The sequence below is a fragment of the Streptomyces sp. NPDC001502 genome, from assembly GCF_042894785.1.
In the GTDB taxonomy this organism is placed as follows: domain Bacteria; phylum Actinomycetota; class Actinomycetes; order Streptomycetales; family Streptomycetaceae; genus Streptomyces; species Streptomyces kutzneri.
In genome coordinates this window covers 115,344-173,014 of record NZ_JBIAVW010000010.1, presented here as the reverse complement: position 1 = coordinate 173,014, position 57,671 = coordinate 115,344, and the positions used below count along the sequence as shown (strand labels likewise).

The following is a 57,671-nucleotide window of genomic DNA, read 5'->3' as shown; positions in this document are numbered from 1 at the left end:
TGTCGGAGAAGTTGCCGAAGCCACCCGCTCCGAAGCCGCCCGCTCCGCCGCCGCCCGAGGAGGACAGCGGGTCGCCGCCGAGGTCGTAGACCTGCTTCTTCTGCGGGTCCGAGAGCACCTCGTAGGCCGCGTTGATCTCCTTGAAGCGCTCCTGCGTCTTCGGATCCGGATTCACATCCGGGTGGAGTTCACGCGCGAGGCGCCGGAAGGCCTTCTTGATCTCGTCCTGCGATGCGTCGCGGCGCACGCCGAGAACGGCGTAGTAGTCCGTGGCCACTTACGACTCCGCCAGGATCTGTCCGACGTAACGTGCCACTGCGCGTACCGCTCCCATCGTTCCGGGGTAGTCCATGCGGGTCGGTCCGACCACGCCGAGTTTGGCGACTGCTTCGCCGCCCGAACCGTAACCGACCGAGACGACCGACGTGGAGTTCAGTCCCTCGTAGGCGTTCTCATGCCCGATCCGTACGGCCATTCCCGACTCGTTGGCCTCGCCCAGCAGCTTGAGGAGCACGACCTGCTCCTCCAGCGCTTCGAGCACCGGCCTGATCGTCAGGGGAAAATCGTGTCCGAAGCGGGTGAGATTGGCGGTACCGCCGATCATCAGCCGCTCTTCGGCTTCCTCGACCAGGGTTTCGAGGAGGGTTCCGAGCACGGTGGAGACCGTGCCGCGGTCCTCGGCCTCGAAGGATTCGGGGAGGTCCTGGACGAGCGGGGGCACATCGGTGAAGCGGCGCCCGACGACCCGGCTGTTCAGCCGGGCCCGCAGGTCCGCCAGCGAGGTCTCCCCGAAGGGGCTCGGGCAGTCGATGAGCCGCTGCTCGACCCGCCCGGTGTCCGTGATCAGTACGAGCATCAGGCGCGCGGGAGCGAGTGAGAGCAGCTCCACGTGCCGGACGGTCGACCGGGTCAGGCTCGGGTACTGGACGACGGCGACCTGCCGGGTGAGCTGCGCGAGCAGCCGCACCGTGCGGCCGACCACGTCGTCGAGGTCGACGGCGCCGTCGAGGAAGTTCTGGATGGCCCGGCGCTCGGGCGACGACAGCGGCTTGACCCCCGCCAGCCTGTCGACGAAGAGCCGGTAGCCCTTGTCGGTGGGGATCCGGCCGGCGCTGGTGTGAGGCTGGGCGATGTAGCCCTCCTCCTCCAGCACGGCCATGTCGTTGCGCACGGTGGCGGGCGAGACGCCGAGCCGGTGCCGCTCCGTGAGCGCCTTGGAGCCGACCGGCTCTTCCGTCCCGACGTAGTCCTGGACGATGGCGCGCAGCACTTCGAGTCTGCGTTCGCTGAGCATCGCGCACACCTCCAGCTGTGGTCCGTTGCCGTGTTCTGCCGTGTTCGTTGGCACTCTGATCGTTCGAGTGCCAGAGAGCCCCCGCTCAGTGTACGGCCGGGCGGTAAGCCCCTGGCAAGGGAGGCCCGCCAGGGTAGCGTCGCCGTATGGACGTGCGTTGGGAAGAGTCCGGCTGGGAACGGCTGACGGGACGGGCCGGCCGGCGGCGGCTGCCGGTGTGGGACTGCACCGTGGGGCTGGTGGTGGGCGAGGATTCGGTCCTTCTGATCGACCCCGGATCGTGTGTGCGCGAGGGCGCGCAGGTACGCACCGAGGCGGAGCGGCTGACGGGCCGGCGCGTGACCCATATCGCATTCACGCACGGTCATTTCGATCACGTCCTGGGCGGATCCGCCTTCGCCGGGGCCGAGGTGTTCGGGGCGGTCGGGCTGGCCGCACTGCTGTCGGCGGGACGCGAGGAGCTGCGCGGGGACGCGGTACGGCACGGGCTCGCGGAGGCGGAAGCGGCGGAGGCGGTGGACCTGCTGGTGCCGCCCGGGCACGCGGTGTCGGGCGAGTGGACGCTGGAACTGGGCGGCGTACAGGTGCTGCTGGCGAATGTCGGACCCGGGCACACCGGGCACGACCTGGCCGTCTTCGTGCCGGGCGAGCGCGAGGTGGTCTTCTGCGGGGACCTGGTCGAGGAATCGGGCGAGCCCTCGGTGGGGCCGGACGCCAGGCCGGGGCAGTGGCCGGCGGCCCTGGACCGGCTGCTGTCGCTGGGCGGTGACGACGCACTGTACGTGCCGGGTCACGGAGCGGTGGTCGGTGCTGACTTCGTCCGTGCCCAACGCGCCACACTGGCGGCCCGTTTCGGCGTGTCGGAGGCGTGACGCGCGCGGCTCTCCTACTGTCGGCCGGATGCGCGAGTACTCCCCCGACCTGACCCCGCAGTGGAAGCGACCCAAGGCCGTGCCGGAGGTGGCGGCGGACCTGGACCTGGTGGTCGAGGTGGCCGGTACGGACTTCTGCGGCGCGGTGGTGGCCTGCGAGGCGGGCACGGTGACCCTGGAGGACCGCTTCGGCAAGCGGCGGGTGTTCCCGATGGAGCCGCGCGGGTTCCTGCTGGACGGCGACGTGGTCACCCTGGTCCGTCCCGCACGCAGGCCCTCCGGGCCGCTCCTGACGGCCTCGGGCTCGCTGGCCGTGCCCGGGGCGCGGGCGCGGGTGGCGCGGGCCGGCCGGATCTACGTCGAGGGCCGGCACGACGCGGAGCTGGTGGAGCGGGTCTGGGGTGACGACCTGCGGATCGAGGGCGTGGTGGTGGAGTACCTGGAGGGCATCGACGACCTCCCGGCCGTCGTCGCCGACTTCGCCCCGGCCCCGGACGCCCGCCTCGGCGTCCTGGTCGACCACCTCGTCCCGGGCTCGAAGGAGTCCCGTATCGCGGCGTCGGTGACCTCGCCGGACGTCCTGATCGTGGGCCACCCGTACGTGGACGTCTGGCAGGCGGTGAAGCCGTCCGCGCTGGGCATCCCCGCGTGGCCGGTGATCCCGCCCGGCCAGGACTGGAAGACGGGCGTCTGCCGGGCCCTGGGCTGGCCGGAGAACACCGGCGCCGCCTGGCGGCACATCCTGTCCCGGGTCACCTCGTACCGCGACCTGGAACCCACCCTCCTGGGCTCGGTGGAACACCTCATCGACCACGTCACGGCCTGACCACCCCCACGGACCCCTGCCGGCCCCGCCTCGGCCCACGCGCCCCTCCAGCCCCGCCGGTTTGAGGCGCCGCCTTCAGCCCCGCCGGTTTGAGGCGCCGTCTTCAGCCCCGCCGGCGTTTGAGGCGCGGGGGTCCGGGGGCAGCGCCCCCGGCAACGGCGCCGCAGGCTAGTCCACCAGGTCCCGCACCACCGCGTCGGCCAGCAACCGCCCGCGCAGCGTCAGCACGGCCCGCCCGCCCTCGTACGGCGCGGCGTCCAGCAGCCCGTCCGCCAAGGCCTTGCGGGAGGCGGCGAGCCCGGCCGGAGCCAGCAGCGACAACGGCACCCCGTCCACCAGCCGGAGCTCCAGCAGGATCCGCTCCACCCGCCGGTCCTCCTCGGAGAGGAGCTCGCGCCCCGCGCCCGGGGAACGGCCCTCCGCCAGCGCCGCGGCGTACGCGCCCGGGTGCTTCACGTTCCACCACCGCACGCCGCCCACGTGCGAGTGCGCACCCGGTCCCGCGCCCCACCAGTCGGCGCCGCGCCAGTACAGCTCGTTGTGCAGGCAGCGCCCGGCCTCCGAGGTGGCCCAGTTGGAGACCTCGTACCAGGAGTACCCGGCCTCGGCCATGACCGATTCCGCGATCAGGTACCGGTCGGCGTGGACGTCGTCGTCCGTCATCGGGACCTCGCCGCGGCGGATCCGCCGCGCCAGCTGCGTGCCCTCCTCGACGATCAGCGCGTAGGCGCTGATGTGGTCCGGCCCGGCGCCCAGCGCCGCCGAGAGGGTCGCCCGCCAGTCCTCGTCCGACTCCCCGGGCGTGCCGTAGATCAGGTCGAGGTTGACGTGCTCGAAGCCCGCCGCCCGCGCCTCCGCGACGCATGCCTCGGGGCGCCCCGGCGTGTGGGTGCGGTCGAGCACCTTCAGGACGTGCTGCCTGGCGCTCTGCATGCCGAAGGAGACCCGGTTGAAGCCCCCGGCGCGCAGCTCGGCCAGGTACTTCGGGTCCACCGACTCCGGATTGGCCTCCGTGGTGATCTCGGCGTCCTCGGCCAGGCCGAATTCGTCCCGGATCGCCGCGAGCATGCGGACGAGGTCGGCGGCGGGCAGCAGCGTGGGCGTGCCGCCGCCGACGAAGACGGTCCGGACCTCGCGCGGGTCGTCGCCGAGCACCTTCCGCGCCAGCCTGACCTCGTCGATCAGGGTGTCGGCGTAGTTCTCCCGGGAGGCGAGCACACCGCCGGTGCCCCGCAGCTCGGTGGCCGTGTAGGTGTTGAAGTCGCAGTACCCGCAGCGCGTGGCGCAGTACGGGACGTGCAGGTAGAAACCGAGCGGCCGCTCCCCCGCGCCCGCCAGGGCATGCGACGGCAGCGCGCCGTCTTCGGGCATGGGTTCACCGTCGGGGAGTGCGGAAGGCATACCCCCATCATCCCGCACCGGAAGAGCCCCGTCGGCGTTTGAGGCGCGGGGTCCGGGTCGGAGCCCCGGGGAACGGGGCCCGGCGGGGCGGTCCACCGCCCCGCCCCGCCAAGCCCGCCGCAGGCGCTACGCCTCGCGGGACCCCTCGTACATCTCCTCGATCAGGTGCTTGAACTCACGCTCGACCACCGGCCGCTTCAGCTTCAGGCTGGGCGTGAGGTCGCCGTGCTCGACGTCGAGGTCGCGCGGCAGCAGCCGGAACTTCTTGACCGTCTGCCAGCGCTGCAGGCCCTCGTTCAGGGTCTGTACGTACGTCTCGATCAGACGGTTGGTCTCCGGCGCCGCCAGGACCTCTCCGTACGTCTTGCCCTCCAGCCCGTTGTCGGCCGCCCAGGTCAGGATCGACGGCTCGTCGAGGGCGATCAGCGCCGAGCAGAAGTTCCGGTCGGCGCCGTGCACGACGATCGTCGACACGTACGGGCAGATCGCCTTGAACTGGCCCTCGATCTCCGCCGGGGCGACGTACTTGCCGCCCGAGGTCTTGATCAGGTCCTTCTTGCGGTCGGTGATCCGCAGGTAGCCGTCGGCCGACAGCTCGCCGATGTCGCCCGTGTGCAGCCAGCCGTCGGACTCCAGCACCTCGGCGGTCTTGTCCGGCTGCCGGTGGTAGCCCTGCATGATGCCGGGGCCGCGGAGCAGGACCTCGCCGTCGTCGGCGATGCGGACCTCGGTGCCGGGGAGCGGCTTGCCGACCGTGCCGGTGCGGTAGGCCTCGCCCGGGTTGACGAAGGAGGCCGCGCTGGACTCGGTCAGGCCGTAGCCCTCCAGGATGTGGACGCCCGCGCCGGAGAAGAAGAAGCCGATCTCGGGGGACAGGGCGGAGGCGCCGGAGACGGCGGCGCGCAGCTTCCCGCCGAAGGCCTCGCGGAGCTTGGAGTAGACGAGCGCGTCGGCGATCTTGTGCTTGGTGGTGAGGCCGAAGGGGGCGGTGGCCTGGCCGGTGCGGCGGAAGTTGTCCTGCGTGACCTTCGCGTACTCGCGGGCGACGCCGGCCGACCACTTGAAGATCTTGTACTTGGCTCCGCCGGCGGCGCGGGCCTTGGCCGCCACGCCGTTGTAGACCTTCTCGAAGATGCGCGGAACCGCGGCCATGTACGTCGGCTGCACGATCGGCAGGTTCTCGATGATCTTGTCGATCCGGCCGTCGACGGCGGTCACGTGCCCGGCCTCGATCTGCCCGGAGGTCAGCACCTTGCCGAAGACGTGGGCCAGCGGCAGCCACAGGTACTGGACGTCCTCCTTGCCGATCAGCCCGGTGGCGACCATGGCCTTGGCCAGGTAGGACCAGTTGTCGTGCAGCAGCCGGACGCCCTTGGGGCGACCGGTGGTACCGGAGGTGTAGATGAGGGTGGCGAGCTGGTCGGCGGTGATGGCCCCCACCCGCTCCTTGACCGCCTCGGGGTGCTTGGCGAGGTATTCCTTGCCGCGCGCCTCCAGCTCGGCGAGCGAGAGCACCCAGCCCTCGGGGTCTCCTTCGGCGGCGACCGCGTCATCGGCGTCCAGGACCACGACGTGGGCGAGGTTCGGCAGGTCGGCGCGGCGCTCGCGCGCCTTCGCCAGCTGCTTCGCGTCCTCGGCGATGAGCACCCGGCTCTCGGAGTCCGAGAGGATGAACGCCGACTCGTCCGCATTGGTGCTGGGGTAGATGGTGGTGACCGCACCGCCCGCGCACATCACGCCGAGGTCGGAGAGGATCCACTCGACCCGGGTGTTGGAGGCGAGCGCGACGCGCTCCTCCGTCCGGACGCCGAGAACGATCAGCCCGGCGGCGATGGCGAACACCCGCTCGGCCGCCTGGCCCCAGCTGAGTGATTTCCAGTCGTCGGCGCCGCCCTGTCCGCCGGCCGCCGGCACCGGGTACCGGTAGGCCTCGTCGTCGGGCGTCGCTGCGACGCGCTCAAGGAAGAGCACCGCCACGGTGGGCGGGCGGTTCTCGAGATAGGTCTGTGTGTCGCTCACGACATCCTCCGGACCGATCCACGCGGTAGTGCGTGGGCGTGGGGCGCTGGGGGGCGCTGGGGACTGGCGGGTATGCAGCCGTTGGCTTTTTAAACTGGCGAGTAACCGTCGAGCAGTGATCAGACTAGAGCGCGACCGGCGCGCGCGTAAGGGCCCGCGAGCGGCCGCTTCATAACGAAACAGGCCCCCGCACCTGAGTGCGGGGGCCTGTCTGCGTCGGGTGACGGCGGGGCTGCTACTTCTTCTTGCCGCCGGACTCGTCACTGGAGAGGACGGCGATGAAGGCCTCCTGCGGGACCTCCACGGAGCCGACCATCTTCATCCGCTTCTTGCCTTCCTTCTGCTTCTCCAGCAGCTTCCGCTTACGGGAGATGTCACCGCCGTAGCACTTGGCGAGGACGTCCTTGCGGATGGCGCGGATGGTCTCGCGGGCGATGACGCGGGAGCCGATCGCGGCCTGGATCGGCACCTCGAAGGCCTGGCGCGGGATGAGCTCGCGCAGCTTGGCGACGAGGCGCACGCCGTAGGCGTAGGCGGCGTCCTTGTGCGTGACGGCGGAGAAGGCGTCGACCTTGTCGCCGTGCAGCAGGATGTCGACCTTGACCAGGCTGCCGGACTGCTCGCCGGTGGGTTCGTAGTCCAGGGAGGCGTAGCCGCGCGTCTTGGACTTCAGCTGGTCGAAGAAGTCGAAGACGATCTCCGCGAGGGGGAGGGTGTAGCGGATCTCGACCCGGTCCTCGGAGAGGTAGTCCATGCCGAGGAGGGTGCCGCGGCGCTGCTGGCACAGCTCCATGATCGCGCCGATGAACTCGGTGGGCGCGAGCACGGTGGCCCGGACGACCGGCTCGAACACGTCCGAGATCTTGCCCTCGGGGAACTCGCTCGGGTTGGTGACGGTGACTTCCTTGCCGTCCTCCATGACCACCCGGTAGACCACGTTGGGCGCGGTGGCGATCAGGTCGAGGCCGAACTCGCGCTCCAGGCGCTCACGGACCACGTCCAGGTGGAGCAGGCCGAGGAAGCCGACGCGGAAGCCGAAGCCGAGCGCCGCCGAGGTCTCCGGCTCGTAGACGAGCGCGGCGTCGTTGAGCTGCAGCTTGTCCAGGGCCTCGCGCAGGTCCGGGTAGTCCGAGCCGTCGAGCGGGTAGAGGCCCGAGAAGACCATCGGCCGCGGGTCCTTGTAGCCGCCGAGGGCCTCGGTGGCGCCGTTGTGCAGGCTGGTGATGGTGTCACCGACCTTGGACTGACGGACGTCCTTCACGCCGGTGATGATGTAACCCACCTCGCCGACGCCGATGCCGTCGGACGGGGTCATCTCCGGGGAGGAGACACCGATCTCCAGCAGCTCGTGGGTGGCGCCGGTGGACATCATCCGGATGCGCTCGCGCTTGTTCAGCTGCCCGTCGACCACACGGACGTACGTGACGACGCCACGGTACGAGTCGTAGACGGAGTCGAAGATCATGGCGCGGGCCGGGGCGTCCTTGACGCCGACCGGGGCCGGGACCGTGGCGACGACCTTGTCGAGCAGCGCCTCGACACCGAAACCGGTCTTCGCCGAGACGCGCAGCACGTCCTCGGGCTGGCAGCCGATGAGGTTCGCGAGCTCCTCCGCGAACTTCTCCGGCTGGGCGGCCGGCAGGTCGATCTTGTTCAGGACGGGGACGATCGCGAGGTCGTTCTCCATCGCCAGGTACAGGTTGGCGAGGGTCTGCGCCTCGATGCCCTGGGCGGCGTCCACCAGGAGGACGGTGCCCTCGCACGCGGCGAGGGAGCGCGAGACCTCGTAGGTGAAGTCGACGTGCCCGGGGGTGTCGATCATGTTGAGGATGTGGGTGTTGCCCGCACCCTCGCCCGTGGTGGGCGCCCAGGGCAGCCGGACCGCCTGGGACTTGATCGTGATGCCGCGCTCACGCTCGATGTCCATGCGGTCGAGGTACTGGGCGCGCATCTGCCGCTGGTCGACCACACCGGTGATCTGGAGCATCCGGTCGGCAAGGGTCGACTTGCCGTGGTCGATGTGCGCGATGATGCAGAAGTTGCGGATCAGCGCCGAGTCGGTACGGCTCGGCTCGGGCACGTGGCTGGGGATCGCGGGCACGCAGTGTCCTGGTTCTCGGTCGCAGTCGGAAGCATTTGCGGAGCGTCGGTCGGAGCGAAAGTCCGGCTCCCGTCGCTGTCGGCGGCGCGATGTCGGATCTATACGCAGACTCCCATGGTCCCATGGACGGGGCAGTGCGCTCGGTTTGGGCCGCCCGTAGCGTGCCTGGTAGCCTGGGCAGCTGTGTTTCGTATGCCCTCTCAGTCGGGGGTCCCCCCGGACGAAGTCTGGGGGAGAGACACAATCCGAAGATCAAACTCTGAACCTGAAAAGGCTCTTTCGTGGCGAACATCAAGTCCCAGATCAAGCGGAACAAGACGAACGAGAAGGCGCGCCTGCGCAACAAGGCCGTCAAGTCCTCGCTCAAGACCGCGATCCGCAAGGCCCGCGAGGCCGTCGTCGCCGGTGACGTCGAGAAGGCCACCGTGGCTTCTCGCGCTGCCGCGCGTGCGCTCGACAAGGCTGTCTCGAAGGGTGTCATCCACAAGAACGCCGCCGCCAACAAGAAGTCGGCGCTGGCCACCAAGGTTGCCTCCCTGCAGGGCTGAGCTCCCTGATGTGATCGCCGGAAGGGACCCAGCGGGCCCTCTCTCCCGCTCCTGACCGGCACCCCGCTCCGCACACGAAGCGTTCGCCACGCGGGTGCGGCGCAACCAGAAGTAACCGAAGGCCCCGGCTCCACCCTTCCCCAGGGCGGAGGCCGGGGCCTTCGTGCTGCCCGGCGCGCCCCACCGGGGGCTGCTCAGTCGTAGAGGTGCTGGGGCGGTACGCGGTGCGGCAGCGGCCGGCGCCAGTCGCCCTCGCGGGCGACGAGGATCCGGCGGGCCAGGGTGCGCACCTCGTTCCAGGCCGGCTCGGCGGCCAGGGACTCGGCCCACAGGCCGGCGCGGCCGAGGACGTCGGCCTCGTCGAGGAGCCGGCCGATGGTCCGCAGGTCCCGCAGGGCCTCGGGTGCGAGGGTCTCCCGCTCCGCCATCCCCTCGGCCAGGTGGAGGACGAAGCGGACGTCCTCGGCGACGGGACCGCTCTTCACCCCGTGCTCACCGGCCCAGGTCAGCTGAGCCTCGGCATCGGCGGCGAGGACGGCCAGCAGCCTCGCGATCCACCTCTCCCAGTAGTCGGCATCGACGCTCATACGGGGATGCCCGCTACCGGCGCTGGGGACGGGCCGCGCGGGCCACCGCGACGACGGCCTTCTCCAGGGCGTACTCGGGATCGTCGCCGCCGCCCTTGACCCCGGCATCGGCGGCGGCCACGGCGCGCAGGGCGTCCGAGACCCCGTCCGCCGACCAGCCGCGCATCTGCTGGCGGACCCGGTCGATCTTCCACGGGGGCATGCCCAGGTCCCGGGCGAGGTCTCCGGGGCGGGCTCCGCGCGGGGCGGAGGCCAGCTTGCCGATCGCGCGGACCGCCTGGGCCAGGGCACTGGTGATCAGGACCGGCGCCACCCCGGTGGACAGGGACCAGCGCAGGGCCTCCAGGGCCTCGGCCGCACGCCCCTCGACCGCCCGGTCGGCGACCGTGAAGCTGGAGGCCTCGGCCCGGCCGGTGTAGTAGCGGGCGACGACGGCCTCGTCGATGGTGCCCTCGACGTCGGCGCACAGCTGCGCGGCGGCGCTCGCCAGCTCCCGCAGGTCGCTGCCGATCGCGTCCACCAGGCTCTGGCACGCCTCCGGGGTCGCCGATCGGCCGAGCGTGCGGAATTCGCCCCGCACGAAGGACAGCCGGTCCGCGGCCTTCGTCATCTTCGGGCAGGCGATCTCCCGCGCGCCCGCCTTGCGCGCGGCGTCCAGAAGACCCTTGCCCTTGACCCCGCCCGCGTGGAGGAGGACCAGGATGATCTCCTCGTAGGGCGCGGCGAGGTAGGCCTTGACCTCCTTGACCGAGTCCGCGGACAGGTCCTGCGCGTTGCGCACGACCAGCACCTTGCGCTCGGAGAAGAGCGAGGGGCTCGTCAGCTCGGCGAGCGTGCCGGGCTGGAGCTGCTCGGAGGCGAGGTCGCGGACGTCCGTGTCGGCGTCGGCGGCGCGGGCGGCCGTCACCACCTCGCGCACGGCACGGTCGAGCAGCAGCTCCTCCTGCCCCACCGCGAGGGTGAGCGGGGCAAGCGGATCGTCGGTGGAGTTCTTCCTGGTGGCCATCGGCTCCAGCATCCCACGCCGCACTGACAGCCCCCCGCCCCGCGTGCCCGAGAATGGTCGCGTGAATGTGCGACATGTACTCGTCCTGCCCGACCGCGACGCCGCCGAGGAGGTGGCCCAGGAGGCTGCCGACCGCTTCGGCCTCCCGGAGGAGCCGCAGTTGGTCCGCGACGCGCTGGCCGGCGAGGACGACGCCGAGGACGCCCAGTGGCTGGTGGTCGTCGAGGATCCGCAGGAACGGCTCGACACCACCTCGCTGGACGACCTCGCCGCCGAGTACGAGGGCTGGCTGGAAGCCCCGTAGGGGACCGCGCGTCAGGCCTTGCGCACGGCCTGGACGTCCAGCGTCACTTCCACGCTCGAACCGATGGCCGCGATCCCGTGCGCCAGCATCGACTGCCAGTTCAGGGTGAAGTCCTCGCGGTGCAGCTCGGTGGTGGCCCGGCAGGCCGCCCGCAGCTCGCCCTCCATGCCCGTGCCCAGACCCAGGTACTGGGTGTCCAGGGTCACGGACCGGCTCACCCCGTGGAGGGTCAGCGCCCCGGCGACGGCCCAGCCGCTGCCGCTGCGGTGGATGAAGCGCTCGCTGTAGAACTCCACCGTGGGATGGCGGACCGCGTCCAGGAAGTCCCCCGACCTCAGGTGGTCGTCGCGCAGCCGCAGCCCGGTGTCGATGCTCGCCGCATCGATGATCACGTGCATGGAGGAGTCCTCCATGCGCTCGGCTATCCGCACCGCCCCGGCGAACGTGGTGAACCGGCCGCGGATCCGGGCCAGGCCGATGTGGCGGGCCGTGAAGCCGATGGACGAGTGCGTCGGGTCGAGCTCCCAGTGGCCGGGCTGCGGCAGCAGCGGCGGCTCCACCGTGTCCAGGATGATCTCCGCGGTGCCGGGCTGCCCCGGGTCCCCCACGATCGTCACCCCGTGGAAGGGCGCGTACCCCTCCGCGGTCACGGAGAGCCGGTACTCCCCCTCCGGTACGGCCACGGCGAAGCCGCCGTACGGGTCGGTCTCGCCGCTGACGATGCGGCGGCCGATCGGGTCGGTCACCTCGAACGTGGCCTGCCGGACCGGCCGGTGGACGGTGTCGAGAACCCGGCAGCTGAGCAGACGCGCCGTCGGCGGGAGCGTCAGTGTCGCGGATGTGGAGGGACTGGAACTCCCGGCCGTCCCGACCGACTCCATCCCCCGTCTGCGACCGAACATGGCTGATGCACCCCCGTGCTGTGTGGACTTGGACCGTTCTGGCGAAGACGCATTCGATCATGCTGTCGGGTTGTGGGCAAACAGAGTGGTCGCGCCCGGTATGGCCGCGCCGATTCCGCCGCCGGTTGGCCGGAAATGAACGTAGCCGAACTCCGCTTCCGGTGACGGCGATCGAGCCGTCGGTGTCGGTACGCAACACGGTCGCCCCCAGCTCCCGCAGCCGGGCGAGCGTACTCGGCGCGGGGTGTCCGTAGCGGTTGGCCACGCCGACGGGAACGAGAGCGAGCCGTGGCCGGATCCGGGCGTACAGCTCCGGGTCCTGGTGCGCGGAACCGTGATGGGCGACCTTGAGGACGTCCACCGGCCCGAGGTCCGGATGGGCCCTCAAGAGGGCCTGCTGCGCGGGAGGTTCGAGGTCGCCGAGCAACAGCAGGGTCAGCCCCGCGCCGCGCACCAGCAGGGCGACGCTCGCGTCGTTGGGCCCCTCGGGCGGCGGTCCGGCCGGCGGCGGCCAGAGCACCTGCCACTCGAACGCCCCGGCCCGGCGCCGCTCCCCCTGCACCGCCTTCACGATCGGCACACCGGCGGCCGCCGCGGTCCGCCGGACGAACTGGGCCTGCCCCGGCGGGTCTTCGAGCGTGGTGGCCTGGATCACGGCCACGGACCGTCCCCGCAGCACCCCCGACAGGCCTCCCACATGGTCGGCGTGAAAATGCGTCAGCAGGAGCAGCGGCACGCGGTGCACGCCCAGGGCGCGCAGACAGTCGTCCACCGGTCCGGGCTCCGGGCCGGCGTCCACCACCAAGGCCTCCCCCGGGCCGACGGAGAGCACGGCGGCGTCCCCCTGCCCCACGGCGCACTGGACGTAGCTCCAGTCGGGCGGCGGCCAGCCGGAGAGCGTACGGGTGAGCTGCGGCGGCCGCAGTACGGCCAGGAGCAGCAGCACCGCCAGGGCGGAGCAGAGCCACCCGCGCCCGCGGAACCGGGCACCGGCGACCACGACGACGGCCAGGGTGGCGGCGGCCAGCAGAACGCCGCCGGTGAGCCCGCCCGGCCACGACAGCTCCGCGCCCGGGAACCGGGCCCCGGCCCGGGCCACGCCCGCGATCCACCCCGCCGGCACCGCCGCGCACCGGGCGAGCAGCTCCGCGGCGGGCATCCACACCGGCGCCACCGCGAGCGCGGCGAAGCCGAGGACCGTCGCGGGACCGGCCGCCAGCTCGGCCAGCAGGTTGCACGGCACCGCCACCAGGCTGACCCGGGCGGCGAGCACGGCCACGACGGGCGCGCACACCGCCTGCGCGGCCGCTGCGGCCCCCAGCGCCTCGGAGAGCCGCGGTCCCGCCCCACGGCGCCGCAGGGCGTCGCTCCACTTGGGAGCGAGGGTGAGCAGCGCCCCGGTGGCCAGTACGGAGAGCAGGAAGCCGGGGCTGCGGGCCAGCCAGGGGTCGTAGAGCACCAGCAGCAGCACGGCGGCGCCCAGGGCCGGGATCAGCGATCTGCGCCGCCCGGTGGCGATGGCCAGCAGGGTGACCGCCCCGCAGGCCGCGGCCCGCAGCACGCTCGGCTCGGGCCGGCACACGACCACGAAGGCCAGGGTCAGGGCCGCCCCGCACAGGGCGGTCACCCGCAGGGAGAGGCCGAGCCGGGGTGCCAGCCCGCGCCGTTCGGCCTGTTGCGCGCGGGCCGGGGGCCCGATCAGCAGGAACAGCACCACGGTCAGGTTGGACCCGGAGACGGCCAGCAGATGCAGCAGGTCGGTGGCCCGGAAGGCCTCGTGCAGGTCGGCCGGAACCCTGGAGGTGTCCCCGACGACCAGCCCCGGCAGCAGGGCCCTGGCATCCGGTGCGAGCCCTTCGGTGGCTTCGCGCAGCCCGGCTCGCAGCCGCCCCGCGAGCCGCTGGACGGTGTCCGGGCCGCCGGTCACCCCGGGCGGGGTGTCACCGGCCGGCCGGAGGAGCGCCACGGCCCGCTCCCCGCCCTGCGCCGGGGCCAGCCGGGCGACCACCACCACCCGGGTGGAAGGCTGCAGCCGGGCCCATCCCGGATGCCCGGCCAGCACCCGCACCGAGGTCTCGACCCGGGTACTCGTCCCGTCGGGCCCGGTCACCCGGGTCACCACCGCGTCCAGCGCCACCACCGGGGGCCCGCTCGCGCTCCGGGCGGCCCTCGGGTCGGAGCCGACGGTGAGCTCCGCGAGGACGCGGGCGTGCTCCTGTGCCAGCCCGGCCACCGGTCCGGCCCGCGCCTCGGCCCGCTGGAGCCCCGCCACTCCGGCCCCGGCCGACGCGCACAGCAGGGCCGCCGCCGCGGCCGGGGCGAGCCGCCACAGCGGCCCCGGACGCCGGCACGCGCCCAGCATCAACAGGCCCGCGCAGACCATCCCCAGGGCCACCCCGAGGGCGGTCCGGTGGACGGGCACGTCCAGGGCGAGGGCGGCCGCCGCCCAGGCGGCCCCGGCGGGCACCACGAGGCGGAGGTCCGGCGGGCCCGGAACCTCCGGGCGGCTCACGGCCGCACCAGCGTGCGCAGGTCGGCGAAGCGCCGCTCACCGATGCCGTCGACCTGGCGGAGTTCCTCCACGGAGCGGAAGCCGCCGCGGGCGGTACGGAAGTCGACGATGTGCTGCGCCAGTACCGGCCCGACTCCCGGCAGCCCGTCGAGCTGGGCGACCGTGGCCGAACCCAGACTCAGCGGGCCAGGACCAGGACCAGGACCGGAGCCGGCACCGCCGCCCGGCCCGGCGGCCGGTGGCGGCTGCGCCGGGGCGCCGACGACCACCTGCTCGCCGTCCATCAGCACGCGGGCCCGGTTCAGCCCGGTCGTGTCGGTGCCGGGACGCACTCCCCCGGCGGCGGCCAACGCGTCCTCCACCCGCGAACCCGCGGGCAGCCGCCGCACCCCGGGATCCCGGACCTTGCCGCTGATGTCGACGACGATCCGCGCGGCACCACCGACCCCACCGGCCCCCGCTCCCGGGGCCGGAGCCTCCGCCGGTGCCGTGGCCGCCGCCGGGACGGCCCCCGGCACGGCCCCCGGGGCGACCACCGCGGGCACGGTCACCGCCCGCGGCCGGGCCGACCAGTACTGCTGCCCGGCGCAACCGACGGCCGCGAGCAGCACCACCCCGACGGCGGCCACCGCACGCGGTCGCACCTCGCAGCGGTCCTGCAGCCACAGCGGCAGCCGCTCCCGCACGGCCAGCCTCCGCGCAGCCCCTGGGGGCAGCCCGGACGCCTCGTCGGACGGTGCCTGGACATCGGCCCCGTCCGGGGCCGCGGGCGGCGCCTGGAGCGCCCTGGGCGGCGGGGCATGCGGCGGGCTGCTGCCGCCCAGCAAGGCCTCGGCCCGTCGCCGCACCGCGCCCGGCTCCGGGTGAGGAACCCGCCGGCCACGACGCGCCGTACGGCGGTGCCGGAGACGGCTGCCGGAGAGCCGGTTCTCGGGGAGTCGGCCGTCGGAGAGACGGGGGCGGCCCGGGCCGCTGGTGGCGCCCGACGGAGACGAAGCACGCGTTCGAAGAGTCATGCCACGACCGTAGAGGCCGATCCCGCCCCCGGTTCGGATCACTCAATTCCGGTGGAAAAAAGCCTCGTTGTGGATAACCGCGCCACCCGTTCCGGTGATCAGCGGGGCGAGACGACCGCCGCCAGCAGCCCCGGGCCGGTGTGCGCCCCGATCACCGCACCGACCTCGCTGACGTGCAGCTCGACCAGCCCGGGGATGCGCTCGCGGAGCCGCTCGGCGAGCTTCTCCGCCCGCTCCGGAGCCGCCAGGTGGTGCACCGCCACGTCGACGGCGGCGGACCCGGCGCGCTCGACGGCCAGCTCTTCCAGGCGGGCGATGGCCTTGGACGACGTACGGACCTTCTCCAGCATCTCGATCCGCCCGCCGTCCAGCGTCAGCAGGGGCTTCACCGCCAGGGCGGAGCCGAGGAGGGCCTGCGCGGCCCCGATCCGGCCGCCGCGGCGGAGGTAGTCGAGGGTGTCGACGTAGAAGAACGCGGCCATGTCCGCCGCGCGCTTCTCGGCGGCCGCCACGGCCTCGTCCACGGACCCGCCCGCCTCGGCCACCTCGGCGGCGGCGAGCGCGCAGAAGCCGAGAGCCATCGCGATCATGCCGGTGTCCACGACGCGCACCGGCACGGGTGCGGTCTTCGCGGCGAGCGCGGCGGCGTCGTAGGTGCCGGACAGCTCGGCGGACAGGTGCAGGCTGACGATGCCGGTCGCCCCGGCGTCCGCGGCCGCCCGGTAGGCCCGGACGAACTCCTCCGGGCTGGGGCGCGAAGTGGTGACCGAGCGGCGCTTCTGCAAGGCCAGGGCCAGGCTGCGCGCCGAGATCTCGGTGCCTTCCTCAAGCGCCTCACCACCGAGCACCACGGTGAGCGGGACGGCGGTGATTCCGTGCCGCGCCATGGCCGGTCGGGGCAGGTAGGCCGTGGAATCGGTGACGATGGCGACATGGCGGGACATGAGCCGGAGGTTACCGCCAGTGGGGGCATGACGGCAGCCTGGCCCCACGACGCGACCGTCGGCCGGCGTCCCTGGGGCGGCGAGAGCCTACGGTACGAGCCCGGTACAAGCCCCTACGGGTACCCGCGCGCCCCGCCTCAGGTGGTGCTTTCCGGTCGACGCGCCTTCTGCCAGGGGTACTGCGGCGCCGGAGCGGCCGGGTTCAGGGCCTGCGGCTGATCCGCGCCCCACGCCGGGCTCGCCGCCGCCGCAGGCTGCCCCGGAGCGTTCGCCGGGGCGTTCCCCGGAGCCTGCGCCGGACCCGCCGCGGCCCCGTTCGCCTGCGCCGCGTCCCACGCCGCGGCCGCCGCCGCGAGGTCGTCCACCGGCTCCCGCTGCCAGTCCCGCAGCGCGTCGGACTCGACCTCGATCTGGGCCGACAGCGTGGACAGGTCGTCCTGCGCGAAGCGCTGCGCCCGGTCCCGCGCGGCCCACCGCAGCGAGTCCGCGGCCTGCTTGATCTTGGCCGTCCGCTCCCGCAGATCCGGCAGACGCTCCGCGATCCGTCCGCGGTCCGGGTCCTGCTCCAGCCGCTTCAGCTCGTCGTCGAGCTCGCGCCCGTGCGTGCTCAGCCGCTCGAACAGCGCGATCGACTCGTGCAGCGAGGCGTCCACCCGGACGCCGTCCTGCAGCGCCTGCTCCGTGGCGCGCATCGAGGTCCGCAGGTCGAGCCGCAGCTGCGCCAACGCCCCCGTGACCCCGACCTGACCGAAGCTCTTGGCGCGCAGCGTGGTGTCCTCCACGGTCCGCCGCGCCTGCGTGATGGTCCGGTCCACACCGCGCTTGGTCGCCTGCACCACCTTGACGGTCGCGTACACACCCAACCCCAGGAAGGTGAAAAGCACCATCAGCGCGAAGATGATCAACGCGGCCTCCATGAGCATCCCTTCCCCAGTACCCGACGGCTCTTTTCCGTCCCCTCCACGGTAAACGCCACGGGCAGGCCAGGGGTTCCAATCGAACCCCCAACCTGCCCGTACGGGATCCCCCCTATGCGGGGGTGCGCCCTCAGATGACGATGTTCACCAGCTTCGGCGCGCGCACGATCACCTTGCGGATCTCCGCGCCGCCCAGCGCCGCCACGACACCCTCATCGGTCACGGCCAGCTGCTCCAGCTCCGCCTCGGAGATCGTCGGCGGCACCTCCAGCCGTGCCTTGACCTTGCCCTTGACCTGCACCACGCACGTCACGCTCTCGTCCACGACGTACGCCGGGTCCGCGACCGGGAAGTCCTGGTGGACCACCGACTCGCTGTGACCCAGGCGGTGCCACAGCTCCTCCGCGATGTGCGGGGCCAGCGGGGCGACCAGCAGCACCAGGGCCTCGGCGACCGAGCGCTCCAGCGGGCGGCCGGCCTTCGTCAGCGCGTTGTTCAGCTCGGTGATCTTCGCGATGGCGGTGTTGAAGCGCAGCCCCGTCAGGTCCGAGCCGGCCCCGTCGATGGCCTTGTGCAGCGCGCGCAGGGTGTCCTCGGCGGGCTCGGCGTCGACGACCGTCACCGCGCCCGTCTCCTCGTCCACGATGTTGCGCCACAGGCGCTGCAGCAGCCGGTACTGGCCCACCACGGCCCGGGTGTCCCACGGACGGGAGACGTCCAGCGGACCCATCGCCATCTCGTACAGGCGCAGCGTGTCCGCGCCGTACTCCTCGCAGATCTCGTCCGGCGTGACGGCGTTCTTCAGGGACTTGCCCATCTTGCCGTGCTCGCGCTTGACCGGCTGGTCCTGGTAGAAGTAGCCGCCGTCGCGCTCCTCGACCTCGGCCGCGGGCACGTAGACACCCCGCGCGTCGGTGTACGCGTACGCCTGGATCATGCCCTGGTTGAAGAGCTTGTGGAACGGCTCCGCCGAGGAGACGTGACCCAGGTCGAACAGCACCTTCGACCAGAAGCGGGCGTACAGCAGGTGCAGCACCGCGTGCTCGGCGCCGCCCACGTACAGGTCGACACCACCGTGCGGTGCGCCCTCGCGCGGGCCCATCCAGTACTGCTCGATCTCCGGGTCCACCAGGGCCGAGGCGTTGTTCGGGTCCAGGTAGCGCAGCTCGTACCAGCAGGAACCGGCCCAGTTGGGCATGGTGTTGGTCTCGCGGCGGAAGGAGCGCACGCCCCGGCCGTCGCCCAGATCCAGCTCCACGTTCACCCACTCGCCGTTGCGCGACAGCGGGGTCTCCGGCTTGGAGGCGGCGTCGTCCGGCTCGAAGGTGCGCGGGGAGTAGTCCTCGACCTCCGGCAGCTCCAGGGGCAGCATCGACTCGGGCAGCGGGTGCGCGACGCCGTCCTCGTCGTAGACGATCGGGAAGGGCTCGCCCCAGTAGCGCTGACGGCTGAACAGCCAGTCGCGCAGCCGGAAGTTGACCGTGCCCTCGCCGATGCCGCGCTCGGCCAGCCAGTCGGTGATCGTGGCCTTCGCCTCGACGACGCCCAGGCCGTCCAGGGCGATGCCCTCGCCCGTCGAGTTGACCAGCTTCGCGTCGTAGGAGACGAAGGCGTCGTCCCACTCGGCCGGGTCGATGTCGCGCCCGTCGGTCGGCTCGACCACGCAGCGGACGGGCAGCTCGAAGGCGCGCGCGAACTCGAAGTCGCGGGCGTCGTGCGCCGGGACCGCCATGATCGCGCCGGTGCCGTAGCCCATCAGCACGTAGTCGGCGATGAAGACCGGGACCTTCTGGCCGCTGACCGGGTTGACCGCGTACTCGCCGGTGAAGACACCGGTCTTGTCCTTGGCCTCGGCCTGCCGCTCGACGTCCGACTTGGCCGCGGCCTGCTTGCGGTACGCGGCGACGGCCTCGGCCGGGGTCGCGTGTCCGCCGGTCCACACCTGGTGGGTGCCCTCGGGCCAGGCGGCCGGGACGAACTTCTCGACCAGCGGGTGCTCGGGCGCCAGCACCATGTAGGTGGCTCCGAACAGGGTGTCCGGACGGGTGGTGAAGACGGTGATGGCCTCGTCGCCCAGCGCGAAGTCGACGCGCGCGCCCTCGCTGCGGCCGATCCAGTTCCGCTGCTGCAGCTTGATGGCCTCGGGCCAGTCCAGTGCGTCCAGGTCGTCGATCAGCCGGTCGGCGTAGGCGGTGATCCGCATGTTCCACTGGCTCAGCCGGGACTTGAAGACGGGGAAGTTGCCGCGCTCGGACCGGCCGTCGGCGGTGACCTCCTCGTTGGCCAGCACGGTGCCCAGCCCGGGGCACCAGTTCACCGGCGCGTCCGAGGAGTACGCCAGCCGGTACTCATTCAGCACGTCGGCCCGCTCGGCCGCGGTCAGAGCGGCCCAGGCGCGGCCGCCGGGGACCTCACGGGAGCCGTCCTCGAAGGCGGCGACCAGCTCGGTGATCGGCCGGGCCTTCTTCGCGTCGGCGTCGTACCAGGAGTTGTAGATCTGCAGGAAGATCCACTGGGTCCACTTGTAGTAGTCCGGGTCGATCGTGGCGAACGACCGGCGCTTGTCGTGGCCCAGGCCCAGCCGGCGCAGCTGGACCTTCATGTTCTCGATGTTGGCCTCGGTCGAGACGCGCGGGTGCGTGCCGGTCTGCACGGCGTACTGCTCGGCCGGCAGGCCGAAGGCGTCGAAGCCCAGGGTGTGCAGGACGTTGTGGCCGGTCATCCGCTGGTGGCGGGCGAAGACGTCGGTGGCGATGTACCCGAGCGGGTGTCCGACGTGCAGGCCCGCACCCGAGGGGTACGGGAACATGTCCATGATGAACTTCTTGGGCCGTGCGACCACCGCGGGGTCCCCGGCCAGGTCACCGGTGGGGTTCGGGGCCTCGTACGTGCCCTGCGCGTCCCAGACGTCCTGCCAGCGTGCCTCGATGTCGGCGGCCATGGCAGCCGTGTAGCGGTGCGCCTCGGCCGCCTCGGGGGCCGGGGTGTTCGTCTCGCTCATGATTTCTGAAGCTCCATCGATCGTCTCTGCCGTCTCTGCCTGCCCAAACGAAAAAACCCCTCGCACAGGAGGGGACGCCGCGCCGGGTCCGACCATCTCGAAGGGTCGGTACTGATCAGCGCGGCTCGGTAAGCAGAAGGCGTACGGCACGCATGGCGTCAGGGTACCGCAGCGGCCCCTTCCGACGCTCGGCCGTTCCACCCGTCGACACGGCACGCGGCACACAGCACACGGGGGCGCAGGGCACAAGGGCACGGGGACGCCAGGGCACAACGAGAAGCGGGCCACCCGATCCGGGTGGCCCGCTTCTTCACTGTGGAGCTAAGGAGAATTGAACTCCTGACCTCCTGCATGCCATGCAGGCGCTCTACCAACTGAGCTATAGCCCCTTGTTGCGCTTGCCGCTTCGGTTTCCCTTGCCGGTTCCCCTTGGCGACGTCCCAAACATTACACGGTCATGGCCCTGGTCCAAAAATCGGTTTCCACCGACCAGAGGCCATGTCCGATTTGAGCCAACTTGTCACGCCCTCGCGAACTGATAGAACCGCTTGAGCGTGCAGTGCTCGTCGAGCAGCCGCCCGTAGATCGGCTCCCCTTCCAGCTCACGGTACGTCTCGATCGGGTCGCCTTTTATGATCAGCGCCCGAGCGCATTCCTCGCACCAGTACTGGTAGTCGGGGTTGACCGGGTCCATGTCCCGCACGATCGGCGTGCCGTTGTTGCACCAGTCGCACCGGCGCCGGTGTGCACCCATCCGTCAGCGACTCCCTCCCGCGTCGGGCCGTCGTGTCCCCCTCCGGCGGTCACGATTCTGCCATGCCGGTGCGGGCCAGGTCAGCAAACGCAAAGGGTACAAAAGCAAGGATCCCGCCCCCTGTTGGGGACGGGATCCTGATTGTGGAGCTAAGGAGAATTGAACTCCTGACCTCCTGCATGCCATGCAGGCGCTCTACCAACTGAGCTATAGCCCCGCTCTCCGCCGCGCTCCCCCCGTCTCCGGTGTTCTGCGCTACGAACAAGAAGAACTCTAGCCTGTGACCAGCCGGAAAGTGAAATCCGGGTGGGACCCCCGCCGGGGAGCGGCGAAAGGCCGCTCTAGTCGTCGTCGCCGAGCACCGGTTCCGGCAGCGTGCCGGCGTTGTGCTCCAGCAGACGCCAGCCGCGCGCGCCCTCGCCGAGGACGGACCAGCAGCAGTTGGAGAGCCCGCCGAGGCCCTCCCAGTAGTACGAGTCCAGGCCCAGCAGGCGCCCGATCGTCGTACGGATGGTGCCGCCGTGGCTGACCACGACGAGGGTGCCGGACTGCGGCAGCCGGTCGGCGTGTTCCAGCACCACCGGCGCCGCGCGGTCGGCGACCTCGGTCTCCAGCTCACCGCCGCCGCGGCGGACCGGTTCGCCGCGCTTCCACGCCGAATACTGCTCGCCGTACTTCTCGAGGATCTCGTCGTGCGTGAGGCCCTGCCACTCGCCGGCGTACGTCTCGCGCAGCGCCGCGTCGTGCGACACCGCCAGCCCCGTGAGGGCCGCCAGCTCGGCAGCCGTGGCGGAGGCGCGCTGCAGGTCGGAGGCCACGATGGCATCCGGCTTCAGCGAGGCGAGCAACCGCGCGGAGCGGCGCGCCTGCGCCACACCCGCCTCGGTCAGCTCGATGTCCGTGGAGCCCTGGAAGCGGCGCTCCAGATTCCACGAGGTCTGGCCGTGCCGCCAGAGGACGATCTTCCTGCCGGACTTGCCCGAGGTGGTCGCGCTCAGAACAGATCACCGTCCAGTTCGTCGTCGCCCGCCGCCTCGCGCAGCTTGGCGTGCTCCTCGGCCTTGCCGATGGTGAGCTTGGCGTCTTCGGGGAGCTCGATCTCGGGGCAGTCCTTCCACAGGCGCTCCAGCGCGTAGAAGACACGCTCCTCGCTGTGCTGGACGTGGACGACGATGTCGACGTAGTCGAGCAGGATCCAGCGGGCGTCGCGGTCGCCCTCGCGGCGCACCGGCTTGGCGCCGAGCTCCTTGAGCAGGCGCTCCTCGATCTCGTCGACGATCGACTTGACCTGGCGGTCGTTGGGCGCCGAGGCGAGCAGGAAGGCGTCGGTGATCGACAGCACGTCGCTGACGTCGTACGCGATGATGTCGTGCGCGAGCCGGTCGGCCGCGGCCTGGGCGGCGGCGGTGATGAGCTCGATGGAGCGGTCCGTGGCGGTCACTGGCCATGCTTTCGGGTTGGCGGGCAGATCCTTACAAGGGTCTCATGTACCGCCGACACCGCCCGCGCGCAGCGTCGCGCGCGGGCGAAAGCCCCCCTCGGGGCTGCTCCGGAGCCTGGTCAGGACGCCTTGTAGTCCTTGCCCAGGATCACCACGATCTCCGCGTTCACCGCGTTCTCGGCCTTCTTCACGGCCGTCTCGGGCAGTCCCAGCGTCTTGGCGACCTCGATCGCGCGGTCCCGCTGCGCGTCGTCCTGGTAGGTGATCTGCGAGGCGGCCGCCGTCTTGTCGGCCTTGCCGCCGTCGACGAAGGCGTAGCCACCGTTCACGAGCGTCGCCTTGGCCGCGACCTGCATCTTCTCGTCGCCGGTGGCGTCCTTGAGGCCGACGCGCGGGGCCGCGCCGGGCTGCGCCGCGGCGCCGGAGCCGCCCAGCACCTCCTTGACGACCGACTTGTTCGCGTCGTCCGTGAGCGTGCCGTCCGCCTTCACCGCGAGGACGTCCGTGCGGTACGCGCCCACCTTGGCGTGCGCGCCGAGCCGGGACAGCAGGGCCCCGAGGGTCTGCGCGTTCAGGGCGGGATCGAGGATCTGGCCGATGCTGTCGACGGTCACGGCCGCCGCCTTCGGGTCGCTCGGAACCTTGCGCAGCACCGCCTGGAGCACCTTGCCCACGCGTTCCAGCTGCTTGGCCTCCGGTTCACCCTGCCCGCGGAACGTGGCGTACGCCACGGCCATCGGGCCGCTCAGGCTCTGCTTCTGGCCCTGGGCCACGGCCGGGGTCTTGGCAGCGTCGTCGGCCGGGACGGCGGTGTCGGTGTCGACCTCGATGCCGCCGACCAGCTCGACCAGGTTCTCCAGGAAGGGGGTGTCCAGGCGCCAGGTGCCGCCGATGCGGGTGCCCAGCACGGAGTCGAGGGCCTCGCGGGTGCCGAGACCGCCTTCCCCGACCGACTTGCCGAGCCCCGTCGGCGTCCCGTCCTGGCCGGTGACGGCCAGGGTGTTCGGCAGCAGGACGGTGGCGCCCTGCTTGGTGGTGACGTTGTCGACGAGCAGCGCCGAGGAGGTGCCGCCCTTCTTGGTGTTGTGCAGGTGGACGACGATGATGTCCCGCTTCTGCGCTCCGGCGTCGGCGGTCGCGCCGGTCTTCTTCTCGCCGGGGCCGTCGAGGAAGGGCAGCTTGCCCGCGTACCAGAGGTAGCCGAGTCCGGCGACGACGAACAGGGCGAGGACCACGATCAGCGCCACCACCCGGTTGCGGCCGCGGCGGCGGGCCTCCTCGCGGCGTTCGGTGCGGCTCTCGGTGAATTTGAGCCAGTCGATGACGTCCTCGGAGTCCTCGTCCGGCTGGTCGATGAAGGCGAACATCTCGGTGCGGTAGTCCCGGTCCGCCTGGGGCTCGCCGTCGCGCTCGCGGTCGTCACTCCGCGGACCGTCCTCGTCGGCGTCCGGCCGGCGCGGCTCGGGCACCTGGGCGGCCGGCCGTTCGGCGGGGACCGGGGGCTCCGGGGCGGTCTGCTGCGGGATCCACTGCTGGGTCTGCTGCGTGTCGTACCCGTAGGCGGGCGCCTGGGTGTACTCCTGCTGCCCGTACTCCTGGGCGGCCGGCTGCTGCGGGTAGTACTGCTGTTGCGGCTGCTGCTGGCCGTAGCCCTGGTAGTCGTAGCCGTACTGCTGCTGCTCGTACTGCTGCCCGTACTGCTGCGGGGCGGCCGGAGTGGGCTGGGCGGGCTGCGCGGGCACCTGGCCGTACACCGGCCGCCCGTACGCGTCGTAGCCGACGAGCTGCTGCTCCTGGGCGGCATACGGGTCGTACGGATCCTGTCGGTCGTTCACCGCGGGGCCCCTCTCTCCGGAAGCTCAGGCTCCCCGGTACAGCTCACGCTTGTCGATGTAACGCACGACACCGTCCGGCACCAGGTACCAGACAGGGTCCCCCTGGGCCACCCTCGCACGGCAGTCGGTGGACGAGATCGCGAGCGCGGGCACCTCCACCAGGGAGACGCCGCCTTCCGGGAGCCCGTCGTCGGTGAGCACGTGGCCCGGCCGGGTGACGCCGATGAAGTGGGAGAGCGAGAAGAGCTCTTCGGCGTTGCGCCAGGTCAGGATCTGTGCGAGCGCGTCGGCACCGGTGATGAAGAACAGGTCGGCATCGTCGTTCTGCGCCTTCAGGTCCCGCAGGGTGTCGATGGTGTACGTCGGCCCGCCGCGGTCGATGTCGATGCGGCTCACCGAGAACTGCGGGTTCGAGGCCGTGGCGATGACCGTCATCAGGTAGCGGTCCTCGGCCGGCGACACGGCCCGCTGCGACTTCTGCCACGGCTCGCCGGTCGGCACGAACATCACCTCGTCGAGGTGGAAAAGGGCGGCCACCTCGCTGGCGGCCACCAGGTGTCCGTGATGGATCGGGTCGAATGTCCCGCCCATCACTCCGAGCCGGCGCTTGACCGGACCGGTAGGCATCTCCTGCTCTCCCATGAGCGCAGAGCCTACTGGCCCGGGGGACGCGGCGTTCTCGGCGGGTTCAGCTGGTTCAGCGGGTTCAGCGGTCGCGGTTCAGGCGCGTGGTGACCCAGAGCATCAGCATCAGGATCAGGAAGGCACCGCCGCCGGTCAGGTACGGGTTCAGGCTGTCGTGGTTGCCGCCGTGCTGCTCGGCCCCCTCCGATGCGAGGACGACCAGGTTGTGGGCGGTGGTGGAGAGGCTCATCAGGCAGATACCTATCGAGTCGGGGAGCGGGCGGAGACTTCGCTCACATCGTATGCGGGGGCCTGGGGCACGCTCACGCCGACTCAGGCGTTGGAGAGGATAGACGCAGGGTCGATCAGGTCCATCCAGGGGAGGGCGCTATGACGGAAACAGGGTTCGAGAAGGCACCGGCGCGGGACCGAAGGCGGTTCCCCGGCATCTCGTCGCGGGCGTACGAGCATCCGGCGGACCGCTCCGCGCTGGTGGCACTGCGCAAGCTGAGCGGCTTCGACACCGTGTTCAAGGTGCTGAGCGGGCTGCTTCCGGAGCGCAGCCTGAGGCTGCTGTTCCTGTCGGAGTCGGTGCGGGTGGGCGAGACGCAGTTCCCGCACCTGTACGCGATGCTGCGCGACGCCTGCTACATCCTGGACCTGGAGAAGGTCCCGCAGATGTACGTGCAGCAGGACCCGAACCCCAACGCCATGTGCATCGGGCTGGACGAGCCGATCATCGTGGTGACCACGGGCCTCGTCGAGCTGCTCGACGAGGAGGAGATGCGTGCGGTGGTGGGCCACGAGGTGGGCCACGCGCTGTCGGGGCACGCCGTCTACCGCACGGTCCTGCTGTTCCTGACCAACCTGGCGCTGAAGGTCGCGTGGATCCCGCTGGGCAATGTGGCGATCATGACGATCGTGACCGCGCTGCGGGAGTGGTTCCGCAAGTCGGAGCTCTCGGCCGACCGGGCCGGGCTGCTGGTGGGACAGGACGTGCAGGCCTCGATGCGGGGGCTGATGAAGATCGCGGGCGGCAACCACCTCCACGAGATGAACGTGGACGCCTTCCTCGCCCAGGCCGAGGAGTACGAGTCGAGCGGCGATCTGCGCGACTCCGTGCTGAAGATCCTGAATCTGCTGCCCCGGACGCACCCCTTCACCACGGTGCGGGCGGCCGAGCTGAAGAAGTGGGCGGAGAGCCGCGACCACCAGCGGATCATGGACGGCCACTACCCGCGGCGGGACGAGGACAAGGACACCTCGGTGGCCGACTCCTTCCGGCAGTCCGCCGCGCACTACGCCGACTCCGTGCGCACCAGCAAGGACCCGCTGCTGAAGCTGGTGGGCGACATCGCGGGCGGCGCGGGCGACCTGGGCGGCAAGCTCCGCGACAAGTTCACGGGCGCCGGAGCCGGCACCGCGCCGCAGGACAAGGGCGGGGCTACGGAGCAGGGCTGACGGGAGCGGCCTGCGGCGGCGGGGACGGTGTCGCGGGCGAGGTGACGGCCGGGGTCGTCGGCGAAGCCAGGACGCCGCACAACCCGGCCGTGCGCCGCGGCCGGCCGCTGGCGTACGGGTCGCTGGCCGCCGGGCCCACCGTGGTCGGGCCGGCTCCGGCCAGGAGCGGGCGGAAAGCCGCGGCCGGGTCGGCGGAGCAGTCCTGCGGCCCGGCCATCACATAGGCCGAGGCCAGCTCCAGCCGGCGGGTCGTCAGGTCCTCCCGGTCGAAGCGCAGCCGCAGCTCGCGCCGGACGGTGAAGAGCGAGGCGCCGTCGGCCAAGGCCGGGGATCCGGTGGCGGGCCGTACGGCGTAGACGAAGGTGTGGTCGGTGGTGACCTCCAGCATGTCGGGGGCCACCTCCTCGAAGGCGAGCGTGCCGCTCACCCGGACCCGGGAGTCGGCCACGACGGCGGTGGCCTGGTCGAAGCGGACCAGCCAGCCGGTGGCCGCGTGGCGGCCGTCGCCGGAGGGCGAGGTCATGCTGCGGTCGAACTGCGCCAGCTGATCGGGGTCGAGCAGGACGCGCACCGGGCGGGAGGCCGCGCCGGCGAGGATGTCGGGGTCCAGCGAGGACTGCACGAGGTAGTCCTTGGCGATGGAGAGTGCGGCGACGACCTGGGCGTCGGTGAAGTGGTGCGTGCGGCGCACGGCGGGCAGGGTGATGCCGGCCGCGCCGACCCGGTAGTCGGCGGCGGGGCTCTTCGCGTACAGCTCGGCGGGGCGCCCGCCGGGCACGTCCGCGATCGGCGCGAGCGGGATCACGGTGCTGCTGAGCGCCTGGGCCGGTCCCCCGGACGGGGGCACGTAGGGGTTGCGCAGCCCCATGTAGACGGCGACGGCGAAGGCCGTGGCGATGAGCAGCACGAGCAGCATGCCCTGCCGTGCGCCCCGGCCGGGGGTGCTGGTCCGGGACGCGGATCCGCTGCCGGACCAGATGGATCGGCTGCGCACCGCGCGGGCGTGTTCGCCCATGCGTTCCTGCGCGGAGTATTCCTGGAGCCGGGCAGCGCGGACGAAGTCCTCGTCGAACACCACCGACCGGTACTCGTCCGACCGGAAGTCGTCCGAGCGGAAGTCGTCCGAGCGGAAGTCGTCCGAGCGGAAGTCGTCGTCGCCCCCGCCCATGCCCTCGGGGGTGCTGTTGGGTGGATCTCCTGGCACGGCCATCGCTTCTCCCCGCTGTCCCCGCTTCAGAGAAGCCCCCGGCTCCGGCGTATGCGAGTGGGGTCGTACCTTCAGGGTTGGCGAACGGAGGGGTACGTAAACGCGCCGACGCCGGTGACTTCACCCCTGGGGGTACTGGCGGGCGCGGGAGCGGGGTCCGCCTCACCAGAGGCGCTGCGGTACACGGCGCTGAAGGCGAGGGCGACCATGCCGAGGCCCATCACGAAGGCGAGCACCCAGGCGACGGGGCGCAGCCACGGTGCGCGGCCGCGGTAGGGACGCAGGCTGCCGCCATAGGCCCCGTACGGGCCGTAGGGGTACCCGTGGCCGCCGTCGTGGTCCCAGCCGTGGTCGTCGTCGTACCCGTCGGGGTGGCCGTATCCGTAGCTGTCGTAGTCGTCGTCGCCCGTCCAGCCGCCGGCCACGGCACGGGCGGCTTCGGCCTCCGCGCGCGCTCGGTCGGCCGCCCGCTGGCGCTCGGCGGCGCTCGGTTCACGGATTTCGGCGTTCCGGACGAAGTCCTCGTCGAACACCACGGAGGCGAAGTCGTACTCCGCGCCTCCGCGGTCGTCGTCGGGCTCCCCGTCGTCCGGGAACGGCTTGCCCCCCACGTCGTCCGGCACAGGACCAGCCTAGACCTGGGGGGCCTCCTTGGGCAGGGTGTACGCCGAAATCCGGCCACACCGCGCTCAGGGGTTGACTACCGCACGTGACCGTCGCCGGTGACGATGTACTTGGTGGAGGTCAGCTCGGGAAGCCCCATCGGGCCCCTGGCGTGCAGCTTCTGGGTGGAGATGCCGATCTCCGCGCCGAAGCCGAACTGGCCACCGTCCGTGAACCGAGTGGATGCATTCACGGCGACCGTGGTCGAGTCGACCAGCTGGGTGAAGCGGCGCGCGGCGGCCTGCGAGGTGGTGACGATCGCCTCGGTGTGACCTGAGGTCCAGCGGCGGATGTGGGTGACGGCGTCGTCGAGGGAGTCCACGACTGCGGCGGCGATGTCGTACGACAGGTACTCGGCGGCCCAGTCCTCGTCCGTGGCGGGCAGGGCGGTGACCTTGCCGCCCTCGGCGGCGGCGAGGACGCGGGCGTCGCCGTGCACGGTGACGCCGGCGTCGGCGAGCGCGTCGAGGGCGCGCGGCAGGAAGGCGTCGGCGATGTCGCGGTGGACGAGGAGGGTCTCGGCGGAGTTGCAGACGGAGGGCCGCTGGGCCTTGGAGTTGATGAGGATGTCCACCGCCATGTCCAGGTCGGCCTGAGCGTCGACGTAGACGTGGCAGTTGCCGGTACCGGTCTCGATGACCGGGACGGTGGATTCCTCGACCACGGTCTTGATGAGGGAGGCGCCGCCGCGCGGGATGAGTACGTCGACGAGGCCGCGGGCGCGCATCAGCTCGCGGACGGAGTCGCGGGACTCGCCGGGGACGAGCTGGATCGCGTCGGCGGGCAGGCCGGCGCTCAGGACGGCGTCCCGCAGGATGGCGACGAGTGCGGTGTTGGAGGCGTAGGCGGAGGAACTGCCGCGCAGGAGGACCGCGTTGCCGGACTTGAGACAGAGGGCGGCGGCGTCGACGGTGACGTTGGGGCGGGCCTCGTAGATGATGCCGACGACGCCGAGCGGGACGCGGATCTGCCGGAGGTCGATGCCGTTGGGGAGGGTGTTGCCGCGGACGACCTCGCCGACGGGGTCGGGGAGGGCGGCGACGTCACGGACGTCGGACGCGATGGCGGCGACGCGCTCGGCGGTGAGGGTGAGACGGTCGACGACGGTCTCGCTGGTGCCGGCGGCGCGGGCCTTGTCCGTGTCCACGGCGTTGGCGGCGATGATCTCGGCCGTACGGGCCTCCAGCGCGTCCGCGATCGCCAGCAGGGCGGTGTCCTTGGCGGACCGCGGGAGTGGGGCGATGGCCGCGGCGGCGGTGCGGGACCGCTGCGCGGTGGCGAGGACGGGCGAGGTGGCGGTGGCGGTCGCGGTGGCGGCATCGAGCGAGGTCATGCCGCCCAGGGTAATCCCCTGCCGGTACCCCGCCGCTGGGGTTCCACCCCGCGAGACGGCCTCCGGCCGGGTCGGCGGGGTGGGGCCGGGGCTCCGCCCCGCGGCCCCGCGATCGGTGTCGGCGCGGGCCGGGTGCGGGGCCGCTGCGCGGAGCCGTCTCCCCGCCCCGCCCTCTCGCCGTCTCCCCGGGGGCTCCGCCCTCGGACCCCGGTCCTCAAACGCCGGACGGGCTGGAAGACCCAGGGCTCCGCCCCGGACCCCCCGGTCCTCAAACGCCGGAGGGCCTGATCGGTCCCGGACCCGCTGGATGGTCCCGGACCGGGGCTAGTACGGGTGGACGCCTACCGGGTGGGCCGGGGGTGGGCCGTAGCCCTCCGCCACGCGCTGGTGGTAGGTGGCACGGTCGATGACCTCCAGGCCGACGATCTCCCAGGGCGGGAGCTTCGCCGAGGAGCGGTGTTCGCCCCACAGGCGCAGGGCGACGGCCGCCGCGTCGTGGAGGTCCCGGGCCTCTTCCCAGTAGCGGATCTCCGCGTGGTCCTCGGCGTACCGGCTGGTCAGCAGGAAGGGATGGTCGTGGGCCAGTTGCTCCAGCCCGCGCCGGACCTCGGACAGCGGGGCCGGCTTGCCGGAGACGCTCAGGGTCACGTGCCACAGGCGCGATGCGTGATCCTGCTCCTCCCCGCCACCGCCGCCGTCACCGTCCCCCGTGCCGACGCTGGTCAGCGCTCGTCTCACCAGCCGCCTCCTGTCTCCGTCACGCGGGTCCGCCCGCCCCTCACAGTTGACCAGTCCACGGGCCGCCGCGCTCCGCTTTTGCCGAACCTCAGCCCTCCAGCAGGACCAGATCGTCCCGGTGGACGACCTCCCGCTCGTACGCGGGTCCGAGTTCCCGCGCGAGCTCGCGAGTGGAGCGGCCGAGGAGCTGCGGGAGCTCCTTGGCGTCGAAGTTGACCAGGCCCCGGGCCACGGCGCGGCCGTCCGCGGCGCGCAGTTCCACGGGGTCCCCGGCGACGAAGTCGCCCTCGACCGCCGCGATCCCTGCGGGCAGCAGCGAGCTGCCGCGCTCGGTGACCGCGCGGACGGCGCCGTCGTCCAGGACCAGATGCCCCTGGGGGGTCGACGCGTGCTGGAGCCAGAGCAGCCGGTCCGCCGAGCGGCGCCCGGTGGCGTGGAACAGCGTGCCCGTCCCCCGTCCGGCGAGGGCGTCGGCGGCCTGGCTCGCGGAGGTCAGCACCACGGGGATCCCGGCGGCGGCCGCGATCCGGGCCGCCTCGACCTTGGTGACCATGCCGCCGGTGCCCACGCCCGCCTTGCCGGCGCTGCCGATGGAGACGTGCGCGATGTCCTCGGGCCCGCGGACCTCTTCGATGCGCGTGGTGCCCGCCTGGGACGGGTCGCCGTCGTAGAGGCCGTCCACGTCCGAGAGGAGGACGAGGAGGTCGGCGCGGACGAGGTGGGCGACGAGGGCCGCCAGCCGGTCGTTGTCGCCGAAGCGGATCTCGTCCGTGGCGACGGTGTCGTTCTCGTTGACGACGGGGAGGGCGCCCATGGCGAGCAGCTGGTCGAGGGTGCGGTAGGCGTTGCGGTAGTGGGCGCGGCGGCTGGTGTCGTCGGTGGTGAGCAGCACCTGGCCGACGCGGACGCCGTACCGGGCGAAGGAGGCGGTGTAGCGGGCGACGAGCAGGCCCTGGCCGACGCTCGCGGCGGCCTGCTGCCGGGCTAGGTCCTTGGGCCTGCGGCGCAGGCCGAGCGGGGAGAGTCCGGCGGCGATGGCTCCGCTGGAGACGAGGACGATCTCCTTCTCGCCTCCGCTGCGAGCCTTGGCGAGAACGTCGACGAGCGCGTCCACCCGGTCGGCGTCGAGTCCGCCGGCCGCGGTGGTCAGGGAGGAGGAGCCGACCTTGACCACGATCCTGCGGGCGTCCACGACACCTTGCCTAGCCGCTGACACGTCTGTCCCCTTGCCCCTTGCCGAAATGCCTGTCGCCGAGATGCCTGCCGTCTCAATCTACGGGGTGGGCGCGCGGGGCTGCTCGGGGGTTTCAGACCCTGGACGAGGACCCCGCCTCCACGGGAGCGGCCTCCTCGGCCCGGGCGGCACCCGGGACGAGGATCTTGCGCGAGAGCAGGAAGGTGAACGGGATGGCGACGACCGCCGCGACCAGCGGGGCGATACGGGTGTCCATTCCGGCCCAGGTCACCAGCGCGTAGAGGCCGACCGACTGGATGACGAAGTTGGTGATGTTCGTCAGCGGGAAGAGGAAGAACTTCTTCCAGGTCGGCCGGGTCCGGTAGGTGAAGTAGGTGTTCATGAAGAACGAGCCGACCATCGCCAGGACGAAGGCGAGCGAGTAGGCGGCGAAGTACGGCATCCACGGGTGCAGGAGCAGGTAGATGACGAAGAAGGTGCCGGTGTTGACCCCGCCCACGAGGGCGAATCGGAACACCTGGCCGAGCTGGTCCTTGCGGCTCATCGGGCGCTGCGCTCCACGATCGTAGGCTCTGCGACCGGGGCCGCCGGCCGGTCATCGGTCCGCGGGAGCGGCTGTGCTCCGTGCGATTCCTTCACCAGGAAGTGCGGCCTGCGCTTGGCCTCGTAGTAGATGCGGCCGATGTACTCGCCGATCAGGCCCAGCATGATCAACTGTACGCCGCCGAGACCGGTGATGATGGCCACGAGGGTGACGTACCCCGGGGACTCGACGCCGTTGGTGATCGCCATGATCGTGATCCACAGGGCGTACAGACCGGTCAGGGCGACCAGCGACACGCCGAACCAGATTCCGATCCGCAGCGGCTTGTTGTTGAAGGAGATCAGGCCGTCCATGCCGTAGTTCAGCAGGGCGCCGAACTTCCACTTCGTCTCGCCGGCCTCGCGCTGCGCGTTGCGGTAGTCGAAGTGGACGGTGTCGAAGCCGATCCAGGAGAACAGTCCCTTGGAGAAGCGGTTGTACTCCGGCAGCGACAGCAGCGCGTCCACGGCCGCGCGCGAGAGCATGCGGAAGTCGCCGACGCCGTCGGTGAGCTCCACGTCGACCCAGCGGTTGACGCCCCGGTAGTAGAGGCTGCTGAGGGCGGAGCGGAGTTTCTTGTCACCCTCGCGCGTGCGGCGGGCGATGATCTGGTCGTGTCCCTGCCGGTAGTGCTCCAGCATGGTCGCGATGAGCTCCGGCGGGTGCTGGAGGTCCGCATCCATGATCACTACGGCGTCGCCCGTGGCCTCGCGCAGGCCGGCGAGCATGCCGGCCTCCTTGCCGAAGTTCCGGCTGAAGGAGACGTAACGGGTCTGCTCGCCGTGTTCGGCGGCGATCTTCCGGAGCTTGTCGAGGGTGCCGTCGCGGCTTCCGTCGTCGACGTAGCAGATCTCGTACTCGACGGGGAGGGCGTCCAGAACCCTTCGGATCTCCACATCGAAGCTGTCGATGACGGCTTCTTCGTTGAAGCAGGGGACAACTACGGACAGCTTCGTCATGAACACTTCCTGCTGGATCCGAACGGGTGATTGTCGGCGGCCGGACCCGCCTCTCACCTCTTCCTTAGAAGTATGCACGGCGAGGGTCGGACGGGAGTCGGACTGCGGGAGTCGCGGGCGGCACACGGTAGCGTGGACGAGATAAGCGGAATCAGCTGAACGTAACGAAACGAAGGGATCGAGGTGCACGTGCCCGACGTCTCCGTGGTCGTCATCGTCTACAACGACGCAGAGCGTCTGCCGACAGCAGTCCGGTCGGTTCTGGACCAGACCCTGCACAGCGTCGAAGTCGTGATCGTCGACGACTGCAGCAAGGACCGCTCGTACGCGGTCGCCCAGGAACTGGAATCCGCACATCCGGGAAGAGTGCGCGCCTTCCAGCTGCCGGAGAACAGCGGCGGCTGCGGTGCGCCGCGCAACCACGGCATCCAGCAGGCCACCGGAACGTACGTGATGTTCCTCGACAGCGACGACGTGCTGGAGCGCAACGCCTGCCGGAACATGCTGGACGCCGCCGAGCGGACCGGCTCCGACCTGGTCGCGGGCATGTGCGTACGCGTGCACCTCGACAACCGGTGGGGCAAGACCACCGAGTGGTACCCCTGGATCTACTCGCGCACCCGCACCCTGGAATCGATCACCGAGTACCCCGACCTGCTGGTCTACGACACCCTCTCCACGAACAAGTGCTACCGGCGCGCGTTCCTGCTGGAGCAGGGCCTGGAGTTCCCGGTCGGCATCCACTACGAGGACCTGCTGTTCTCCGCGCAGGCCTACGTGGCCGCCCGCCGCATCACGCTGATCCCGAACCACGTCTACTTCTGGAACGTGGTCGAGAAGGCCGCGGCCCTGTCGATCAGCAACCGGCGTCACGAGATCGCGAACTTCGTCCACCGGATGGAGATCCACCGCCGCGTCGACCGCCTGCTGGCCGAAAAGGGCCACACGGACATCAAGTCCGCGAAGGACGCCAAGTTCCTCAAGCACGACCTCGTGCTGCACCTGCGCGACCTGCCGCTGCTGAGCGACGAGTACCGCCAGGAGTTCGCCCGCCTCGCCAACGGCTATCTCGCGGGAATCGATCCGGCCGCGTACGAGAACGTCACCTACCTCCAGGCGATCTGCGCCTACCTGCTGGGCAAGGAGGACTGGGACAACCTGCTCCCGGCCGCCGACGCCATGACCAACAAGGGCCGGCTCACCTCCCCGCTCGCCGAGCGTGACGGCCGCGTCTACTGGTGTGCACAGCACATCGACGGTCCCGACGGTGCCGAGGCCCGCCGGATACTGGACGTCACGGAGCAGGCCTTCCACACCACGCCGCTCACCTCCCTCACCCTGGGCAACCGGCTCACCTCCTACGAGGACGACGGCCGCGGCACGGTCACCATGTCCGGCTCCCTCGTGAACCCGCTGGGCCGCATCCCGGCCGACGCGGCGCTGAAGGCCACGCTCGAATTCCGGGCCCGCCGGCAGATCGGCGTGCGCTCCTTCAGCTTCCCGGTGGAATCCGTCCGCCACGCCGGTGACACGATCGAGTGGACCGGCACCGCCGACGTCGCGAGCACGGTCCGCCCGCTCGGCATCATCGACGCCGTCTGGGACGTCCGCCTCAAGCTGACCGCGGGCGGCGAACGGATCACCACCCGCGTCGCGATCGGCGGGGTCGACCTGGAGTCGGCGGCCCGGCTGCGCGTGCGCCCGCGCCTGACCCGGCTGGTCTCCGACCGCTTCGGGCCGGAGATGACCAAGAAGGGCAACCTCAGCTACGTGCTGAGCGCCGAGGGCGCCGCCGCCGTCCGCACCCAGTCGCTGATCAACAACGCCATACAGGGCAAGGCGGCCGGCGTGGTCAAGCGGGGCCTGCGCAAGGCACTGCGGGCCCGCCGCAACATCGGCTCCGGCGAGCAGAAGGTGAAGATCTACCACGAGGTCTTCTCGAAGCTGCCGATCAAGAAGGGCACGGTCGTCTTCGAGAGCCACATGGGCAAGCAGTACAGCGACAGCCCGAAGGCGATCTACGAGGAGCTGGTCCGCCAGGGCGCGCCGTTCGAGGCGATCTGGTCGTACGCGGGCGCCAAGCCCACCGGCTTCCCCAAGGAAGCCACCCTGGTCAAGCGCTGGAGCTGGCCGTACCTGCGCGCCCTCGCCCAGGCCGAGTACTGGGTCGACAACCAGGGCTTCCCGCTGGCGCTGGCCAAGCGCCCGGGGACCACGTACATCCAGACCTGGCACGGCTCGGCGCTCAAGCGGATGGGCTTCCACGAGCCCCGGACCAAGGCGCAGGGCCGGGCCGGCCAGGCCCGATTCCAGGCGGCCGTCAACCGCTTCGACCACTTCCTGATCCGCTCCGAGCACGACACCCGCACCCTCGCCAAGGGCTTCCGGCTGCGTGACGAGGTGCTGCTGCGCACGGGCTACCCGCGCAACGACGCCCTCGTCGAGGCGCACCGGACCGAGTCGAACAGCGGTGAGCGGGTACGCGGGCCCCTCGCGGGCGAGCTCGGCATCGACCCGGACAAGAAGGTGCTGCTGTACGCGCCGACCTTCCGGGCGGGCGCGGACGGCGCGGTGGAGGGCTTCGCCTTCCCCTTCGACGTGGAGGAGTTCGCGGACCGGCTCGGCGACCGCTTCACGCTGCTGGTGCGGACCCACTACCTCAACAGCGTCTCGCTGCCGCCGTCCGTCGCGGGCCGCGTCATCGACGTGTCCCGGCACCACGACATCACCCCGCTGCTGGCCCTCGCCGACGGTCTGATCACCGACTACTCGTCCGTGATGTTCGACTACGCGGTCCTGGACCGGCCGATGCTGTTCTTCGCGTACGACTACGAGAAGTACGCCACCGACATCCGCGGCACGTACTTCGACCTGAAGGAGAAGGCGCCGGGCCCGGTGGTGGCCACGGCGGACGAACTGCTGCAGGCACTCGCCGCCTTCGAGGAGGCGGACGTCAAGTACGCCCAGGCGCGGCAGCGGTTCCTCGCCGAGTTCGGCGAGTACGACCGCGGGGACGCGGCCCGCCAGATCGTAGAGAAGTTCTTCACCAGGAGCGGCAAGTGAGCCAGCAGACCGCCACCCCGGGCGGCCGTGACATCTTCATCGTCTCCAACAACGTCGACGAGATCGGCGGCGTGACCACCTGGTCGCACCAGATGGCCCGGCAGTTCACCGACCGCGGCCACCGGGTGCACATCGTGGGCATCGCCCCGGTCGCCGACGACATCCGGCAGAAGCTGCCGCAGGGCCTGCCGTACGAGATGACCACCCTCTACGACGCGCACCCGCCGTCGGCCCGCCGGCTGCGCGGGATCAAGGGCCGGCTGAACGCGCCCGAGCGGCGCCGCCAGGCGGCCCGGCGGGCGCAGATGCGGGTCAAGGCCGAGCAGCTCGGCGAGCTGCTGCGGGCAGCCCGTCCGGGCGGTGTCGTCATCGTCACCCAGGTCTGGGCGATGGAGTGGGTGGCGCTGGCCGACACCAAGGGGCTCACCGTCATCGGGATGAGCCACGAGTCGTTCGAGGCCAGCCAGAAGTCCACCCGCGGGGAGCGGGTCCGCCGCTTCTACCCGCAGGTCGACCGGCTGCTGGTGCTGACCGCCGAGGACGCGGACCTGTGGATCCGGGCGGGCATGGAGAACGTGGGGAGCATGCCGAACCCGCTGCCCTTCATGCCCGACTCCCCCGCGCCGCGCACGGAGAAGGTCGTGGCGTGCGTCGGCCGCCTCGCCTTCGAGAAGGGCGTCGACCTGCTGCTCGACACCTGGGCGGACGTCGCGCCGCACCACCCCGACTGGACCCTGCGGATCTACGGGGCGGGCGCGGAGGAGGCGACGCTGAAGGCGCACTGCACCTCGCTGGGCCTGGACGACTCCGTGGAGTGGATGGGCAGCACCGACGACGTGCTGGGCGCCCTGCGCGGAGCCTCGGTCTTCGCCCAGGCCTCACGGGCCGAGGGCTTCCCGATCACGCTGCTGGAGGCGATGGCGGCGGGCGTGCCGGCGGCCGCCTTCGACTGTGCGCCGGGCGTCCGGGAGATCGTCGAGCACGGCGAGGACGGGCTGCTGGCCCGGCTGGGCAACACGATGGAGCTGGCCGGGCACCTGCGCGAGCTGATGTCCGACCCTGAGCTGCGCGACCGGCTCGGGGACAACGCCTTCCACGCGGTGCAGCGCTACTCCAGCCCCGAGATCACCGACCGGTGGGAAGAGCTGTTCTCCTTCCTGGAGCGCTGACCGCACCCTGCACGGCACCGATGTGAGGCAGCCCGCCCCGGACACTCCCGGGGCGGGCTGCTTCACTCACGGCACATGCGGTTCGATTGCGGCCGGTCAGGCCTTGTGGACGTCCCGGTGGGCGTCCTTGCGGGCCACCTTGTTGGCCTCCCAGCCCGCCCAGGCGGAGGTGACCATCTCACGGACGTCGTGCCGGGCCTTCCAGCCCAGCTCCCCGGTGATCTTGTCGGCCGAGGCCACGACCTTCGCCGGGTCGCCGGGGCGGCGCGGGCTGATCACGGGGGCGATGTCGTGCCCGGTGTTCTTGTTCAGGAGCTCGACCATCTCGGCGACGGAGACGCCCTCGCCGCGCCCGATGTTGACGGTGAGGTCCTTGTAGTCGCCGGCCGCGGCCCACTCGGCGAGCTTGCGGGCGGCCGCCACGTGGGCCTCCGCGAGGTCCTCGACGTGGATGTAGTCGCGGATGCAGGTGCCGTCCGGGGTCGGGTAGTCGTCACCGAAGATCTTGGCGCCCTGGCCGGCGTCGTAGCGCTCGAACACCATCGGGACCAGGTTGAAGACGCCGGTGTCGGCGAGCTCGGGGGTCGCGGCGCCCGCCACGTTGAAGTAGCGCAGGCACGCGGTGGAGATGCCGTGCGCCCGGCCCGCGGCGCGCACCAGCCACTCTCCGGCCAGCTTGGTCTCGCCGTAGGGGCTCAGCGGCTTGCACGGGGTGTCCTCGGTGACCAGGTCCACGTCGGGCATGCCGTAGACGGAGGCGGAGGAGGAGAAGAGGAAGTTGCGGATGCCCGCGTCGGCCACGGCCTGGAGCAGGACCGACAGGCCCTGCACGTTCTCGTGGTAGTAGTACATCGGCTTCTCGACGGACTCGCCGACCTGCTTCTTGCCCGCCAGGTGCACCACGCCGGTGATCTTGTGCTTGCGGATGACCTCCTCCACGGCCAGCCGGTCGAGGACGGAGCCGACCACCAGCGGGACGCCTTCCGGTACGCGGTCCTCGTCGCCCGTGGAGAGGTCGTCGAAGACGACGACCTCCTCCCCCGCGAGCCGCATCGCGCGGACGACGTGCGCGCCGATGTATCCGGCGCCACCGGTGATCAGAAACGTCATGTGTGTCTCCTTGGTCCTGTCCGACTTCGGGATGAAGAGCGCGGCGTTGTGCAGGTCTCCGGCCGCGGCCCGGCTACGGGGCCTCAGCCCGCCCCACGGCCCGCCCGGGCCCGGTGGAGGCGGTTGCGCACGAGGTACAGCGCGCCCTCGGCGCCGGGCGCGAGCCGCAGCGCGAGGGCGCCGGCCCCCGTCCGGTAGGGCTGCGCCAGCAGAACACCGTACCGGCTGCTGGGCAGCGCCCGACGGCGAAGCAGTCGGCCCCGGGGGCGCAAGGAGGTGAACACCGAGCTCCCGTCGGCACACCGCACGCCCACCCCCACGTTCCACGCCTGCATCCTGCGCAGCCCCTGGCGCCGGCCCGTGACGGCCACGTCGACGAGACGGAACGGCAGTACGGCGGTCCAGCCGCCGTCGCGGTCGGGCTGCAGCTCGACCGGCTGCGCCAGGACCGCCTCGCCACCCGCACGGGGCAGGAAGCTCAGCTGCGCGGTGACGGGCCCGGCCTCGGCGAGGCGCCCGTACAGGTCGTGCAGGTGGATCCGGACGGCGGCGCGGCCGGCCGGTTCGGCGTCGACGGTGACGGGCAGCTCGCCGACCGGCAGCACGGGCAGACCCGCCAGCTCGACCGGGAGCTCCTCGCTCCACACCGGAATCCCGGTGGGACCGGTCGCGTACGGGGGCAGCAGCCTCGGCGGCTCGGCGGCCAGCCGGGTGAGCCGCTCGACGTCGGCGGGCGGGGTCGCGGTGGCGCGCAGCACGGAGACGATCCAGCGGGCGTGGGCCGCCGCGGACTCGATGTCGGCCTCGGGGAAGGTGTCGACGTACTCGCGGGTCAGGGTCCACCAGGCGGCCTGGTACTCGGGGTCCCGGCCGAGCTCGCGCAGGTACATGCGCAGGTCGTACTCCAGGAACTTCACCCGGCAGGCGCTGCCCAGCACCGGGGAGGCCTCGGCGAGGATCCCGGCGGCCGTGCGGTGGGCCTCGATGCGGGAGCGCCAGTTCCCGACGTCCTTGCGGTCCAGGGAGATCGACACCTGGGCGGCGCTGCGGCGCACGTGCCAGACGTAGACGAGGTCGCCGGTGACGGCGATGCGGGGGGCCGCGGCGAGCACGCGGGCGGTGAAGACGAAGTCCTCGTAGATGAACCGGCCGTCGGGGAAGCGCAGGCCGTGCTCCTGGAGGAAGGCGCGCTCGTACAGCTTGTTGACGCAGAGGGTGTCGCGGACCAGCTCGGGCCGGTCCACCGGCCGCTCGATCACCTCGCCCGGTGTGTGCAGGCCGGGCATCCACGGGACGTCGTGGTGCTGGGGCAGCTCGCGCCGTACCGCCGCGCCCACGGTGACCGGGGCGCGGTGCTCCTCGGCGGTGCGCACCAGGGCGTCGGCGGCCCCCGGCGGCAGGACGTCGTCGCTGTCGAGGAAGAGGACGTAGCGGCCGGAAGCTGCCGCGATCCCGTCGTTGCGCGGGGTACCGCACCCCCCGCTGTTCTCCGTCCGGTGCACGACTTTCAGGCGGGAATGGACGGCCGCCAGTTCGTCCAGCACCCGCGCGGTGCCGTCGGACGAGGCGTCGTTCACCGCGATGACCTCGGCGACCACCGGGCCCTGGGCGAGGGCCGAGGAGACGGCCTCGCCCACGAGCCCGGCGTCGTTGTACGCGATGACCACGACGGAAACGGTGGGGAGGTTGCTGCTGTTCACCCGGAAGATCCTAGGCGACCGACGTAAAGGCGCCTTCAAACCTTCCGGGCACACGTCCCTCGGGAGGGGCTCAGAACGGCCGGAATTCGTCGTATTCCTTCTGCGCCGAGTCCCCGCGCTGGGCTTCCTTGTCCTTGCGGCGGGTGGTGGCCGGACGCGGGGCGTCCAGACGGTGGTCCTCGCCGCGGCGGCCCAGCATCTCGGCGCCGGCCATCACGGTCGGCTCCCAGTCGAAGACGACCGCGTTCTCGTCGGAGCCGATGGCCACGCCGTCGCCGGCACGGGCGCCGGCCTTCTTGAGCGCCTCCTCGACACCGAGGCGGTTGAGGCGGTCGGCCAGGTAGCCGACGGCCTCGTCGTTGTTGAAGTCGGTCTGGCGGACCCAGCGCTCCGGCTTCTCGCCGCGCACGTTGTAGACGTCCTCGACCTCGTCGTAGGTGACGGTGAAGCCGGAGTCGTCCACGGCCTTCGGGCGGATGACGATACGGGTCGCCTCCTCCTTCGGCTTGCGGGCGCGGGCCTTGGCGATGACCTCGGCGAGGAAGTAGGAGAGCTCCTTCAGACCCGTGCGGGCGACCGCGGAGACCTCGAAGACCTTGTAGCCGCGGGCCTCCAGGTCCGGGCGGACCATGTCGGCGAGCTCCTGGCCGTCCGGGATGTCGACCTTGTTGAGGACGACGAGACGCGGACGCTTCTCCAGGCCGCCGCCGTAGAGCCTGAGCTCCTCCTCGATGACGTCGAGGTCGGCGATCGGGTCGCGGTCGGACTCCAGCGTGGCGGTGTCCAGGACGTGCACCAGCACCGAGCAGCGCTCGACGTGGCGCAGGAACTCCAGGCCGAGGCCACGGCCCTGGCTGGCGCCGGGGATCAGACCCGGGACGTCGGCGATCGTGTAGACCGTGGAACCGGCCGTGACGACGCCCAGGTTGGGGACGAGGGTGGTGAAGGGGTAGTCCGCGATCTTCGGCTTGGCCGAGGACAGCACCGAGATCAGCGAGGACTTGCCGGCGCTCGGGAAGCCGACCAGCGCCACGTCGGCGACGGTCTTGAGCTCCAGGACGACGTCGCCGGTGGTGCCGGGGACGCCGAGGAGCGCGAAGCCGGGGGCCTTGCGGCGGGCGGAGGAGAGCGCGGCGTTGCCGAGACCGCCGCGGCCGCCCTCGGCGGCCACGTAGGTGGTGCCCTGGCCGACGAGGTCGGCGAGGACGTTGCCCTCCTTGTCGAGGACGACGGTGCCGTCCGGCACGGGCAGGATCAGGTCCGTGCCGTCCTTGCCGGAGCGGTTGCCGCCCTCGCCGGGCTTGCCGTTGGTGGCCTTGCGGTGGGGGCTGTGGTGGTAGTCCAGCAGCGTGGTGATCGCCTGCTCCACCACCAGGATGACGTCGCCGCCACGGCCGCCGTTTCCGCCGTCGGGGCCGCCGAGCGGCTTGAACTTCTCCCGGTGAACGGAGGCGCAGCCGTGGCCCCCGTTACCCGCGGCGACGTGCAGCTCGACGCGGTCCACGAAGGTGGTCATGGGTGTTCCTCCAGATACATACGGGAATGTCCCGGGCAGGCCTTGCTGCCCATTAAAACGTGGTCTGTATGACAACGCGCCGAGGGCGGATCTCTCTTCCCGGCTTGCGCCGGGAAGAGCTGAGATCCGCCCTCGGGAAGTTACGAACGCTCGATCAGCCGAAGCTGGATCAGGCGGCCGGAACGATGTTGACGACCTTGCGGCCACGGTGCGTGCCGAACTGGACCGAACCGGCCTGCAGCGCGAACAGCGTGTCGTCGCCACCACGACCGACACCCGAACCCGGGTGGAAGTGGGTGCCGCGCTGGCGGACGAGGATCTCACCAGCGGAAACGACCTGACCGCCGAAGCGCTTCACGCCGAGCCGCTGGGCATTGGAGTCGCGCCCGTTCCGGGTGGACGATGCGCCCTTCTTGTGTGCCATGTCTCAGTCCCTCTTACTTCGCAGCCGCGGGGATACCGGTGACCTTGATCGCCGTGTACTGCTGGCGGTGACCCTGGCGACGGCGGTAGCCGGTCTTGTTCTTGTAGCGCAGGATGTCGATCTTGGCGCCCTTGTGGTGGTCCACAATCTCGGCCGTGACCTTGATGCCGGCCAGGACCCACGGGTCGCTGGTCACGGCTTCGCCGTCGACAACGAGCAGGGTCGAGAGCTCGACCGTGTCGCCAACCTTGGCAGTGGAAATCTTGTCAACCTCAACGATGTCGCCGACAGCAACCTTGTGCTGGCGACCACCGCTGCGCACGATGGCGTACACGCGGATCTCTCTCTCACTCGGGACGGATGCTCCTGAAGCCAGCCGCTCAGGCAAGCCCCGCCAAGAAGGCGGAACCGCACCGATCCGGATTGGACGAGCGGCCTCTCGCGCACGACGCTTGCGCGTACGGAACGTGAGGAAGGTGCTCAGGAGCGCGGCGTTCTCTAAGACACGCCGACGGTCTAGGTTACGGGGCCGGTTCCGGAGGGTCAAACCGGGCCCCTACGGCCGTGGGCCCCGCCACTCGGCGGGGCCCACGGACGCGGTGTCACTCAGCGGTGGATCAGGCTTCGGTCGGAGCCGAGACGGACGGGAGCGTCTGCTGCTCCGCCGCCGCGGTCTTCTTCGTCGCCCGCTTCGCCGCGGTCTTCTTGGTCGTGGCCGCCTTCTTGGCCACGGTCTTCTTGGCGGCCGCCGCCTTCTTGGCCGGGGCCTTCTTCGCCGCGGTCGCCTTCTTGGCCGGAGCCTTCCTGGCGGCCTTCTTGGCCGGTGCGGCCTCCTCGGCCACCGGTGCGGCTTCCTCGGCCACCGGCGCGGCCTCGGTCACCGCGGCCTCGACGACCAGCACGGCGGCCTCTGCCGCGCCTGCCGGGGAACCGGCGGGTGCGGTGGCCTTACGGGTGGCACGGCGACGCGGACGGGCCGGAGCGGCCTCCACGACGGGGGCCTCCTCGACCTCGGCGACGACGGCGACCTCGGGCTCGGGCAGGGCGACGGGCTCGGGCTCCGGCACGACGACCGGCTCCGGCTCCGGGGCCACCTCGGCCGCGGGGGCCGGGGCACCCGCCGGGGCGGTGGCCTTACGGGTCGCGCGGCGACGGGTCCGGCCCTTCGGCGCGGCCTCCGGGGCTTCCTCCACGACCTCGGCGGTCTCGACGACCGGTGCGGTCTCGGCGACGAAGTCCGCAGCCGGCTCCAGCACCGTCTCGGCCGGCTCGGTCACCGGCTCGTCCACGACCACGGGGGCCGGGGCCGGGGCGACCGCACCGCGCGGGGCGCCCGCCGGAGCGGTGGCCTTACGGGTGGCGCGGCGCCGGTTGCGGCGGCTGCTGATGCCCGCGGCGGCCTCGGCCTCGGCCGGGCTGCTGTAGAGCTCCTCGTCCGCGACGAACTCCGGCTCGGGCAGGGCGCGCGGCGCGGCGGCCTCGGCAGCCACCTCCGCCTCGGACTCGAAGCTCTCGGTGTCGACCGACTCGACCTCGTGGTCGTGCTGGTCGAACTCGGTGCGGCCACCGCGGCGCTTGGAGCGCTTGCCGTTGCCACCGCCGCCGATCACGGTCGGGGTCTCCATGTGGACGATGACACCGCGGCCGTTGCAGTGGACGCAGGTCTCGGAGAAGGACTCCAGCAGACCCTGGCCCACCCGCTTGCGGGTCATCTGGACCAGGCCCAGCGAGGTGACCTCGGCCACCTGGTGCTTCGTACGGTCGCGGCCCAGGCACTCCAGCATGCGCCGCAGGACCAGGTCGCGGTTGGACTCCAGGACCATGTCGATGAAGTCGATGACGACGATGCCGCCCAGGTCGCGCAGCCGCAGCTGGCGCACGATCTCCTCGGCCGCCTCCAGGTTGTTCCTGGTGACCGTCTCTTCGAGGTTGCCGCCCTGACCGGTGAACTTGCCGGTGTTGACGTCGATGACGATCATCGCCTCGGTCTTGTCGATCACAAGCGAGCCGCCCGAGGGCAGCCACACCTTGCGGTCGAGCGCCTTGGCGAGCTGCTCGTCGATCCGGTACGTCGCGAAGACGTCGACCTCGGAGGTCCAGCGGGACAGCCGGTCGGCCAGGTCCGGGGCCACGTGGTTCACGTAGCCGTGGATGGTCTCCCAGGCGCCGTCGCCGCTGACGATGACCTTCGAGAAGTCCTCGTTGAAGATGTCGCGCACGACGCGGACGGTCATGTCCGGCTCGCCGTACAGCAGGCTCGGCGAAGAGGTCGAGATCTGCTTCGACTTCTTCTGGATGTCCTCCCACTGGGCCTGCAGACGCTCGACGTCGCGGCGCAGCTCGTCCTCGCTCGCGCCCTCGGCGGCGGTGCGCACGATGACGCCCGCGTCCTCGGGGACGATCTTCTTGAGGATGGTCTTCAGACGCGCGCGCTCGGTGTCGGGCAGCTTGCGGCTGATGCCGGTCATCGAGCCCTCGGGCACGTAGACCAGGTAGCGGCCGGGCAGCGAGACCTGGCTGGTCAGGCGGGCGCCCTTGTGGCCGATCGGGTCCTTGGTGACCTGCACCAGGACCGACTGGCCGGACTTGAGGGCGGACTCGATGCGGCGCGGCCCGTTGGCCATGCCGAGCGCCTCGAAGTTGACCTCACCGGCGTACAGGACGGCGTTGCGGCCCTTGCCGATGTCGATGAAGGCGGCCTCCATCGACGGCAGCACGTTCTGGACCTTGCCCAGGTAGACGTTGCCGACGTACGAGGTGGCCTCTTCCTTGTTGACGTAGTGCTCGACGAGCACGTTGTCCTCAAGGACGCCGATCTGGGTGCGCTCGCCGGCCTGGCGGACGACCATGACGCGCTCGACGGCCTCACGGCGGGCCAGGAACTCGGCCTCGGTGATGATCGGCACGCGGCGGCGGCCCTGCTCGCGGCCCTCGCGGCGGCGCTGCTTCTTCGCCTCCAGGCGGGTCGAGCCCTTGATGGACTGGACCTCGTCGGAGGACTCGGCCTTCTCCCGCGCGGGGCGCGGCTCGCGGACCTTGACGACGGTACGCACGCCGTCCTCGTCGCCCGCTTCGGCGGCCTCGGCAGGGCCCTCACCACTGCGGCGGCGACGGCGACGGCGACGACGGCTGGAGCTGGAGCCGAGGGCCTCGTCGGCCTCCTCGTCCTCTTCCTCCTCGGCGTCCCGCTCGGCGGTGTCCTGCTCGGCGGCCTCGGCCTCGGCCTCGTCCTCGGCGGACTCGTCGAGGTCGGAGGCCTCACCGCGACGGCGGCGACGGCCACCGCGACGGCGGCGGCGCGACGGGCGCTCGCCCGACTCGTCGCCCTCTTCGAACTCGCCGGACTCCTCGTCGAGCTCGGCGGCCTCGGCCTCCGGCTCCTCCTCCGCGAGCACCTCGGGAAGGGAGACCGGGGCGGACTCGGCGACCGGAGCGGACTCGGCGGCGCCGCGCCCACGGCGACGGCGGCGGCCGGCGGGCTGCGCGACGGGGGCCGCGGTGACCTCGGCCTCGAACTCGGTCTCCTCTTCCTCCTCGACCTCTTCGGCCGGGGCGGCGGCGCGAGCGGCCGCGGCGGCCATGGCAGCGGTCTCGGGGGTCTGGAACATCGGCTCGGCGAAGACCGGGGCCTGGAAGACGGCGACGGCGGGACGCGCGGCGCGGCGGGCGCGGGCCGGGGCGGCGGACTCGGCGCTCTCGGCGACGGGCTGCGGGGCGGCGGCCGGAGCGGCGGAGCGGGTGGCGCGGCGGCGGCCGCCGCGCTTGGGCGAGTCCACGGCGTCGGCGACGGTCACGGCGCGGGCGGCCTTGGGGGCCTCCTCCACGACGGGCGCGGGCTCGGCGGCGGGAGCCTCGGCGACGGCGGCGGCCTCGGCGGCCGGGGCGGTCACGGCGCGGGTGGCACGGCGACGGGCCCGCGGAGCCGGAGCGGCCGGAGCCTCCTCCTCGACCACGGGCGCGGCCTCGGCCACGGCGGCGGGAGCCTCGGCCACGGCAGCGGCCTCGGCGGCCGGAGCGGTCACGGCACGGGTGGCACGGCGACGGGCACGCGGAGCGGGAGCGGCCGGAGCCTCCTCCTCGACCGCGGGCGCGGGCACCTCGGCGGCCGGAGCCTCGGCCACGGCAGCGGCCTCGGCGGCCGGAGCCGCGACGGCACGGGTGGCACGACGACGGGCACGCGGAGCCGGAGCGGCCGGAGCCTCCTCCTCGACCACGGGCGCGGCCTCGGCGGCGGGAGCCTCCGGGGCGGCGACGGCGCGGGTGGCACGGCGACGGGCACGCGGAGCGGGAGCGGCGGGCTCCTCGGCGACGGGCGCGGCGGCGGCCACCGGCTCGGCGGCCGGGGTCTCGACGACGGCGGCCTCGGCGGCCGGGGTCGCCGGGGCGGCCACGGCACGGGTCGCGCGGCGGCGGGGACGGGCGGGGGCGGCGGCCGGAGCGGCCTCTTCGGCGGGGGCGGCCGGGGCGGCCTCGCTCACCGGGGTCGTCTCGGTGACGGCGCCACCGGGCGGGCCCGCGGGCCGGGAAGCGGCACGGCGGCGGCGACGCGGCGGCAGGTTGTCGCTGGGGCTGCTGTTGTCGGCGCTACCAGCGGAAGTGATGTCGTTTTCGTTGTTGAGCATTGCGGGCGGTTCTCCCGTCACGCTCCCGGGCGCCGCGGCTGACTTCCGGTCCGGCACGGCTCCGCGTAATGAGCGCGGAACCGGCCTCCGGGGCGCGTTCGCCACACGGGAGCTGTAGTCCATGGCCGCCGGTTCCGTACGTGTTGTCCGTACGGCCTGGCGGAAGTCTTCAGGTCAGTGCGCGGCCCGACCCAGGTGGCTCCCGAGTACCAGGGCTGCGCGACGACGGCGTTCCTTACGCGGCGGGACCTTCCGGCGCCTTCGCGTCGGCTGCTACGGCGGCCGTGGGTGGGGCGGCCGTGTCAGCCTCGCGGTCGGGCGCGAGCGGGTCGGTCACCGTGCCGGACTCCTCGTCGAAGAGCCCCTGCGCCAGCCTGGTCACCGCTGAGGGGACCGGCGGCGCCAGGTCGGCCACAGCTCGGAGACCGGACAGGACGTCGTCGGGTCGCACGGCAGGTGTCAGATGCCGAACAACCAGCCGCAGTATCGCACAGGCATTGTCCAGCGGCCTATCAGCCGGGGCGGGAAGCGCTTCGAGGCTGACGACCGCGCCGCGCGTGTCGAAGGTCCGCATTCCATTCTTGGTCCGGCGCTGCACCTCCACGTTCTCGGCGGCGAGGAAGGCCGTCACGGCCCGTTCGGCCTCGGCGAGCTCCACGCCGTCCAGGCGCAGCTCCCACACGGAGGCGGTCAGCCGGTCCGCGAGGCCCGAGGTGCGGGCCTCGACGGCGTCGATGATGTCGAGTCCCGTGGGCATCGACTCGTCGAGCAGCTCACGGAGCTTCTCGGGGTCGCGGGGCTCGGCGAGCGCGATCTCCAGGTACTCGGCCTCGCTGCCGGTGCCGGTCGGGGCGGCGTTCGCGTACGAGACGCGCGGGTGCGGGGTGAAGCCGGCCGAGTACGCCATCGGCACCTCGGCGCGGCGCAGGGCCCGCTCGAAGGCGCGCTGGAAGTCACGGTGACTGGTGAACCGGAGGCGGCCGCGCTTGGTGTAGCGCAGTCGGATGCGCTGCACCACCGGTGCGGGAGGCGGGCCTTCGGGCTGTCGCTTGCCCAGTGGTTCTTCTCCTTGTGCGGGGCTCCGCGGCTCGCGCGTCGCCCTGAGGTCTGTCGACCCGCTCCGGCTCACCCCTGCCGTCGGGGCAGGGAGATCTCGTCAGCGGGTGCCGCGTCGGCGGCTGTCGTACTACCCAGAGTACGCGCCCGTGACCTCGCCGGTTCCACGGGAGGAGTACCGAACAGCGCACGGCGTACGGTGGCCCGCGCCTCGCGGACCGCGGCGCGGCCGGTCCGCCAGACCTCGCGGACGGCGTGCCCGACGGGGGTGAGAACGTGCCGGTACACCCGGGAGGCGGGCCACCCGACGAGCACCCAGCCGATCCGTTTGAGTCCGCGCCACAGCGCGGCGGTGATCAGCCCGGCCACGTGCCAGGCCCAGACGAGGACCCGTCCGGCCGGAGCGAGCACGTACCGGTACAGGCCGACGGCCAGCCACCCGAGGCCGAGCCCGACGGGCCGCAGCAGATACCGGTAGACGGCGGCCGCCAGCCATACGAGGCCCAGCCCGACGGGCCGCAGCACGTACCGGTGGACCACCGCGGCCAGCCATCCGATCCCGCGGCCGACGGGCGTGAGCACGTACCGCCACAGCCCGACCCACGGCCACACGAACAGCGTCATGCCGAGGGCCCACGCGGCCCAGCCGACGCCCTTGGCGAGGGGCGCGAGCAGGTAGCGCATGCCGCCCCGGCCCAGCCAGGCCAGCGCCTCGCCGAGCGGACGCAGCACGTAGGTCATCAGGATCCGCCCGGCCGGCGCGAGCAGGTGGTCGTACGCGCCGAGGCCCAGCCACGCCAGGCCCCGCCCGACCGGGGTGAGCACGTACCGCCAGAGCCCGATCCACGGCCAGACGAGGACCAGCTTGAGCAGGACGGTCAGCAGCCACCCCAGCCCACGGAGCAGCGGCCCGATGACATGGGCGTACAGCGGCCCGAGGACGTGCCGGTGCACGGCCCGGCCCCCGGCGGCCAGCAGTTCCCAAACCACTCGTACGGGCAGTACGACGAGTACCGCGACGATCTTCACGGGAATCCTGATGACGGCCACCAGGCACCCGTCGCCGCCGTCGGCCGGGGGTCGCTTGTCCGTTTCCATGCAGGAAAGGACACGCCAGAGGCCCCCACCCGTTGCGGGCGGGGGCCTCTCGTGACCCAAGGGTTACTTCACGACGGACAGCGGCAGCAGCTTCTTGCCGGTGGGGCCGATCTGGATCTCGGTCTGCATCTGAGGACACACGCCGCAGTCGAAGCACGGGGTCCAGCGGCAGTCGTCGACCTCGGTCTCGTCGAGGGCGTCCTGCCAGTCCTCCCAGAGCCAGTCCTTGTCGAGACCGGAGTCCAGGTGGTCCCAGGGCAGGACCTCCTCGTAGGTGCGCTCGCGGGTGGTGTACCAGGCCACGTCCACGCCGTAGGCGGGCAGGGTCTTCTCGGCCGCCTCCATCCAGCGGTCGTAGCTGAAGTGCTCGCGCCAGCCGTCGAAGCGGCCGCCCGACTCGTACACGGCGCGGATGACGTCGCCGACGCGGCGGTCGCCGCGCGAGAGCAGGCCTTCGACGACTCCCGGCTTGCCGTCGTGGTAGCGGAAGCCGATGGAGCGGCCGTACTTCTTGTCCGCCCGGAGCTTGTCCCGGAGCTTGCCCAGACGGGCGTCCGTCTCCTCCGCCGACAGCTGCGGCGCCCACTGGAAGGGGGTGTGCGGCTTGGGCACGAACCCGCCGATCGACACCGTGCAGCGGATGTCGTTCTGGCCGGAGACCTCGCGCCCCTTGGCGATGACGTTGACCGCCATGTCGCCGATCTGGAGCACGTCCTCGTCGGTCTCGGTCGGCAGGCCGACCATGAAGTACAGCTTCACCTGGCGCCAGCCGTTGCCGTACGCCGTGGAGACGGTCCGGATCAGGTCCTCTTCCGAGACCATCTTGTTGATGACCTTGCGCATGCGCTCGGAGCCGCCCTCGGGGGCGAAGGTCAGGCCGGAACGGCGACCGTTGCGGGTCAGCTCGTTGGCGAGGTCCACGTTGAACGCGTCCACGCGGGTCGACGGCAGGGACAGGCCCACCTTGTCGTCCGTGTAGCGGTCGGCGAGGCCCTTGGCGATGTCGGCGATCTCCGTGTGGTCCGCGGAGGACAGGGAGAGGAGGCCGACCTCCTCGAAGCCGGTCGCCTTCAGGCCCTTCTCCACCATTTCGCCGATGCCGGTGATGCTTCGCTCCCGCACGGGGCGCGTGATCATGCCGGCCTGGCAGAAACGGCAGCCGCGGGTGCAGCCGCGGAAGATCTCCACGGACATGCGCTCGTGGACGGTCTCGGCGAGCGGGACCAGGGGCTGCTTGGGGTAGGGCCACTCGTCGAGGTCCATGACCGTGTGCTTGGACACGCGCCACGGCACGCCGGAGCGGTTGGGCACGACACGGCCGATGCGGCCGTCCGGCAGGTACTCGACGTCGTAGAAGCCCGGGACGTAGACGTTGCCGGTCTTGGCGAGACGCAGGAGGACCTCTTCGCGCCCGCCCGGCCGCCCCTCGGCCTTCCAGGTGCGGATGATCTCGGTCATGTCGAGGACGGCCTGCTCGCCGTCGCCGATGACCGCGCAGTCGATGAACTCCGCGATCGGCTCGGGGTTGAAGGCCGCGTGGCCGCCCGCGAGGACGATCGGGTGGTCGACGGTACGGTTGCGGGCCTCCAGCGGGATGCCGGCGAGGTCCAGGGCCGTGAGCATGTTGGTGTAGCCCAGCTCCGTGGAGAAGGACAGGCCGAACACGTCGAAGGCGGAGACCGGGCGGTGGCTGTCCACGGTGAACTGCGGCACCTTGTGCTCGCGCATCAGTTCTTCGAGGTCGGGCCACACGCTGTAGGTGCGCTCGGCGAGGACGCCCTCGCGCTCGTTGAGCACCTCGTACAGGATCATGACGCCCTGGTTGGGCAGCCCGACTTCGTACGCGTCCGGGTACATGAGGGCCCAGCGGACGTCGCAGCTCTCCCACTCCTTGACCGTGGAGTTGAGTTCACCGCCGACGTACTGGATGGGCTTCTGCACGTGCGGAAGCAGGGCCTCAAGCTGAGGGAAGACCGACTCGGTCATCACGCGACTTTCGTGAAGCGGGCAGGGGGCAGCTATCTAGCGTACCCCGAGGCTCAGCCGCCCCCACCCACATGATCACTCCAGTGCCGCCCGCAGCGCGGGGTCGGAGGTCTCCGCCCAGATGTCCGGAAGTTCCCGCTCGCTCCGCTCGGCCAGGGCCTCCTCGCGGGCGTAGAGCACGCCCCAGGTGAAGGCGGACTCCCCCGCGCCCGTCGCCTGGACGGCGAGGCCGCGCAGGGCGCCGCGGGCCACCACGCTGTCCTGGTGGTCGCCGAGCAGGTTCTGCACCGCCTTCCCCGCCTTGGCCAGGTTCTTCGCCGGTCCGCCGAGTACGGGCACGGCCGACTCGGCCGCGTACCGGACGCGCTTGGCCGCCTTGCGGGCGTCGTGCAGGGCCAGGTCGCGCTGCTCGCCCTCGGCGAGGGAGAGTGCGCGATCGACGCGGACGGCGAGGCGCGCGTAGTCGTGGAGCACCGCCTTCGGCAGGACCGCTTCCGGGGGCCGGGCCGCGCGCTTCAGCAGCGGCGGCGCGTCCAGCAGGGCGTCGAGGGAGTCGAGCAGGGCCACGTAGCGCGCGCTGTCGAGGACGGCGAGGGCCCGGCGCCGCGATCCGGAGCGGCGGGCGGTGTTCCACACGCGCAGCCTGCTGCGGACCGGGCCGGTCATGAGGGTGCGGGGGAGCTCGCCGAGGCGGGTCTGGATCCGCTCCAGCAGGACCTCCTGGTCGCGGTCGACGCCGAGCTCGGCGGCGAGCCAGCGCAGCTCCTCGCCGATCGGGTCGGTGGCCGCCCGGTCGATCACCTTGCGGTACGTCTTGAAGGCGCTGCGGATCCGGCGGCTCGCGATCCGCATCTGGTGGACGGAGTCCGGCAGCCCGCGCCGCACGGCGGGGTCCTGGGCGACGAGCGCGTCGCGCTGTTCGCGCAGGTACGCGAGCACGTGCGCGCCCGTCGTACCTTCGGGGCCGCCGCTCTCGGGCCGGGCCGGGGGCTCGGCCGCGGTCTCGGCGAGGGCCCGGGCCAGCTTCGAGGGGGCGTCGGAGACCCGGAGTCCGGCCTTGCGGAAGGTCTTCTCCACGGCGTCGAGCAGTTCGGGGTCGACGCCGTCGGCGAGTTCCACCTCGACCTCGGTCCAGGTGGCGGTGGCCTCGCCGCGCTCGGCGACGACGGCGTCGGTGCTCAGTTCCGCGAGCAGGGCGCCGCCGGCGTCGAGGAGGTGGCTGACCTTGCGCGAGGAAAGGAGCCTGACCTGCGGCTGGAGCCCGGAGCCGCGGACGCGGGAGCGGACGAGGGCGGCGAGGGAGGGCGGGACCGCGTCGCTGAGCTCGGCCCCGATCTCGTCGCGCACTCCCGGGGAGACGGGCAGTTTGAGGTGCCAGCCCTCGTCCGCTCCGCCCGTTCTGCGCCGGAGGGTGAGGCCGTCGGCGGCGAGCCGCTGGTCGGGGGTGTCGTAGTAGACGGCGTCGAGGTCCACGGTGCCCTGGTCGGAGACGGCCGCGATGGCGGCCGTGCCCGTCAGGTCCGGCACTCCGCGCCGGGCCGATTTGGCCTTGGAGAACTCGAATTTCCGCTCGATTTCGCGCTTGGTGTCCGCCATAGACCGAACTTAGTCCTGAACGGATCACGTCGGCAGGGTGAACGGAACATCAGGCTGACAATGGCCGTTGCACCTTGATCGACTGCAGGAGTCCGATCGCCACCCACACGGCGAACATCGACGATCCTCCATACGAGACGAACGGCAAGGGGAGCCCGGCCACCGGCATGATCCCGAGGGTCATCCCGATGTTCTCGAAGGACTGGAAGGCGAACCAGGCGATGATCCCGGCGCACACGATCGTCCCGTACAGCTCGGTGGTCTCCCGGGCGATCATGCAGGACCGCCACAGGATGATGCCGAGCAGCACCAGGATCAGCCCGGCCCCGATGAAGCCCAGCTCCTCCCCCGCCACCGTGAAGACGAAGTCGGTCTGCTGCTCGGGCACGAACTGGCCGGTGGTCTGCGAGCCCTTGAACAGCCCGGAGCCGGTCAGGCCGCCGGAGCCGATCGCGATGCGCGCCTGGTTGGTGTTGTAGCCGACGCCCGCCGGGTCGAGCTCGGGGTTGGCGAAGGCCGCGAAGCGGTTGATCTGGTACTCGTCGAGGACGCCGAGCTGCCATATCAGGATGGCGCCGCTCGCGCCGGCGCCGAGCAGGCCCACCACCCAGCGGTTGGAGGCGCCGGAGGCCAGCAGCACGCCGAGCACGATCACGATCATGACCATCACGGAGCCGAGGTCGGGCATCAGCATGACGATGCCCATCGGGGCCGCCGCCAGGCAGAGCGCCTTGACGACCGTGCGGTGGTCCGGGTGGGCGAGATCGCCCGCGTCCACCCGGGTGGCCAGCAGCATCGCCATGACCAGGATGATCGTGATCTTCACGAACTCGGACGGCTGGAGGGAGAATCCGCCGCCGATGACGATCCACGCGTGGGCGCCGTTGATGGTGGCGCCGAGCGGGGTCAGCACGGCGAGGATCAGCACGAGGGAGAGCCCGTAGAGGATCGGCACGGCGCCGCGCAGGGTGCGGTGGCCGAGCCAGACCGTGCCGATCATCAGCACGAGGCCGATGCCGGTGTTCAGGGCGTGCCGGGCCAGGAAGTAGTACGGGTCCCCCTGGTTCAGGGTGGTCCTGTTGCGGGTCGCCGACCACACCAGCAGGGCGCCGATGCAGGAGAGGGCGAGCGCGGAGAGGAGTATCGGCCAGTCGAGCCGGCGCACCACCGAGTCGCGGGCGGTGAGCTTGGCCATCGCCCCGCGCTCGGGCGCGTACCGGGAGACGGAGAACTTGTTGGCGGTCTGCATGTCTTCCCTTAGGGGGTGTCTTGCCGGTCGGGGCGGATCAGGGAGCGGTGGTCGGTGTCATGGGGTCTCCCCAGGCCCGCCAGGGCCGAGGGGAAGGATCGCGAGGCGGACGAGGGAGGCGACGCGGAGCGTCGCCGGCCGAGGACAACGCGGCGAGGCGCGGTGCCGGGCGCCGCTTCCTGATCCGCCCTGACCGGCACGACACCCCCTAATCCCGGCGTGCCGCGGGCGGTGCGGGCGGCCCTGCGAGCACGGCCGGCTCAAGATCCTCCGGGGACGGCGGCACGTACGGCCGGATCTCCGGGGAGGTGATGGAGCCGTCGGGCCCGATCCGGGGCAGCTTCGCCTCGGGGCCCAGCAGCAGGGCCCGCTTCGGGTCCTGCTTGCCGTCCATGGTCAGACCGTAGATGGCGTTGTAGAGGTTGCGTACGGCGGGGCCCGAGGCTCCGGAGCCGGTGCCGCCCTGGGAGATCGTCATGACGATCGTGAAGTCCTTGGTGTACGTCGCCAGCCAGGAGGTGGTCTGCTTGCCGTAGACCTGGGCGGTGCCGGTCTTGGCGTGCATCGGGATCTTGTCCATCGGCCAGCCGCCGAACCGCCAGGCGGCGGTGCCGCCGGGCTCGACGACCGAGCGCAGGCCCTTGTCCAGGTCGCCGATGGTCTTGGCGTCGATCGGCAGCCTGCCGTGCGACTGGGGCTTGATCATCTCGATGTGCTTGCCGTCGGGGCTGATCACGGCCTTGCCGACCGTGGGGTTGTAGAGGGTGCCCCCGTTGCTGATGGCGGAGTAGGCGGTGGCCATCTGGATGGGGGTGACGAGGACGTCGCCCTGGCCGATGGCGAAGTTGATGCTGTCGTAGGCCTTCAGCTGGTTGCCTTCGAGGCAGCTCTCGTAGGCGATCTGCTCGACATAGGTGCCGCCCCGCTTGCCCTGCTTGCACCAGGCGTTCTTGTTGGCCTTCCAGAAGTTCTGCTTCCACTTCCGGTCGGGGATGCGTCCGGTGACCTCGTTCGGCAGGTCGATCCCGGTCTCGGAGCCGAGTCCGAACTCCCGGGCGGTCCGGTAGAACCAGTCGTGGGCGTCCTTCTTGGGGCTGAGGCCGCCGTCGCGCTGCCACTCCTTGTGGCCCAGGGCGTAGAAGACGGTGTTGCAGGAGAACTTGAGGGCGTCTCCGAGGGTGATGGGGCCGTGTCCCTTGGACTCGAAGTTCGCGAAGCTGCGGCCGCCGAGGCTGTAGGAGCTGCTGCAGTTGTACTTGTCGTCGAACTTGTAGCCGGCCCGCACCGCCGCGCTCGCGGAGACCACCTTGAAGATGGAGCCCGCGGGGGCCATGCCCTGGATGCCCCGGTTGAGCAGCGGGTAGTTGGAGCTCTTGCTGGTCAGCCTGGCGTAGTCCTTGCCGGAGATGCCGCCGACCCAGGTGTTGGGGTCGTAGTCGGGCTGGGAGGCCATGGCGACGATGCGGCCGGTCTTGGCCTCCATGACGACGACGGCGCCCGAGTCGGCCTCGTACTTGCGGCCGGTGATGTTGTCGGTCTCGTTGCGGACGACCTTCATCGCGTCCTGGAGCTCGTACTCGGCGACGGACTGGACCCGGGCGTCGATGCTGGTGACGAGGGTGGATCCGGCCACGCCGCGGTCGGACTTGGTCTGGCCCATGACCCGGCCGAGGTTGTCGACCTCGTACGAGGTGACCTCCGCCTTGCCGCGCAGCTGCCTGTCGTAGGTGCGTTCGATGCCGGAGCGCCCGACCTGGTCGGAACGCAGGTGCGGCGAGTCGGAGTCCTTGGCCTTCTGGATCTCCTCGTCGGTGACCGGCGAGAGGTAGCCGAGCACCTGTGCGGTACGGGCGCCGCCGGGGGCCGGGTAGCGGCGGACCGCGGTGGGCTCGGCGGTGATGCCGGGGAAGTCCTCGGGGCGTTCGCGCAGCTGCAGCGCCTGCTGCGTGGTGGCTTCGAGGGTGACCGGGATCGGCTGGTACGGGGAGCCGTTCCAGCAGGGCGCGGGCGTCTGGGAGTCGCAGAGCCGGACCTTGTCCATGACCTCCTTGGGGGTCATGTCCAGGACGTCGGCGAGGCGGGTCATGACGCCCTTGCCCTTGTCCTTCATCTTCATCAGCGCGGTGCGGCTGGCGGAGACGACGAGGCGGGTCTCGTTGTCGGCGAGCGGGACCCCGCGGGCGTCGAGGATCGAGCCGCGCACGGCGGGCTGGACGACCCGCTGGACGTGGTTGCTCTTCGCCTCGTGGTAGTACTCGTCGCCGTTGCGGATCTGGAGGTACCAGAGCCGCCCGCCGAGGGTGAGCAGCATCGAGAAGACGAGCACCTGGATCATGACGAGCCTGATCTGCACCCGGGAGGTACGTCCGGTCTCCGGAACGTTGGTCACGACTGCTCCTCCCTCACAGCTTTTTGACGCTCTTCACACCCTTGACCGCCTTGACCCCCTTTATACGGACAGCCTTGTTGGCCCGCGAGCGCGCGGTCTTCAGGCGCAGGCCGCCGCGCTGGCTGCCGATGCGCAGGCCCGTACCGCCGGCCAGCCAGCCGGCGGAGACGTCGGCGGCCTTGTTGGCGGGGCCGCCGCCGGCCTCGACGGCCATCGGGTCGTTCTCGGCGCGCCGGGCCAGGGCCATGATGAACGGCACGGTGAACGGCGCGAGCAGCAGGTCGTAGAGGGTCGCGGTGAACAGCAGCCCGGTCAGACCCACGTGGCGGGCGGCGGTGTCGCCGACGAGGGCGCCCACACCCGCGTAGAGCAGGGTGGAGCCGATCGCGGCGGCGACGACGGTGAGCATCGGGCCCCAGGCGGAACGGAACCGGCCGCCGTCGGGGCGGGTCAGCCCGGCGACGTAGCCGATGACGCACAGCACGAGCGCGTACCGCCCGGCGGCGTGGTCGGCGGGCGGGGCCAGGTCGGCGAGGAGGCCGGCGGCGAAGCCGATGAGCGCGCCACTGACGTGCCCGTACACGAGTGCGAGCGAGACGACCGTGAGGAGCAGCAGGTCGGGCACGGCGCCGGGCAGTTGGAGCCGGCCCAGGACGGTGACCTGGATGACGAGGGCGACCACGACGAGGGTGGCCGAGAGCAGGATCCGGTTGAAGCGCATGCGTGGTCTGCTCCTAGTCGTCGGCCGGCTTGGCGGGCACGCCGGCGGACCCGGACGGGGTGACCGTGACGGTGACCGTCGGGGTGGGCTTGGGTGCCTCGGGCTTGGGCGGCAGGACCGCGTCGCGGGGGTCCTCGCGCGGCGGCATCACCACGACGCCGACGATGTCCAGGCGCGAGAAGCCGACGAACGGACGCACCCAGACGGTGCGGGTCAGGTCGCCGCGCGAGGGGTCGACCTTGACCACCTCGCCGATCGGCACGCCGGGCACGAAGGGCTTGTTGCCGCGCGAGCCGAAGGTGACGAGCCGGTCGCCGGGGCTGACCTTGGCCTTGCCGTTGAGCATCTGGACGGACAGGGCGCGGTCGCCCTGTCCGGTGGCGAAGCCCAGTTCACCGGTCTTCTCCAGCCGGGTGCCGACGGTGAAGTCGGGGTCGTTGGCGAGGACGACGGTGGCGGTGTCGGGGCCGACGGTGCTGACCCGGCCGACGAGCCCGTCCCCGTTGAGGACGGTCATGTCGCGTTCGATGCCGTCCTTGGTGCCGGCGTCGATGGTGACGGTCCAGGAGAAGCCCTGGGCCGCTCCTATGGCGATGACCTCGGCGCCCTTGATGCCGTACTGCCCGGCGCCGGCCCGCTTGAGCATCTCGTCGAGCTCGTGGATGCGGCTGCGGGTCTGGTCCTCGCTGCCCAGCTTGGCCTTCAGCGCCGCGTTCTCGCGCTCCAGCGTGGCGATGCGGTTGTGGCGCTCGCCGGAGTCCCTTACCGCCCCTATGGCGTTGGCGACCGGATCGACCGCGGTCGCCACACCTTCCTCGACCGGGCCGAAGACCGCTGCCGCGGCCTGCCGGGCACCGTCGACCGGCGACTCCTCGCCTGCCCTGATGTCCACCGTGATCAACGCGAACGCGATGGCGATCAGAAGCACC

46 protein-coding genes, 2 tRNA genes and 1 pseudogene (2 of these 49 cut by a window edge) are annotated in these 57,671 nt (G+C 71.6%); 7 read left to right on the top strand and 42 right to left on the bottom strand.

Annotated elements, in window-relative coordinates; genetic code table 11:
- Nucleotides 1-277, bottom strand: the 5' end (the start) of a protein-coding gene (dnaJ, locus tag ACFY0D_RS19730; RefSeq protein ID WP_030384644.1) for a molecular chaperone DnaJ. The gene continues 860 nt to the left of window position 1, outside the view; only the first 277 of its 1,137 coding nucleotides appear in the window; its start codon is at nt 275-277; its stop codon lies off the left edge, out of view.
- Nucleotides 278-1,294, bottom strand: coding sequence for a heat-inducible transcriptional repressor HrcA (hrcA, locus tag ACFY0D_RS19725; RefSeq protein ID WP_301371237.1), 1,017 nt, complete (start codon nt 1,292-1,294; stop codon nt 278-280).
- 146 nt (nt 1,295-1,440) lie between these two features.
- Here hrcA and ACFY0D_RS19720 point away from each other — a divergent pair, with 146 nt between their 5' ends.
- Together ACFY0D_RS19720 and ACFY0D_RS19715 are read left to right on the top strand one after the other, a co-directional pair.
- Entirely contained in the window at nt 1,441-2,166 is a 726-nt protein-coding gene (locus tag ACFY0D_RS19720) for an MBL fold metallo-hydrolase (protein WP_390799456.1), read from the top strand.
- Nucleotides 2,167-2,194: 28 nt separating this feature from the next.
- Complete coding sequence (locus ACFY0D_RS19715) at nt 2,195-2,992, top strand: DUF3097 domain-containing protein (RefSeq protein ID WP_390799455.1); 798 nt, start codon at nt 2,195-2,197, stop codon at nt 2,990-2,992.
- A 168-nt stretch (nt 2,993-3,160) separates the two neighbouring features.
- Here the strand turns inward: ACFY0D_RS19715 and hemW are convergent, their stop codons facing one another.
- From hemW to lepA, 3 genes are all read right to left on the bottom strand, one after another.
- The gene (hemW, locus tag ACFY0D_RS19710) at nt 3,161-4,393 is read right to left on the bottom strand and encodes a radical SAM family heme chaperone HemW (RefSeq protein ID WP_390799454.1); all 1,233 of its coding nucleotides are present in this window, start codon (nt 4,391-4,393) and stop codon (nt 3,161-3,163) included.
- A 126-nt stretch (nt 4,394-4,519) separates the two neighbouring features.
- A complete protein-coding gene (locus ACFY0D_RS19705) occupies nt 4,520-6,412 on the bottom strand; it encodes an AMP-dependent synthetase/ligase (protein ID WP_390799453.1) in 1,893 nt (630 codons plus the stop codon).
- 235 nt (nt 6,413-6,647) lie between these two features.
- On the bottom strand, nt 6,648-8,513 hold the full coding sequence (lepA, locus tag ACFY0D_RS19700) for a translation elongation factor 4 (RefSeq protein ID WP_390799452.1): 1,866 nt from the start codon (nt 8,511-8,513) through the stop codon (nt 6,648-6,650).
- Nucleotides 8,514-8,794: 281 nt separating this feature from the next.
- Between lepA and rpsT the strand changes: the two genes are divergently transcribed.
- Nucleotides 8,795-9,061 carry a 30S ribosomal protein S20 gene (rpsT, locus tag ACFY0D_RS19695; protein WP_030384651.1) on the top strand — a complete coding sequence of 89 codons (267 nt, stop codon included), beginning with the start codon at nt 8,795-8,797 and terminating at the stop codon, nt 9,059-9,061.
- 194 nt (nt 9,062-9,255) lie between these two features.
- Here the strand turns inward: rpsT and ACFY0D_RS19690 are convergent, their stop codons facing one another.
- On the bottom strand, nt 9,256-9,648 hold the full coding sequence (locus ACFY0D_RS19690; RefSeq protein WP_390799451.1) for a hypothetical protein: 393 nt from the start codon (nt 9,646-9,648) through the stop codon (nt 9,256-9,258).
- Between the two features lie 13 nt (nt 9,649-9,661).
- Entirely contained in the window at nt 9,662-10,654 is a 993-nt protein-coding gene (holA, locus tag ACFY0D_RS19685; RefSeq protein WP_314244843.1) for a DNA polymerase III subunit delta, read from the bottom strand.
- A gap of 61 nt (nt 10,655-10,715) precedes the next feature.
- Between holA and ACFY0D_RS19680 the strand changes: the two genes are divergently transcribed.
- Complete coding sequence (locus tag ACFY0D_RS19680; protein ID WP_351149550.1) at nt 10,716-10,958, top strand: hypothetical protein; 243 nt, start codon at nt 10,716-10,718, stop codon at nt 10,956-10,958.
- A gap of 11 nt (nt 10,959-10,969) precedes the next feature.
- On the opposite strand, the gene ACFY0D_RS19675 is transcribed toward ACFY0D_RS19680, so the two are convergent.
- From ACFY0D_RS19675 to ACFY0D_RS19610, 14 genes and pseudogenes are all read right to left on the bottom strand, one after another.
- On the bottom strand, nt 10,970-11,860 hold the full coding sequence (locus tag ACFY0D_RS19675) for a YceI family protein (protein WP_390799450.1): 891 nt from the start codon (nt 11,858-11,860) through the stop codon (nt 10,970-10,972).
- Between the two features lie 136 nt (nt 11,861-11,996).
- Nucleotides 11,997-14,222, bottom strand: a pseudogene (locus tag ACFY0D_RS19670) (ComEC/Rec2 family competence protein); the annotation flags it as partial.
- 146 nt (nt 14,223-14,368) lie between these two features.
- A complete protein-coding gene (locus ACFY0D_RS19665) occupies nt 14,369-15,388 on the bottom strand; it encodes a helix-hairpin-helix domain-containing protein (RefSeq protein WP_390799449.1) in 1,020 nt (339 codons plus the stop codon).
- A 98-nt stretch (nt 15,389-15,486) separates the two neighbouring features.
- A complete protein-coding gene (locus tag ACFY0D_RS19660) occupies nt 15,487-16,332 on the bottom strand; it encodes a DegV family protein (protein WP_301371221.1) in 846 nt (281 codons plus the stop codon).
- A 137-nt stretch (nt 16,333-16,469) separates the two neighbouring features.
- Nucleotides 16,470-17,249: a hypothetical protein gene (locus ACFY0D_RS19655; protein WP_390799448.1), complete on the bottom strand. Its 780-nt coding sequence runs from the start codon at nt 17,247-17,249 to the stop codon at nt 16,470-16,472.
- A gap of 130 nt (nt 17,250-17,379) precedes the next feature.
- The gene (leuS, locus tag ACFY0D_RS19650) at nt 17,380-20,250 is read right to left on the bottom strand and encodes a leucine--tRNA ligase (RefSeq protein WP_390799447.1); all 2,871 of its coding nucleotides are present in this window, start codon (nt 20,248-20,250) and stop codon (nt 17,380-17,382) included.
- Nucleotides 20,251-20,566: 316 nt separating this feature from the next.
- A tRNA-Ala gene (locus ACFY0D_RS19645) sits at nt 20,567-20,639 on the bottom strand.
- 131 nt (nt 20,640-20,770) lie between these two features.
- Nucleotides 20,771-21,004 (bottom strand): hypothetical protein, encoded by a 234-nt coding sequence (locus ACFY0D_RS19640; protein WP_008738908.1) that lies wholly within the window; start codon nt 21,002-21,004, stop codon nt 20,771-20,773.
- A 144-nt stretch (nt 21,005-21,148) separates the two neighbouring features.
- Nucleotides 21,149-21,221, bottom strand: a tRNA-Ala gene (locus ACFY0D_RS19635).
- A gap of 124 nt (nt 21,222-21,345) precedes the next feature.
- Nucleotides 21,346-22,002, bottom strand: a complete 657-nt coding sequence (locus ACFY0D_RS19630; protein WP_390799576.1) for a histidine phosphatase family protein — start codon at nt 22,000-22,002, stop codon at nt 21,346-21,348.
- A complete protein-coding gene (gene rsfS / locus ACFY0D_RS19625) occupies nt 21,999-22,445 on the bottom strand; it encodes a ribosome silencing factor (RefSeq protein WP_030008628.1) in 447 nt (148 codons plus the stop codon). Before rsfS ends, ACFY0D_RS19630 begins: the two co-directional genes overlap by 4 nt.
- Nucleotides 22,446-22,564: 119 nt before the next feature.
- Entirely contained in the window at nt 22,565-24,280 is a 1,716-nt protein-coding gene (locus tag ACFY0D_RS19620) for an LCP family protein (protein ID WP_390799446.1), read from the bottom strand.
- A gap of 24 nt (nt 24,281-24,304) precedes the next feature.
- A complete protein-coding gene (nadD, locus tag ACFY0D_RS19615; protein WP_030008626.1) occupies nt 24,305-24,922 on the bottom strand; it encodes a nicotinate-nucleotide adenylyltransferase in 618 nt (205 codons plus the stop codon).
- Nucleotides 24,923-24,986: 64 nt separating this feature from the next.
- On the bottom strand, nt 24,987-25,154 hold the full coding sequence (locus ACFY0D_RS19610; RefSeq protein ID WP_314244820.1) for a hypothetical protein: 168 nt from the start codon (nt 25,152-25,154) through the stop codon (nt 24,987-24,989).
- A 140-nt stretch (nt 25,155-25,294) separates the two neighbouring features.
- Here ACFY0D_RS19610 and ACFY0D_RS19605 point away from each other — a divergent pair, with 140 nt between their 5' ends.
- On the top strand, nt 25,295-26,365 hold the full coding sequence (locus tag ACFY0D_RS19605) for a M48 family metallopeptidase (protein ID WP_390799445.1): 1,071 nt from the start codon (nt 25,295-25,297) through the stop codon (nt 26,363-26,365).
- On the opposite strand, the gene ACFY0D_RS19600 is transcribed toward ACFY0D_RS19605, so the two are convergent.
- The 7 genes from ACFY0D_RS19600 to ACFY0D_RS19570 form a co-directional block, all read right to left on the bottom strand.
- The gene (locus tag ACFY0D_RS19600; RefSeq protein WP_390799444.1) at nt 26,349-27,575 is read right to left on the bottom strand and encodes a hypothetical protein; all 1,227 of its coding nucleotides are present in this window, start codon (nt 27,573-27,575) and stop codon (nt 26,349-26,351) included. The two genes, ACFY0D_RS19605 and ACFY0D_RS19600, sit on opposite strands and share 17 nt — an antisense overlap.
- A 68-nt stretch (nt 27,576-27,643) precedes the next feature.
- Complete coding sequence (locus ACFY0D_RS19595) at nt 27,644-28,195, bottom strand: hypothetical protein (RefSeq protein WP_314244815.1); 552 nt, start codon at nt 28,193-28,195, stop codon at nt 27,644-27,646.
- A gap of 77 nt (nt 28,196-28,272) precedes the next feature.
- A complete protein-coding gene (locus ACFY0D_RS19590) occupies nt 28,273-29,568 on the bottom strand; it encodes a glutamate-5-semialdehyde dehydrogenase (RefSeq protein ID WP_390799443.1) in 1,296 nt (431 codons plus the stop codon).
- Between the two features lie 324 nt (nt 29,569-29,892).
- Nucleotides 29,893-30,360 (bottom strand): hypothetical protein, encoded by a 468-nt coding sequence (locus ACFY0D_RS19585; protein WP_390799575.1) that lies wholly within the window; start codon nt 30,358-30,360, stop codon nt 29,893-29,895.
- Nucleotides 30,361-30,394: 34 nt separating this feature from the next.
- Nucleotides 30,395-31,522 carry a glutamate 5-kinase gene (gene proB, locus ACFY0D_RS19580; protein WP_351149584.1) on the bottom strand — a complete coding sequence of 376 codons (1,128 nt, stop codon included), beginning with the start codon at nt 31,520-31,522 and terminating at the stop codon, nt 30,395-30,397.
- 91 nt (nt 31,523-31,613) lie between these two features.
- Nucleotides 31,614-32,045 (bottom strand): GtrA family protein, encoded by a 432-nt coding sequence (locus tag ACFY0D_RS19575; protein WP_301371200.1) that lies wholly within the window; start codon nt 32,043-32,045, stop codon nt 31,614-31,616.
- A complete protein-coding gene (locus ACFY0D_RS19570; protein ID WP_390799442.1) occupies nt 32,042-33,043 on the bottom strand; it encodes a glycosyltransferase family 2 protein in 1,002 nt (333 codons plus the stop codon). Before ACFY0D_RS19570 ends, ACFY0D_RS19575 begins: the two co-directional genes overlap by 4 nt.
- Before the next feature lie 183 nt (nt 33,044-33,226).
- On the opposite strand from ACFY0D_RS19570, the gene ACFY0D_RS19565 reads away from it, so the two are divergent.
- Entirely contained in the window at nt 33,227-36,106 is a 2,880-nt protein-coding gene (locus ACFY0D_RS19565; RefSeq protein WP_390799441.1) for a CDP-glycerol glycerophosphotransferase family protein, read from the top strand.
- Nucleotides 36,103-37,275 carry a glycosyltransferase gene (locus ACFY0D_RS19560; RefSeq protein WP_390799440.1) on the top strand — a complete coding sequence of 391 codons (1,173 nt, stop codon included), beginning with the start codon at nt 36,103-36,105 and terminating at the stop codon, nt 37,273-37,275. The genes ACFY0D_RS19565 and ACFY0D_RS19560 overlap by 4 nt, the downstream gene beginning before the upstream one ends.
- Before the next feature lie 96 nt (nt 37,276-37,371).
- Here ACFY0D_RS19560 and galE read toward each other — a convergent pair whose 3' ends face one another.
- The 14 genes from galE to mreC form a co-directional block, all read right to left on the bottom strand.
- The gene (gene galE / locus ACFY0D_RS19555; RefSeq protein ID WP_390799439.1) at nt 37,372-38,385 is read right to left on the bottom strand and encodes a UDP-glucose 4-epimerase GalE; all 1,014 of its coding nucleotides are present in this window, start codon (nt 38,383-38,385) and stop codon (nt 37,372-37,374) included.
- An 83-nt stretch (nt 38,386-38,468) separates the two neighbouring features.
- A complete protein-coding gene (locus tag ACFY0D_RS19550) occupies nt 38,469-40,085 on the bottom strand; it encodes a glycosyltransferase family 2 protein (RefSeq protein WP_390799438.1) in 1,617 nt (538 codons plus the stop codon).
- Nucleotides 40,086-40,155: 70 nt separating this feature from the next.
- On the bottom strand, nt 40,156-41,601 hold the full coding sequence (obgE, locus tag ACFY0D_RS19545; RefSeq protein ID WP_301371189.1) for a GTPase ObgE: 1,446 nt from the start codon (nt 41,599-41,601) through the stop codon (nt 40,156-40,158).
- Between the two features lie 169 nt (nt 41,602-41,770).
- The gene (gene rpmA / locus ACFY0D_RS19540; RefSeq protein ID WP_030840805.1) at nt 41,771-42,025 is read right to left on the bottom strand and encodes a 50S ribosomal protein L27; all 255 of its coding nucleotides are present in this window, start codon (nt 42,023-42,025) and stop codon (nt 41,771-41,773) included.
- A gap of 13 nt (nt 42,026-42,038) precedes the next feature.
- Nucleotides 42,039-42,359 (bottom strand): 50S ribosomal protein L21, encoded by a 321-nt coding sequence (gene rplU / locus ACFY0D_RS19535; RefSeq protein ID WP_030384677.1) that lies wholly within the window; start codon nt 42,357-42,359, stop codon nt 42,039-42,041.
- Between the two features lie 283 nt (nt 42,360-42,642).
- Complete coding sequence (locus ACFY0D_RS19530) at nt 42,643-46,647, bottom strand: ribonuclease E/G (protein WP_390799437.1); 4,005 nt, start codon at nt 46,645-46,647, stop codon at nt 42,643-42,645.
- 235 nt (nt 46,648-46,882) lie between these two features.
- A complete protein-coding gene (locus tag ACFY0D_RS19525; protein WP_301371181.1) occupies nt 46,883-47,662 on the bottom strand; it encodes a TIGR03936 family radical SAM-associated protein in 780 nt (259 codons plus the stop codon).
- 110 nt (nt 47,663-47,772) lie between these two features.
- Nucleotides 47,773-48,801: a hypothetical protein gene (locus ACFY0D_RS19520; RefSeq protein WP_390799436.1), complete on the bottom strand. Its 1,029-nt coding sequence runs from the start codon at nt 48,799-48,801 to the stop codon at nt 47,773-47,775.
- Nucleotides 48,802-48,864: 63 nt separating this feature from the next.
- Entirely contained in the window at nt 48,865-50,790 is a 1,926-nt protein-coding gene (locus ACFY0D_RS19515; RefSeq protein WP_390799435.1) for a TIGR03960 family B12-binding radical SAM protein, read from the bottom strand.
- Nucleotides 50,791-50,862: 72 nt separating this feature from the next.
- Nucleotides 50,863-52,383, bottom strand: coding sequence for a CHAD domain-containing protein (locus tag ACFY0D_RS19510; RefSeq protein ID WP_390799434.1), 1,521 nt, complete (start codon nt 52,381-52,383; stop codon nt 50,863-50,865).
- A 49-nt stretch (nt 52,384-52,432) separates the two neighbouring features.
- Complete coding sequence (gene rodA / locus ACFY0D_RS19505; RefSeq protein ID WP_390799433.1) at nt 52,433-53,632, bottom strand: rod shape-determining protein RodA; 1,200 nt, start codon at nt 53,630-53,632, stop codon at nt 52,433-52,435.
- Between the two features lie 208 nt (nt 53,633-53,840).
- Nucleotides 53,841-56,021 carry a penicillin-binding protein 2 gene (mrdA, locus tag ACFY0D_RS19500; RefSeq protein WP_390799432.1) on the bottom strand — a complete coding sequence of 727 codons (2,181 nt, stop codon included), beginning with the start codon at nt 56,019-56,021 and terminating at the stop codon, nt 53,841-53,843.
- Between the two features lie 13 nt (nt 56,022-56,034).
- Nucleotides 56,035-56,742: a rod shape-determining protein MreD gene (mreD, locus tag ACFY0D_RS19495; RefSeq protein WP_150257423.1), complete on the bottom strand. Its 708-nt coding sequence runs from the start codon at nt 56,740-56,742 to the stop codon at nt 56,035-56,037.
- A gap of 13 nt (nt 56,743-56,755) precedes the next feature.
- Nucleotides 56,756-57,671 carry the 3' portion of a rod shape-determining protein MreC gene (gene mreC, locus ACFY0D_RS19490; RefSeq protein ID WP_301371167.1) on the bottom strand. 32 nt of this gene lie beyond the right edge of the window, so 916 of the gene's 948 nt are visible here — the last part of the coding sequence; the start codon falls outside the window, past its right edge — the gene reads right to left on this strand; the stop codon is at nt 56,756-56,758.

Excerpts from the sequence above, each read along its gene's own strand:
- hrcA (WP_301371237.1), bottom strand. The coding sequence starts at position 1,294 with ATGCTCAGCGAACGCAGACTCGAAGTGCTGCGCGCCATCGTCCAGGAC.
- ACFY0D_RS19720 (WP_390799456.1), top strand. The coding sequence starts at position 1,441 with ATGGACGTGCGTTGGGAAGAGTCCGGCTGGGAACGGCTGACGGGACGG.
- ACFY0D_RS19715 (WP_390799455.1), top strand. The coding sequence starts at position 2,195 with ATGCGCGAGTACTCCCCCGACCTGACCCCGCAGTGGAAGCGACCCAAG.
- hemW (WP_390799454.1), bottom strand. The coding sequence starts at position 4,393 with ATGCCTTCCGCACTCCCCGACGGTGAACCCATGCCCGAAGACGGCGCG.
- ACFY0D_RS19690 (WP_390799451.1), bottom strand. The coding sequence starts at position 9,648 with ATGAGCGTCGATGCCGACTACTGGGAGAGGTGGATCGCGAGGCTGCTG.
- holA (WP_314244843.1), bottom strand. The coding sequence starts at position 10,654 with ATGGCCACCAGGAAGAACTCCACCGACGATCCGCTTGCCCCGCTCACC.
- ACFY0D_RS19675 (WP_390799450.1), bottom strand. The coding sequence starts at position 11,860 with ATGTTCGGTCGCAGACGGGGGATGGAGTCGGTCGGGACGGCCGGGAGT.
- ACFY0D_RS19665 (WP_390799449.1), bottom strand. The coding sequence starts at position 15,388 with ATGACTCTTCGAACGCGTGCTTCGTCTCCGTCGGGCGCCACCAGCGGC.
- ACFY0D_RS19660 (WP_301371221.1), bottom strand. The coding sequence starts at position 16,332 with ATGTCCCGCCATGTCGCCATCGTCACCGATTCCACGGCCTACCTGCCC.
- ACFY0D_RS19655 (WP_390799448.1), bottom strand. The coding sequence starts at position 17,249 with ATGGAGGCCGCGTTGATCATCTTCGCGCTGATGGTGCTTTTCACCTTC.
- leuS (WP_390799447.1), bottom strand. The coding sequence starts at position 20,250 with ATGAGCGAGACGAACACCCCGGCCCCCGAGGCGGCCGAGGCGCACCGC.
- ACFY0D_RS19640 (WP_008738908.1), bottom strand. The coding sequence starts at position 21,004 with ATGGGTGCACACCGGCGCCGGTGCGACTGGTGCAACAACGGCACGCCG.
- nadD (WP_030008626.1), bottom strand. The coding sequence starts at position 24,922 with ATGGGAGAGCAGGAGATGCCTACCGGTCCGGTCAAGCGCCGGCTCGGA.
- ACFY0D_RS19610 (WP_314244820.1), bottom strand. The coding sequence starts at position 25,154 with ATGAGCCTCTCCACCACCGCCCACAACCTGGTCGTCCTCGCATCGGAG.
- ACFY0D_RS19605 (WP_390799445.1), top strand. The coding sequence starts at position 25,295 with ATGACGGAAACAGGGTTCGAGAAGGCACCGGCGCGGGACCGAAGGCGG.
- ACFY0D_RS19600 (WP_390799444.1), bottom strand. The coding sequence starts at position 27,575 with ATGGCCGTGCCAGGAGATCCACCCAACAGCACCCCCGAGGGCATGGGC.
- ACFY0D_RS19590 (WP_390799443.1), bottom strand. The coding sequence starts at position 29,568 with ATGACCTCGCTCGATGCCGCCACCGCGACCGCCACCGCCACCTCGCCC.
- ACFY0D_RS19575 (WP_301371200.1), bottom strand. The coding sequence starts at position 32,045 with ATGAGCCGCAAGGACCAGCTCGGCCAGGTGTTCCGATTCGCCCTCGTG.
- ACFY0D_RS19570 (WP_390799442.1), bottom strand. The coding sequence starts at position 33,043 with ATGACGAAGCTGTCCGTAGTTGTCCCCTGCTTCAACGAAGAAGCCGTC.
- galE (WP_390799439.1), bottom strand. The coding sequence starts at position 38,385 with ATGACGTTTCTGATCACCGGTGGCGCCGGATACATCGGCGCGCACGTC.
- obgE (WP_301371189.1), bottom strand. The coding sequence starts at position 41,601 with ATGACCACCTTCGTGGACCGCGTCGAGCTGCACGTCGCCGCGGGTAAC.
- rpmA (WP_030840805.1), bottom strand. The coding sequence starts at position 42,025 with ATGGCACACAAGAAGGGCGCATCGTCCACCCGGAACGGGCGCGACTCC.
- ACFY0D_RS19530 (WP_390799437.1), bottom strand. The coding sequence starts at position 46,647 with ATGCTCAACAACGAAAACGACATCACTTCCGCTGGTAGCGCCGACAAC.
- ACFY0D_RS19520 (WP_390799436.1), bottom strand. The coding sequence starts at position 48,801 with ATGGAAACGGACAAGCGACCCCCGGCCGACGGCGGCGACGGGTGCCTG.
- ACFY0D_RS19510 (WP_390799434.1), bottom strand. The coding sequence starts at position 52,383 with ATGGCGGACACCAAGCGCGAAATCGAGCGGAAATTCGAGTTCTCCAAG.
- rodA (WP_390799433.1), bottom strand. The coding sequence starts at position 53,632 with ATGCAGACCGCCAACAAGTTCTCCGTCTCCCGGTACGCGCCCGAGCGC.
- mreD (WP_150257423.1), bottom strand. The coding sequence starts at position 56,742 with ATGCGCTTCAACCGGATCCTGCTCTCGGCCACCCTCGTCGTGGTCGCC.